35 protein-coding genes (1 of these 35 running past the window's edge) are annotated in these 40,622 nt (G+C 65.0%); 8 read left to right on the forward strand and 27 right to left on the reverse strand.

Annotated features, from left to right (window positions below):
• The 8 genes from J4D52_RS08720 to J4D52_RS08755 all read right to left on the reverse strand — a co-directional run.
• Positions 1–32, reverse strand: partial view of an O-antigen ligase gene (locus J4D52_RS08720; protein WP_102677583.1) — the start only. It extends 1,345 nt beyond the left edge of the window; 32 of the gene's 1,377 nt are visible here — the first part of the coding sequence; the start codon lies at positions 30–32; the stop codon falls past the left edge of the window.
• Positions 29–1,093, reverse strand: coding sequence for a glycosyltransferase family 4 protein (locus J4D52_RS08725; protein WP_164486591.1), 1,065 nt, complete (start codon positions 1,091–1,093; stop codon positions 29–31). Before J4D52_RS08725 ends, J4D52_RS08720 begins: the two co-directional genes overlap by 4 nt.
• Before the next feature lie 23 nt (positions 1,094–1,116).
• Positions 1,117–2,685 (reverse strand): lipopolysaccharide biosynthesis protein, encoded by a 1,569-nt coding sequence (locus tag J4D52_RS08730; RefSeq protein WP_063430630.1) that lies wholly within the window; start codon positions 2,683–2,685, stop codon positions 1,117–1,119.
• Between the two features lie 11 nt (positions 2,686–2,696).
• The gene (locus J4D52_RS08735; protein WP_063430632.1) at positions 2,697–3,710 is read right to left on the reverse strand and encodes a polysaccharide biosynthesis/export family protein; all 1,014 of its coding nucleotides are present in this window, start codon (positions 3,708–3,710) and stop codon (positions 2,697–2,699) included.
• A gap of 22 nt (positions 3,711–3,732) precedes the next feature.
• Positions 3,733–4,377 (reverse strand): CpsD/CapB family tyrosine-protein kinase, encoded by a 645-nt coding sequence (locus J4D52_RS08740; protein WP_063430634.1) that lies wholly within the window; start codon positions 4,375–4,377, stop codon positions 3,733–3,735.
• 1 nt (position 4,378) lies between these two features.
• The gene (locus tag J4D52_RS08745; RefSeq protein WP_081251643.1) at positions 4,379–5,152 is read right to left on the reverse strand and encodes a sugar transferase; all 774 of its coding nucleotides are present in this window, start codon (positions 5,150–5,152) and stop codon (positions 4,379–4,381) included.
• Positions 5,153–5,226: 74 nt separating this feature from the next.
• The gene (locus tag J4D52_RS08750; RefSeq protein WP_025808992.1) at positions 5,227–6,255 is read right to left on the reverse strand and encodes an NAD-dependent epimerase; all 1,029 of its coding nucleotides are present in this window, start codon (positions 6,253–6,255) and stop codon (positions 5,227–5,229) included.
• Positions 6,252–7,604 (reverse strand): UDP-glucose/GDP-mannose dehydrogenase family protein, encoded by a 1,353-nt coding sequence (locus J4D52_RS08755; protein WP_025808991.1) that lies wholly within the window; start codon positions 7,602–7,604, stop codon positions 6,252–6,254. The genes J4D52_RS08750 and J4D52_RS08755 overlap by 4 nt, the downstream gene beginning before the upstream one ends.
• A 642-nt stretch (positions 7,605–8,246) precedes the next feature.
• On the opposite strand from J4D52_RS08755, the gene J4D52_RS08760 reads away from it, so the two are divergent.
• Positions 8,247–9,557: an OprD family porin gene (locus J4D52_RS08760; protein WP_063430933.1), complete on the forward strand. Its 1,311-nt coding sequence runs from the start codon at positions 8,247–8,249 to the stop codon at positions 9,555–9,557.
• Positions 9,558–9,706: 149 nt separating this feature from the next.
• Here J4D52_RS08760 and J4D52_RS08765 read toward each other — a convergent pair whose 3' ends face one another.
• The 9 genes from J4D52_RS08765 to J4D52_RS08805 form a co-directional block, all read right to left on the reverse strand.
• The gene (locus J4D52_RS08765) at positions 9,707–10,324 is read right to left on the reverse strand and encodes a hypothetical protein (protein ID WP_063430636.1); all 618 of its coding nucleotides are present in this window, start codon (positions 10,322–10,324) and stop codon (positions 9,707–9,709) included.
• 50 nt (positions 10,325–10,374) lie between these two features.
• Positions 10,375–11,313, reverse strand: a complete 939-nt coding sequence (locus J4D52_RS08770) for a carbohydrate kinase (protein WP_063430638.1) — start codon at positions 11,311–11,313, stop codon at positions 10,375–10,377.
• Positions 11,314–11,315: 2 nt separating this feature from the next.
• Entirely contained in the window at positions 11,316–12,824 is a 1,509-nt protein-coding gene (gene xylB / locus J4D52_RS08775) for a xylulokinase (RefSeq protein ID WP_063430640.1), read from the reverse strand.
• Between the two features lie 136 nt (positions 12,825–12,960).
• On the reverse strand, positions 12,961–14,442 hold the full coding sequence (locus J4D52_RS08780) for a mannitol dehydrogenase family protein (protein WP_063430642.1): 1,482 nt from the start codon (positions 14,440–14,442) through the stop codon (positions 12,961–12,963).
• Between the two features lie 14 nt (positions 14,443–14,456).
• Complete coding sequence (locus J4D52_RS08785) at positions 14,457–15,560, reverse strand: ABC transporter ATP-binding protein (RefSeq protein WP_063430644.1); 1,104 nt, start codon at positions 15,558–15,560, stop codon at positions 14,457–14,459.
• Between the two features lie 141 nt (positions 15,561–15,701).
• Positions 15,702–16,532: a carbohydrate ABC transporter permease gene (locus tag J4D52_RS08790; RefSeq protein WP_063430646.1), complete on the reverse strand. Its 831-nt coding sequence runs from the start codon at positions 16,530–16,532 to the stop codon at positions 15,702–15,704.
• Between the two features lie 10 nt (positions 16,533–16,542).
• Positions 16,543–17,469 (reverse strand): carbohydrate ABC transporter permease, encoded by a 927-nt coding sequence (locus J4D52_RS08795; RefSeq protein WP_102677584.1) that lies wholly within the window; start codon positions 17,467–17,469, stop codon positions 16,543–16,545.
• Between the two features lie 129 nt (positions 17,470–17,598).
• The gene (locus J4D52_RS08800; protein ID WP_371860311.1) at positions 17,599–18,870 is read right to left on the reverse strand and encodes a sugar ABC transporter substrate-binding protein; all 1,272 of its coding nucleotides are present in this window, start codon (positions 18,868–18,870) and stop codon (positions 17,599–17,601) included.
• Positions 18,871–19,250: 380 nt separating this feature from the next.
• A complete protein-coding gene (locus tag J4D52_RS08805; RefSeq protein ID WP_102677585.1) occupies positions 19,251–21,467 on the reverse strand; it encodes a TonB-dependent siderophore receptor in 2,217 nt (738 codons plus the stop codon).
• 357 nt (positions 21,468–21,824) lie between these two features.
• On the opposite strand from J4D52_RS08805, the gene J4D52_RS08810 reads away from it, so the two are divergent.
• The 6 genes from J4D52_RS08810 to J4D52_RS08835 all read left to right on the forward strand — a co-directional run bounded on the left by J4D52_RS08810 (position 21,825) and on the right by J4D52_RS08835 (position 28,693).
• Positions 21,825–22,841, forward strand: a complete 1,017-nt coding sequence (locus J4D52_RS08810) for an AraC family transcriptional regulator (RefSeq protein WP_102677586.1) — start codon at positions 21,825–21,827, stop codon at positions 22,839–22,841.
• 272 nt (positions 22,842–23,113) lie between these two features.
• On the forward strand, positions 23,114–24,778 hold the full coding sequence (locus tag J4D52_RS08815) for an AMP-binding protein (RefSeq protein ID WP_102677587.1): 1,665 nt from the start codon (positions 23,114–23,116) through the stop codon (positions 24,776–24,778).
• Between the two features lie 18 nt (positions 24,779–24,796).
• Entirely contained in the window at positions 24,797–25,558 is a 762-nt protein-coding gene (locus J4D52_RS08820) for a 3-hydroxyacyl-CoA dehydrogenase (protein WP_025808978.1), read from the forward strand.
• 16 nt (positions 25,559–25,574) lie between these two features.
• Positions 25,575–26,762, forward strand: a complete 1,188-nt coding sequence (locus J4D52_RS08825) for an acetyl-CoA C-acyltransferase (protein WP_102677588.1) — start codon at positions 25,575–25,577, stop codon at positions 26,760–26,762.
• Positions 26,763–26,771: 9 nt separating this feature from the next.
• Positions 26,772–27,899, forward strand: coding sequence for an acyl-CoA dehydrogenase (locus J4D52_RS08830; RefSeq protein ID WP_097303434.1), 1,128 nt, complete (start codon positions 26,772–26,774; stop codon positions 27,897–27,899).
• Positions 27,900–27,919: 20 nt separating this feature from the next.
• A complete protein-coding gene (locus J4D52_RS08835; RefSeq protein ID WP_097303435.1) occupies positions 27,920–28,693 on the forward strand; it encodes an enoyl-CoA hydratase in 774 nt (257 codons plus the stop codon).
• 138 nt (positions 28,694–28,831) lie between these two features.
• On the opposite strand, the gene J4D52_RS08840 is transcribed toward J4D52_RS08835, so the two are convergent.
• From J4D52_RS08840 to J4D52_RS08860, 5 genes are all read right to left on the reverse strand, one after another.
• On the reverse strand, positions 28,832–29,983 hold the full coding sequence (locus J4D52_RS08840; protein WP_102677589.1) for an acyl-CoA dehydrogenase family protein: 1,152 nt from the start codon (positions 29,981–29,983) through the stop codon (positions 28,832–28,834).
• A 3-nt stretch (positions 29,984–29,986) separates the two neighbouring features.
• Entirely contained in the window at positions 29,987–31,108 is a 1,122-nt protein-coding gene (locus J4D52_RS08845) for an enoyl-CoA hydratase/isomerase family protein (protein WP_102677590.1), read from the reverse strand.
• Between the two features lie 164 nt (positions 31,109–31,272).
• The gene (locus J4D52_RS08850; protein ID WP_102677591.1) at positions 31,273–32,670 is read right to left on the reverse strand and encodes a glycosyltransferase family 39 protein; all 1,398 of its coding nucleotides are present in this window, start codon (positions 32,668–32,670) and stop codon (positions 31,273–31,275) included.
• On the reverse strand, positions 32,667–33,620 hold the full coding sequence (locus tag J4D52_RS08855; protein ID WP_241190624.1) for a glycosyltransferase family 2 protein: 954 nt from the start codon (positions 33,618–33,620) through the stop codon (positions 32,667–32,669). The genes J4D52_RS08850 and J4D52_RS08855 overlap by 4 nt, the downstream gene beginning before the upstream one ends.
• A gap of 25 nt (positions 33,621–33,645) precedes the next feature.
• Positions 33,646–34,059: a GtrA family protein gene (locus tag J4D52_RS08860; RefSeq protein WP_102677593.1), complete on the reverse strand. Its 414-nt coding sequence runs from the start codon at positions 34,057–34,059 to the stop codon at positions 33,646–33,648.
• A 318-nt stretch (positions 34,060–34,377) separates the two neighbouring features.
• Between J4D52_RS08860 and J4D52_RS08865 the strand changes: the two genes are divergently transcribed.
• Positions 34,378–35,241, forward strand: a complete 864-nt coding sequence (locus J4D52_RS08865; RefSeq protein ID WP_025808969.1) for a LysR family transcriptional regulator — start codon at positions 34,378–34,380, stop codon at positions 35,239–35,241.
• Between the two features lie 180 nt (positions 35,242–35,421).
• Here the strand turns inward: J4D52_RS08865 and J4D52_RS08870 are convergent, their stop codons facing one another.
• The 5 genes from J4D52_RS08870 to J4D52_RS08890 form a co-directional block, all read right to left on the reverse strand.
• Positions 35,422–36,129, reverse strand: a complete 708-nt coding sequence (locus J4D52_RS08870; RefSeq protein ID WP_102677594.1) for an HPP family protein — start codon at positions 36,127–36,129, stop codon at positions 35,422–35,424.
• A 157-nt stretch (positions 36,130–36,286) separates the two neighbouring features.
• Positions 36,287–37,471, reverse strand: coding sequence for an MFS transporter (locus J4D52_RS08875; protein WP_102677595.1), 1,185 nt, complete (start codon positions 37,469–37,471; stop codon positions 36,287–36,289).
• 43 nt (positions 37,472–37,514) lie between these two features.
• Positions 37,515–38,867, reverse strand: a complete 1,353-nt coding sequence (locus J4D52_RS08880; RefSeq protein ID WP_102677596.1) for an MmgE/PrpD family protein — start codon at positions 38,865–38,867, stop codon at positions 37,515–37,517.
• Positions 38,864–39,751: a polysaccharide deacetylase gene (locus tag J4D52_RS08885; RefSeq protein WP_102677597.1), complete on the reverse strand. Its 888-nt coding sequence runs from the start codon at positions 39,749–39,751 to the stop codon at positions 38,864–38,866. Before J4D52_RS08885 ends, J4D52_RS08880 begins: the two co-directional genes overlap by 4 nt.
• Positions 39,744–40,592 (reverse strand): polysaccharide deacetylase, encoded by an 849-nt coding sequence (locus tag J4D52_RS08890; RefSeq protein ID WP_102677598.1) that lies wholly within the window; start codon positions 40,590–40,592, stop codon positions 39,744–39,746. The genes J4D52_RS08885 and J4D52_RS08890 overlap by 8 nt, the downstream gene beginning before the upstream one ends.
• Positions 40,593–40,622: the final 30 nt, after the last annotated feature.

Genomic DNA, 40,622 nt, shown 5'->3' on the forward strand with positions numbered 1-40,622 from the left:
AGCAGGACGCCCAGGGAAAGGGAGGCGATCATCGGTTCCAGGCCTCGTGGGCCGCGCGATACAGGGCCTGCCAGCGCAGGGCCAGGCGCGGCAGGTGATAGTCGCGGCGTTGCCGCTGGCGCGCCGCCAGGCTCAGGCGTTCGCCCAGGTCGGGGTCGTCCAGCAGCTCGGCGATATGCCCGGCCAGTTCGGCGCTGTCCAGCGGCTGGGCGAGCAGGCCGTTGACGCTGTGTTCGATCACATCGGGAATGCCGCCGACGGCGAAGGCGGCGATCGGCGTGCCGGCCTGCATGGCTTCGAGCAGGATCATCGGTGTGCCTTCGGTGCGCGAACTGAGCACCAGCACGCTGAGGCGATGCATCCATTTGCTCATGTTGTTCTGGTAGCCCGGCATCAGGATCTGCAACTCCAGGCCGGCTTCCTGGATGCGCTGGCGCAGCATCTCGCTCAGGGGCCCGTCGCCGAGCAGCACTACCTTAAGCGCCGGGCGTTGCTGGCACAGCGGGATCAGCGCGTCGAGAAACAGGTCCGGGCCTTTTTCCTGGCTCAGGCGGCCGACGAAGCCCACTAGCGGCGCATTGGGGTCGCGCAGGTTCTGGTCGGGGATGCACTGCTCGGGCAAACCATTGGGGATCACCTGCAGTTTCTCCGCCTCGACCCCGGCCTGGCGATGCAAGCGGGCGATGCTCTGCGCCACGCAGGCCACCCGCCGCACCGTGCGACGGCGGCACAGGCGCAGGCTGAGCCAGGTGTAGAACTTCTGCTTGGCGCTGCGCGGGGTGAACCCGTGCTGGGTCCATACCAGCGGCAGGCCCAGGCGCCAGGCGCAGAGCAGGGCAAACAGCTGGGCCTTGAAATTGTGCGCATTGAGCAGCACCGGTTGCGGGCTCAGATGCCTGAGCATGGCCCGCAGCCCGCTGCAACTGTGGCACTCGACGCCGCCCGCGCGAAAACGTTCGAGCAGGGCCGGCGGCGCGTCGATAAACAGCACCCGATGCTGCCCGGGCATGCCCCGGCAGTGATCGAGCAGCATGCGTTCGGCGCCATAGAAACCGCCGCTGTGGATCACATGGACAATCGGCAGGTCGGCCATGAGCATCTCGCTTTCCGTGCGGTTCACTGCTTGGCCCAGTGCCAGAGCCACTGCCAGGTCCAGCGCGGGTAGGGATTGACCACAGGCACTTGCACCGCGTCGAGCACCATCAGCACCGGCAGGTTCAGGTGGTCGCCGACCTGGGCCGGATGCTTGAAGCGGTGATCGAAGAACTCGTAGACATAACCCAGGGCAATCGCCAGCAGCAGGCCGGTGAGCAGGCCCAGGGGAATGATCAGCATGGGTTTGGGGAAGGCCGCCTCGCTGGGTTCATAAGGCTGGCTGAGCACCCGGGCGTTGGACAGCTCGCCATTGATCAGGCGTTCGCCGCGGCTTTCTTCGTAGCGCTGGGTGTAGGTGAAGAAGGCCTTGTGCAGGGCGTCGATCTCGGTGTCGAGCTGGCGCAGCTTGCTCAGCACTTCCTGCAGGTCGCGCACGCGGGTCTTGTATTCGTTGATCCGCGCGGTCTTCTGGGCGATCACCGAATTGGTGATCTGCAGGTCGCTGGTGCGCTCGCGGACGCGGTTTTCCACGACCTTGAGGAACTGCGCGCGGGCGCGGACGATCTGCTCGCGCTGCTGCTGCATCGGCACGCTGTCGGCCCGGTAGGTGTCGGAGGTGGTGCCGTATTGGCTCACCAGGTTGGTCAGCTGTTCGCCCAGCTGTTTGATCTCGCGGTCCTCGTAGGCCACGTTGTCCACTGTGTTGGCGAAGGCGAAGGGAAAGGTGTAGTCGGTCAGGCTGCCCTTGCGCGCGGCCTTCAAGTTGTTTTGCAGGTAGTCCAGGCGACGCTGGTTCTCCAGGGCCTGGTCGCGGTAGCCGTTGAGCGACTGCTCCTCGGTGTTGATCGCGTTCAGGCGGAAGGTGATCTCTTCCTTGGGATCGGAGGCATGGGCCGCTTCCAGCAGGGCCTGGCGCAAGCCTTCGAGGTCGTCCAGGCGTTCCTGGTACTGGACTTTCTTCTGCTCGAAGAAGGCCTGCGGCAGCTCGTTGGATTGCAGGTCCTGGCGGTTCTTCAGGTAGTTGGCCAGCAGGCGCTCGACGAAACGCGTGCCCTGGGTCGGGTCGGCGCTGGCGTAGACCACCGAGATCACGTTGGAGCCGGGCAGGGTGGCGATCTTCAGGTCCTTGACCGCCTGGTTGGTCATGGCGTCCAGGGCGGTGTCGCGCACCGGTTCGATCTTCAGGCCCAGGGCTGCGCGCAACGGGGTGGTCACATGATCGCGCAGCGGATTGAAGAGCAGCCGGGCGAGCAGGCCCTCGCCGTCGCCGAACTCGCCGGCGTCGCGCAACTGGCCGATGGTTTCGCGGATCAGCGTCGGCGAGCGCAGGATATTGCTCTCGGTTTCCATGTCCGCCAGGGACGGCGGGATGAACTTGTCGCTGTCCGGGGTGAGCACGGTGTTGGCGTCGCTCTGCGACAGCTTCTTCGACTGCACTATGACTTCGGCGGTGATCTCGTAGCTCTGCCGCAGCACCAGCGGCAACAGCAGGGCGATCACGGCGAAGCCGAGGAACACACGTTTGATCAGCCGGCGATTGACGAAGAACACGAGGAGGAACTCGTGCAGGTAGTTTTCGATTCTGTTCATCGCGGGAAGGCTCAATTGTTGTCCGATTCTTTGTTGTCGACGCGGTAGCCGAAGCTGAAGCCGACACCCTGGAACATGATGATGTCCGCCAGTTGCTTGCTGAACGCGCCGGCCTTGGCCAGGCGGGTCTTGGGCACATAGAGCAGGTCGTCCGGCTGCAGGTAGGCGAACTGCGCGGCGTTGCGGTCCAGCGCGGCGGCGACGTCGTAGGTGCGGGCCTGCACCTGGTTGCCGGTGCGGCGCATGATCACCACCGAGTCCAGGCGCGCGGTGGGGCCGGCGCCCTTGGCCAGGGTCAGGGCCTCGAGCACCGACACCGGGCGGCGGATCGGGTAGGCGCCGGGCTGGCCGACTTCACCGAGCACGAACACCTCGTTGGCGGCCGTCGACTTGAGCAGCACATCGGCGCTGACCTGGCCGACTTCCTTGGCGTAGCGCTGGTTGATGGTCTTCTGCAGCTGGCTGAGGGTCATGCCCTGCAAGGACATGGCGCCGAGCAATGGGAAGCTGGCGCGCCCGTCCGAGCCGACGGTGATCTCGCGGCTCAGGCCCGTGGCCGGGTTGGTCAGGCTGGTGCGCAGGTTGTCCAGCTGGGCCATGGCGTGGGAAATCGAAAAGGTCACCTGGGGTTTTTTCAGCACCCGCGAATAGGCGCTTTCCAGGGTTCGGCGCGCCTCTTCGGCGGTCAGCCCGGCAACCTGCACATTGCCCACGTAAGGCATCTCGATGCTGCCGTCGGGCAGCACCAGCTTGTTGCCGCCCAGCTCGGCGGCGCTGAGGAACGAGACGTCGACCTGGTCGCCCGGTTGCACCCGATAGCGGGTCTGGCTGGTGCTGCCGATGTGGAAGATCACGTCCAGCACGTCCTGGGGACGCAGGACCTGCTCCACCGGCAGCACTTCGGTCATCTGGCCCTGGCCGGCCTCGGCGCTGAGGACATGCACCGGCATTTCCTCGACATCGGGGCTGGTGCAGCCGGCGAGGGCGGCCAGCAACAGGCAAAGGGGGAGCGCTTGAGGTTTCATGTGCAGACTTTCCTTGTGCCGGTCAGAGACGGTCGTAGACCCATTTGGGCATGTAGTACTTGCGCGCGTTGAACACGCTGCCGATCAGCTTCGCCTCGGCCTGGACCAGCCGTTGCGCGGCGGCCTGGGCCACTTCCCAGCGGGTTTCCTCGCTGCGCACCACCAGCACCACGCCATCGACCTGGGTACTCAGGGTGAGGAGGTCGCCGTTGCTGTACACCGGGTCGCCGTCGACGATCACGAAGCGGTACACCTCGTTCAGCGCAGCGAAGAGTTCCTGCAGCGGCTGGCTGGTCAGGCGTTCGCTGTACTGCTGGCGACGCCCCAGGGGCAGGAAGTCGAAGCTCGGGGCACCGGGGTGCTCGATGCAGGACGCCAGGCTCGGTGGCTGCTCGGCCAGCACCAGGTCGAGGAAGCCCGGGTTCTGTTCCAGGCCCAGGCGCCGGGTCAGGCTGTTGTCGGCGAGGCTGGTGTCCAGCAGCAGCACCCGCCCGCGGCTGGTGCGCGCCAGCTCGTTGGCCAGGGCCAGGCTGCTGGTGGTCACGCCACTGTTGCCGTTCGGCGCGGTGAGCAGGATCACCCGCAGCTGCTGGTCGAGTACGGTCACGGCCAGGTTGCTTTCGGTGGGGGTCTGGATTTCCAGACTGGCAAAGGTTGCAGCCGCCATTTCAACTTGCTCCGTGGCCGTTGAGGACTTTGAGAGGGGTTTTGAGGAGGATCTTCAGGTCCAGCCAGGGGCTCTGCTGAAAGATGTAGGTCATGTCCAGGGTCACCCGGCCGTCGAAATCCACATCGCTGCGCCCGGACACCTGCCACAGGCCGGTGATGCCGGGGTAGATGCTCAGGCGGCCGAGGTGGTGTTCCTTGTAGGTCTGGGCGTGGAACGAGGTCGGCCGCGGGCCGACGATGCGCATCTGGCCGAGCAGCACATTGATCAGGTTCGGCAACTCGTCGAGGCTGGTGCGCCGCAGGAAACCGCCGATCCCGGTGATCCGCGGGTCGCGGTCGATCTTGAAGTCCACCGAGTCCGGGCCGTGCTTGTTCAGGTGGCGCACCGAGTCCTTCAGGGATTCGGCGTTGACCACCATGGTGCGGAACTTGTACATGCCGAAACGCCGGCCACGAAAGCCGGTACGCAGCTGCACGAAAAACACCGGGCCGGGGCTGGTCAACTTGATCAGCAGAGCGATCGCCAGCAGCAGCGGCGCGATCAGCAGCAGGATCAGCGCGGCCAGCAGGGTCGAAGTCAGGCGCTTGCTCAGGGACAGGGTCCAGGGGCAGCCGCCGCGGCGACCGGTCAGCCAGCCACGGCGTTGCAGCTCGACGGCGGCCTCGACCTTGCGCCGGAACGGGTCGTTGCGCCGGTCGATATGGACGGGGCCGGCAGCCGGTGTCGGCTCCTCGGGAACAGAAGGCACAGGCGATGAGAATGGTCTCTCCATGTCCATCGGGGTATTTCCATAGGCAGTGGGTAGAAGCGGCGAGCGGGTTCGCCGGTGCAGCTCGGTGCGGTTCGTCAGGCCCGTGGCGGCGAAGGCGGCCGGTAGTAGCTCTGGAACCAGTCGACGAAGCGCCCCAGGCCTTCGGCCAGGGGCACCTGCGGGCCGAAGCCGGTGACGTTCTCCAGGGCGCTGGCATCGGCGCAGGTGTTCAGCACATCGCCGGGCTGCAGCGGCAGGTACTCGACCAGCGCCTTGCGCCCGAGCAGTTGCTCCAGGGTGGCGACGTAGTCCTTGAGTTCCACCGGGCGCTGCCCGCCGATGTTGAACAGGCGCCAGGGCGCCATGCTGGTGGCCGGGTCGGGCTGTTCGCGGTCCCACAGCGGGTCGCGCACTGGTGGTTTACCCAGCAGACGCACCAGGGACTCGACTATGTCGTCGATGTAGGTGAAGTCGCGCTGGTGCATGCCGTAGTTGAACAGCTTCAGCGGCCGGCCTTCGCTGATGGCCTGGGCGAACAGGATCGGCGACATGTCCGGACGGCCCCAGGGGCCGTACACGGTAAAGAAGCGCAGGCCGGTTGCCGGCACGTCGAACAGGTGGCTGTAGCTGTGGGCCATCAGCTCGTTGGCCTTTTTGCTCGCGGCGTACAGCGACAGCGGGTGGTCGACGTTGTCGCTGACCTTGTACGGCGTGTGATGGTTGGCGCCGTACACCGAGCTGGACGAGGCGTAGATCAGGTGCTCGACCGGGTAGCGCCGGCACATCTCCAGCAGGTTGAGAAAGCCGCCGAGGTTGCTGTCCAGGTAGGCCTTGGGGTTTTCCAGGGAATAACGCACCCCGGCCTGGGCCGCCAGGTTGATCACCACCTGCGGGCGGACCTGGGCGAACAGCCGGTCGAGGGCGTCGGCATCGCTCAAGTCCAGGCGGTACAGCGGGAAGGCTCCCACCTGTTGCTCCACCCAACGCACCCGGTCGCGCTTGAGCTGCGGGTCGTAGTAGTCGTTGAAATTATCCAGCCCGGTGACCTGATGCCCATCCTTGAGCAAACGCAGTGCGGTATGGGCGCCGATGAAACCGGCGGCCCCGGTGATCAGGATATTCATGCGTAGAGCGCCCCCGGTAGGCGATAGGGTAAGCCGATGCTCAGGTAATGCAGGCCGGCATCCGCCGCCTGTTGCGGGTTGTAGAGGTTGCGCCCGTCGACGATCAGCCGCGCCTTGAGGCGCTCGCGCAGCTGGTTGAAATCGACCACGCGAAAGGCCTTCCACTCGGTGCAGATCACCAGCGCATCGGCGCATTGCAGGGTGTCGTCGCGGGTCGCGCACAGCTGCAGGTCGGGGCGGTAGCCGTACAGGCGCCGGCATTCGGTCATGGCTTCCGGGTCGTAGGCATGCACCGTGGCGCCGGCGTCCCACAGCGCTTCCATCAGGTAGCGGCTGGTGGCTTCGCGCATATCGTCGGTGTTGGGCTTGAAGGCCAGCCCCCAGATGGCGATGACCTTGCCCCGCAGGTCGTCGCCAAAATGCGCCTTGAGCTTGCGGAACAGCACATGCCGCTGCTGCTCGTTGACGTCGCGCACGGTCTTGAGCATGTGCGGCTCCAGGCCATGGCTCTCGGCGGTGTGGATCAGTGCCTTGAGATCCTTGGGGAAACACGAGCCGCCAAAACCGGCGCCCGGGTAGATGAAGTGGTAGCCGATCCGCGGGTCGGCGCCGATGCCCTTGCGCACGGCGCTGATGTCGACGTCCAGGCGCTCGGCCAGGTTGGCCATTTCGTTCATGAAGCTGATGCGCGTGGCGAGCATCGCGTTGGCGGCGTACTTCACCAGCTCGGCGCTGCGGTTATCCATGAACATCAGGCGGTCGCGGTTGTGGTTGAACGGCGCGTACAGCTCGCTCAACTGCTGGCGCGGCTTGTCATGGGCGCAACCGACGATGATCCGGTCCGGGCGCATGCAGTCAGCCACCGCGCTGCCTTCCTTGAGGAACTCGGGGTTGGACACCACATGCACCTTGAGCTCGGACTTGCCCAGGTCGGTGAGCTGCTCGATGACGGTTTCCAGCACCAGGTCGGCGGTGCCCACCGGCACCGTGGACTTGATCACCAGGGTCTTGTCGCTGTGCATCAGGCGGGCGATGTCGCGGGCCACGGCGATCACGTGATCGAGATCGGCGGAGCCGTCTTCGTTGGACGGGGTGCCCACCGCGATAAACATCAGCTCGCCATGGTTCACCGCGTCCTGGGCCTGGGTGGTGAAGGACAGGCGACCGGCTTTCAGATTGTCCTCGATCAGCGTCGTCAGCCCCGGCTCGTGAATGGGCGCGATGGCGCGCTGCAATTGGGCGACTTTCTGGCCGTCGATGTCGACACAGACCACGTTGTGGCCGACGTCGGCCAGGGCGACTGCTTGTACCAGGCCGACGTAGCCGGTACCAAAAACGCTGACATCCAAGGGAGGAACCTCATCCGTGATGGGTAATGAGTGAGTTTTTTTCTGCCCACTTCTTAAAGAACTGAATAGGTGCAAGCCCTTTTTGCGTTCTTTTTTTGACACTACCACAGCATGGAGACGGTTAATTGGCGGTTTGCCGTGTTATATAAATGACGATGGCATTTTGGATCCCTATTTGAATTGATTAATTATGTTTAAAATTAAATAGATAGAGATACTGAAAGGGTGGGGATAGCATTGTGTCAATTCCTTGTTACAAAACCCCATAAGGCAAATTTAGCCGACGAACGGTATTTTTTTGAGCAAGAAAAACAGCGTTTTTATCCTCGGTAGACACTTTCTTGGATCCAAAACCTCTGGAATCGCCCAATGAATGGCGCCTCGGCCAAGGGCCTCCACGAAGGGAAAAAGTGTTGGAAATGATCGCTTTATTGCGGGCAGGGCAGAGCGCTGGAGGCGCTCGGGAAGCGCCAAAGGCTGTAGCAGCTTCAGACTAAAGTCGGGTGTAGCCCGTCAAAGCCATCTGCCATCATTGCGGGTCAACATTGATTTGATCAATTCACCTGGCCAGAAATGATTCGCCAGATGGATTGCTATTGCCTTTCTTTCATCCGCGTTACCGATGCACTGCTGGAGCTTTTCATGCGTCCCCCTTTCCCTTTGCTGCACTCATCCCGATCGCTGCGTTATCAAACAGTGGGCCTCGGCGCCCTTTGCCTGTGCGCGGGTTTTACCGCCCAGGCCGCGGGTTTCTTCGAAGACAGCAGCGCCAAGCTCGAGTCGCGCACCCTCTACTTCAACCGTGACTTCCGCGACGGCCATACCAGCAACGATCAGGGTGCCTCCAAGCGCGAAGAGGCGGCCCAGGGCTTCATTCTCAACCTGCAATCGGGCTACACCGAAGGCACCGTCGGCTTTGGCATCGACGCGCTGGGCATGCTCGGCTTCAAGCTCGATTCCAGCCCCGACCGCAGCAACAGCGGCCTGCTGCCGTCCAGCGGCCAGGACCCGCGGGGTTCCAAGGATCAGTACGCCAAGCTCGGCCTGACGGCCAAGGTGCGCCTGTCCCAGAGCGTGCTCAAGTACGGCGCGCTGCTGCCGGACCTGCCGCTGCTCAAGTACAACGACGGGCGCCTGCTGCCGACCCTGTTCAACGGCGCCATGCTCACGTCCAAGGAGGTCAAGGACCTGACGTTCATGGCCGCGCGCCTGGACCGGTACACCGCCCGGGACTCCACGGACGCCCAGGACATCCGCGTGCACTGCAAGAACAAACGCTATGCCTGCAACGTCACCGCCGACCATTTCGACATGTACGGCATCGACTACAAGTTCAACGATCGCCTGACCGGCCAGTACCACTACGCCGAGCTGGAAGACATCTACCGCCAGCACTTCATCGGCCTGCTGGCCAACCAGCCGCTGGGCCCGGGTGTATTGAAGGCAGACCTGCGCCTGCTCAAGAGTGCCGACAGCGGCGCCGAGCGCGCCGGCTCCATCGATAACCGCGCCCTGAGCGGCATGCTCGGTTACGCCATCGACGGCCACACCTTCAGCGCCGGCTGGCAGCGCATGAACGGCGACAACTCGATGCCCTACCTCGATGGCAGCAACCCGTACCTGGTCAACTATGTGCAGGTCAACGACTTCGCCGCCGCCCAGGAGCGTTCCTGGCAGCTGCGCTACGACTACGACTTCAAGGCCATCGGCATCAACGGCCTGAGTTTCCTGACCCGCTATGTCAGCGGCGACCATATCAAGGTCCCGGGCAGCGACCAGGAAGGCCGTGAGTGGGAACGCGACAGCGAACTCAAGTACGTGGTGCAGAGTGGCACCTTCAAGGACGTCAGCCTGCGCCTGCGTAACGCCACCTACCGCAGCAACTACGAGAAGTTCGCCCGGGACGTGGACGAGACGCGGCTGATTGTCAGCTACAACTTCTCGATTCTCTGACGGCGCTGCCGGAAGCTGAGTCCGCGATATGCCTGGATAAACGCATTGGCTGGTTTTACGACTGCTTCGTCGGAATGCCGCCCAACCCGATCGCAGGCTGCGCCAGCGGCTACAGAGAACGAGGAGGCGGGGAGAGCGGCGTCAGGCGCTTACAGCCAATTCCAGAAGCGGCTCCAGAAGCCGCGGTTCAGCTCTTCCCGGCAACCGGCGTATTGCTGGCCGTAGAGGTTGGAGCGGCTTTGCACTTTCCCCGCCACGGTCTGCAGCCAGGGCTTGGCCGTATAGGTCTGGCGGCGGTAGCCGCCCCAGCCTTCGTGGTAGTTGAGGTACTGGCGGTAAGCGTCCTGCTTGGTCACGCCATTGACCCGCGTGGTCTGGTCCATGTACCAGCCGATAAAGTCGGTGGCGTCGGCGAAGTTGGTGCGGCTGGCCCAGTAGTTGTCGCCCTTGCGCTGGTAGTCGCCCCAGACTTCGTCCTTGGCCTGCGGGTAGCCGGCCGCGGTGCTGACCCGACCCCAGGGAATCACCCACAACAGGTATTTGCGGGGCGGCAAGGCGTCCTGCTTGAAGCTCGATTCCTGGTAGATGATCGACAGCGGCACCTGGATCGGCACCCCCCATTTCTCTTCGGTGGCCTTGGCCGCCTTGTACCAGTCGCTTTTCTCGCGAAAGATTTCGCAGATGTCGTTGGGGTTGGCCGGCGGCGAGGTCGCACAGCCGGTCAGGACGAGGGGGAGTACTACGGCGGCATAGGCAAAGCGGGTCAAAGGCAAGGCTCTATTCGGGTCTATGGGAGCGCCGCGTGGCGCTCCTTCGATCAGTTCAGTTGGTGGCGATAGGGCAGGTCCGGCCCGGTTTTGCCACAGGTCAGCGCCGCGGCGCGGATGGCGAACCTGAGCATCTGGTCGATCTGGTCCCGGCTCAAGCCCGCCACAGCTTCCAACGAGTCCAGCTGCCTTTCGGTCAGCCAGGCAATCAAGGCGGCCTGGAAGGTGTCGCCGGCGCCCACGGTGTCGGCCATCTTAATCGGCATGGCCGGCGCCGACCAGCGGCCATGTGCCTGACTGAACACCGTCGCGCCCTCTGCGCCGCGGGTCAGGAACACCAGCTGGCAGTGATGCTGCAGCCAGCCTTCGATCACTTGCTGCGGGTCCTGGTCGGGGTAGAGCAGGTGCAAATCCTCGTCGCTGACCTTGATCAGGTCGGCCAGCCGGACCAGGGTGTCGATGCGCTGGCGCCACAACTGGATGTCCGGGGCCGGGTTGAGGCGCACATTGGGGTCGAGGCTGATCAGGCGCTGGCCGCGCTCGCAGCGCACCAGCGCCAGCAGGGTGTCGGCGATCGGTTGCACCACCAGGGAATACGAGCCGATGTGCAGGCCGCGCACCCGGCTGTCGAGTTGCGGCAGGTCGGCCAGCTGCAACTGGCGGTCGGCGCAGCCTTCGCCACGGAAGCTGTATTGCGGCGAGCCGTCGGCGCCCACCGCGACCATCGCCAGGGTGGTCGGGGCCTGGACGTGCAGCAGGTAGTCTTCGCCCACGCCTTCGTCGCGCAGTACCTGCAACAGGCGCCGGCCGAGGTAGTCGGTGGACAGCCCGGCGAACAGTGCTGCGTCCACGCCCAGGCGGCGCAAACCCACCGCGACATTGAAGGGCGAACCGCCGGCGATTGCCTGGAAGTTGACCCGCGATGCCCGACCGCCGGCATCGTCTTCGCTGAAAAAATCGAACAGTGCTTCACCACAGACCAGGTACATAGTCATTCGCTCTTCAAAAGGGTTGCCACATGCTGTTGGTAGCGTTCATAGGCCTGCTGGTAGGCCGCGACATTGGCCGCTGTTGGTAAGGTTTCGCTGCTTGCATCGAGCCTCACGCAGCGCTGGCACAACTGCGCCAGGCTCTGCGCCTGGCCGCTGTCGTGCGACTCGCACCAGGCCGCCTGGATCGCCGCGCCCAGGGCCGCCGCTTCGCTCTGCTCGGTGCAGACCACCGGGGTGTGCATGATATCGGCGACCATCTGCCGCCACAGCGGGCTTTTCGAACCGCCGCCTATCAGGCGGATGCTCTGGCTCTGCAGGCCGTTCTGGCGCAGCAGGTCCAGGCCGTAGCGCAGGCCGAAGGTGGTGCCTTCCACCACCGCGCGGCACAGGTTGGCCCGGGTCAGGTTGTTGGCGGTCAACCCTAGCAGGCTGCCGCTGGCGTGGGGCAGGGCGGGGACCCGCTCGCCGTTGAGGAACGGCAGCATGCACACGCCCTCGGTGCCGATCGGCGCCTGCGCCACCAGCTGGTTGAAGGCGTCGATATCCAGCTCGAACAGCTCGCGCACCGCGCCTGTGGCGTTGGTCAGGTTCATGGTGCAGATCAGCGGCAGCCAGCCGCCGCTGGAAGAACAGAAGGTCGCCACCGCGGCGTCCGCGCTGACCCGGGGTTGCTCGGCATAGGCATACAGGGTGCCCGAGGAACCCAGGCTCATGGTGATCGCCCCGGGCTGGATATTGCCGGTGCCGATGGCCCCCAGCATGTTGTCGCCGCCACCGCTGGACACCAGCGCCCGGGGGTTGAGGCCCAGCTGCCGGGCGATCTCCGGCAGCAGGGTGCCCACTGGCTGGTGGGCTTCGAGCAGTTCCGGCAAGGCGGCTTCCAGGCGGCCGTCGGGGTCAATGTGCCTGAGCAGCGCCAGGTCCCATTGCCGGGTGCGCACATTGAAATAGCCGGTGCCCGAGGCATCGCCGTATTCGCTGCAGCAGCGGCCGGTCAACCAGTAGTTCAGGTAATCGTGGGGCAGCAGGACATGGGCGATGCGCTGGAAGATCTGTGGATGCTGCTCCCGGGTCCACAGCAGTTTCGACACCGTGTAGCCGGGGGCAATCGCCACGCCGAGGCGCTCCAGGGAGCCCTGTTCGCCGCCCAGGTAATCCAGCAGGCGCTGGTTCTGCGGGGTGGATTCGGTGTCGCACCAGAGCTTGGCCGGGCGCAGCACCTGGCCCTGCGGGTCGAGCAGGACCAGGCCGTGCTGCTGGCCGGACACGCCGATGCCGAGGATATCCAGGCCGCTGACCCCGGCCGCCAATAAGGCCCGGCGGGTGGCCAGGGCGAACGCCTCGCGCCATTGCCCGACGTCCTGTTCACGGCGGCCGTTGGCGCCGCTGATCAGGCTGTGGGGCGCCGCGCCCAGCCCCAGTACTTCACCGCTGGCGGCGTCGAGGACGATGGCCTTGGTGCCCTGGGTGCCGCAGTCGATGCCGAGGAAAAGCTGTTGCGTCGTCATGGATGAACCTGCACAAAATTCGAATCAAACCCACTGTAGCCGCTGCCGAGCTCGCGAGGCTGCGACCGGTTGCAGCGCAACCGCAAAACCTGAGTCCGCGATCGGCCTGGAGAAACGCGACAGCGACAGGCAAGCATCAGCGGTCCCGGGCCAATATCCGCTCCAGGGTGCGGGTCACGCCGTCGTCGCGCAGGCTGCTGTAGCAGCGCTCGAAGGCGGCGGTGAATTCGGCGCTGGCGGGGATCGCCGTGCCGAAGATCTCCTCGACCGCCAACAACCGCTGGCTGATCAGCGCGTCATCCGCCACCAGCGCCTGACAGAACGCTGCGCGCGGGTCGGGGATGCTGTAGGTGGCGCCGTTTTCGTCCACGCCCTTGAGGTACAGGGCCCAGGCGGCGACCACCAGGGCGGCGCGCTCGGTGTCGCGGCCATCGGCGATCAGGCGGTTGAGGGTCGGCACGCTGAACTTGGGCAGCTTCGACGAGCCGTCGGAGCAGACCCGCTCCAGCTGGTCGGCAATCGCCCGGTTGGAGAAGCGCGCCACCAGGGTGTTTTTGTAGTCGCCGAGGTCGATGCCCGGCACCGGCGCCAGTTGCGGGGTCACGTCCTGGTCCATGTAGGCGCGCATGTACGCCACGAACAGCGGGTCGGCCATCGTCTCGTGGACAAAGCGATAGCCCTTGAGGAAGCCCAGGTAGGTCAGGGCCAGGTGGCTGCCGTTGAGCAGCTTGATCTTCATCTCCTCGTAGGGCGTGACGTCGTCGGTGAATTGCACGCCGACCTTTTCCCAGGCCGGCCGGCCGCTGACGAACTGGTCTTCCAGCACCCATTGCGCAAAGGGTTCGCAGACCACCGGCCAGGCGTCGTCGATGCCGTGCTGGTCGTGCAGTTGCAGGCGGTGGGCGGTGCTGGTCATGGGCGTGATGCGGTCGACCATGGCGTTGGGGAAGCTGACGTTGGCGGCGATCCAGTCGTGCAGGTCGGCGTCGCGCTGGCGGGCGAAGGCCAGCAGCGCCTTGCGGGTCACGGCGCCGTTGTGCGGCAGGTTATCGCAGGACATCAGGGTAAAGGCCGGGACCCCGGCCGCCCGGCGCAGGGCCAGGGCCGCGCAGAGAAAGCCGAACAGGGTCTTCGGCTGCTGCGGGTGGGCCAGGTCGTGCTGGATCTGCGGCAGGTGGGCCATGAACTCGCCGCTGCTGTCGTCGATGCAGTAGCCGCCCTCGGTGATGGTCAGCGAGACGATGCGGATCTGCGGGTCGGCCAGTTTGTCGATCAGCGCCTGGGCGCCGTCCTCGGCCAGCAGCATGTCGCGGATCGCGCCGATCACCCGCACTTCGGCGGCGGCGCTGTCGCCCAGCTCGAACAGGGTGAAGAGGCAGTCCTGGCCGGCCAGGTCGTCGCGGGCACGGCGGTCCTCGGCGCGCAGGCCGACCCCGCAGATGCCCCAGTCCAGGCCTTCGCCGGTGTTCATCAGGGCATCGGTGTAGTAGGCCTGGTGCGCCCGGTGGAAGCCGCCCACGCCGATATGCACCATGCCTTGCCGGATCTCGGCCAGGTCGTAGGCGGGCAGCCGCACTTCGGGGGCCAGGTGGTGGAGGTTGTGTCTGTTCAGTTTCATCGTTCGGTTCTCGTTCAGGCGGCGGCGCGCAGCGGCCTGGCCACGGCCACGCCGTCGGCATCGAAGAGGTGGCAGTGTTCGGCGTCCAGGTGCAGGTTCAGCTGCTGGCCGTAGGCGCTGGCCAGGTCGCCGCGGATACGCAGGGTCAAGGCTTCGCCGGAAGCGGTGACGACGTGGCAGAAGGTGTCGCTGCCCAGGCGTTCGCTGACGTCGGCGGTGACTTGCAGGGTGCAGTCGCCGGGGCGGGCCAGTTCCAGGTGCTCGGGACGAATGCCCAGGGTCACCGGGCTGCCGACGCTCAGCCTGGCGCTGCTTTGCGGCAGTTGGATGCGGGTTCCGGCATCCAGCTGCACCTCGCAGCCCTGGCCATCGACCCGGCTGATCCGGCCCTTGAGGAAGCCCATCTTCGGCGTACCGAGGAAACCGGCGACAAACAGGTTGGCCGGGCTGTGGTACAGCTCCAGCGGCGAACCTACCTGTTCCACGCGGCCGCCGTTGAGCACCACCACCTTGTCGGCCAGGGTCATGGCTTCGACCTGGTCGTGGGTCACATAGATCATGGTCGCCTGCAGCTCTTTATGCAGGCGCGCCAGCTCCAGGCGCATCTGCACCCGCAGCGCGGCATCGAGGTTGGACAGCGGCTCGTCGAACAGGAAGATCTTCGGGTTGCGCACGATGGCCCGGCCGATGGCCACGCGCTGGCGCTGGCCGCCGGACAGCTGCTTGGGCTTGCGCTCCAGCATCGGCCCCAGCTCGAGGATGCGCGCCGCTTCGTTGACCTTCTGTTGCACCTCGGCTTTCGGCACGCCGGCCAGGTCCAGGGCGAAGGACATGTTTTTGCGCACGCTCATGTGCGGGTACAGGGCGTAGGTCTGGAACACCATGGCCAGGTCGCGCTTGGCGGGGCTGACTTCAGTGATGTCGCGGCCATCCAGCTCGATGCTGCCGCCGCTGACTTCCTCCAGCCCGGCGATCAGCCGCAGCAGGGTGGATTTGCCGCAGCCCGAGGGGCCGACGAAGACCACGAACTCCTTGTCGTGCACCTCCAGGTCGATGCCCTTGATGATGGAAAAACCTTCGAAGCCTTTTTGCAGATTCTTGATTTTCAGGTTGGCCATGATGGGCCTCCATGTTTCTGAATGTCGGTGTGTAGCCGCTGCCGCAATAAGGCTCGAAGAACCTACGGGGTCTTCAAGAGCGCGCCCGCTACGCGGTCGATCGCAGCCTTCGGCAGCGGCTACAGGTAATGGGTTGTTTGGTTATTTCACGGCGCCGAAGGACAGGCCGCGCACCAGCTGTTTCTGGCTGATCCAGCCGAAGATCAGGATCGGCGCGCAGGCCAGGGTCGAGACCGCCGAGAGCTTGGCCCAGAACAACCCTTCGGGGCTGGAGTAGGAGGCGATCAGCGCGGTCAGCGGCGCGGCGTTGGACGAGGTCAGGTTCAGCGACCAGAACGCCTCGTTCCAGCACAGGATCAGCGACAGCAGCACAGTGGAGGCCAGCCCACCCTTGGCGATCGGCAGCAGCACCCGGAGCATTTCCTGGCCCAGGGTCGCACCGTCCAGCCGTGCGGCCTCGAGGATGTCCCGGGGGATGTCCTTGAAGTAGGTGTAAATCATCCAGACCACGATCGGCAGGTTGATCAGGGTGTAGATCAGGATCAGCGCGATGCGCGTGTCCAACAGGCCAAAGCTCTTGGCCAGCAGGTAGATCGGCATCAGCACGCCCACCGGCGGCAGCATCTTGGTCGACAGCATCCACAGCAGGGTGCGCTTGGTGTTGCGGGTCTCGTAGAAGGCCATGGAGTAGGCCGCCGGCACCGCGATCAGCAGGCACAGGGCGGTGGCGCTAAAGGAGATCACCACCGAGTTCCAGGCGAAGGCCAGGTAGTTGCTGCGCTCGTTGATGTGCAGGTAGTTCTCCAGCGTCGGCGTGAAGATGAACTGCGGCGGCGTGGCGAAGGCATCGATTTCGGTCTTGAAGCTGGTCAGCAGCATCCAGAAGATCGGGAAGAAGATCAGGATGGCGATGGTCCAGGCCAGGGTGCCGAGCAGCAGGCTGTGCAGGCGGCGGGATTGTTGCAGGGTCATGGCGCGCACCTCAGGGCTTGTCAGTCAGGTTTTTGCCGAGCATCCGCACCAGGATGATCGCGGCGATATTGGCGATGACCACGGCGATCAGGCCGCCGGCCGAGGCCATGCCCACGTCGAACTGCACCAGCGCCTGGTTGTAGATCAGGTAGGCGAGGTTGGTCGAGGCGTAGCCCGGGCCACCGTTGGTGGTGGTGAAGATTTCGGCGAACACCGAGAGCAGGAAGATGGTCTCGATCATCACCACCACCGCGATGGGACGCGCCAGGTGCGGCAGGGTCAGGTGCCAGAAGATCGCGATGGCCCCGGCGCCATCCAGGCGTGCGGCTTCCTTCTGTTCCTGGTCCAGCGACTGCATGGCGGTCATCAGGATCAGGATCGCGAACGGCAGCCACTGCCAGGACACAATGATGATGATCGACAGCAGCGGGTAGTGGGCCAGCCAGTCCACCGGCTGGGCGCCGAACAGCTTCCACACCGCGGCGAGAATCCCCGACACCGGGTGGAAGATCAGGTTCTTCCAGATCAGCGCGCCCACCGTGGGCATGATGAAGAACGGCGAGATCAGCAGCACCCGGACAATGCCGCGGCCGAGGAACTCGCTGGCTTCCAGCAGGGCGCTGATCAGCACCCCGAACACCACGCTGATCAGCAGCACGCTGCCCACCAGCAGCAGGGTGTTGCCGGCCCCGGGCAGGAAGCCCGAGTCGGTGAGGAAGTAGCTGAAATTCTCCAGCCCGACGAACTGGTTTTCCCCGGGGTACAGCAGGTTGTAGCGGATCAGCGAGAAGTACAGGGTCATGCCCAGCGGCACGATCATCCACAGCAGCAACAACGCTACCGAGGGGCTGACCAGGAACCAGCCGGAGTTGAGCAGGCGGCGCTTGCGCGCGACCTGGGGCACTTGCAAATGAGCTTTGGCAGTCGAGGTATTCATGGCAGTCACAACCGTTCAGGTGTGTTTTCTGTAGGAGCGGAGCTTGCCCGCGATAGCCGCACCGCGGTCTGTCCGATAACCGCGTCATCGTTCATCGCGGGCAAGCCTCGCTCCTACAGAAGATGGGATTTACTTGGGATAGCCGGCGCGTTTCATTTCGCGTTCGGTGGTCTGCTGCGCGGCGGCCAGGGCCTGGTCGACCGTGGTCTGGCCGATCAGCGCGGCGGAGAACAGCTTGCCGACCTGGGTGCCGATGGCCTGGAACTCGGGAATGGTCACCAGCTGGATGCCGATGTAGGGCACCGGCTTGAGGGTCGGCTGGGTCGGGTCGGCGACCTTCAGCGATTCCAGGGTCACCCTGGCGAACGGTGCGGCCTGCAGATAGGCCTCGCTGTAGGTGGAGGCGCGGGTGCCTGGCGGCACGTTGGCGATGCCGTCTTTCTCGGCGACCAGGGCCCCGTATTCCTTGGAGGTGGCCCAGGTGGCGAAGGTCTGCGCGGCATCCTTGGCCTTGGAACTGGTGGGGATCGCCAGCGCCCAGGAGTACATCCAGGCGCTGCCCTTGTCGGTCACCTGTTGCGGGGCGTAGGTAAAGCCGACGTGTTCGCTGACCTTGCTCTGGGACTTGTCGGTGACGAAGGAGCCGGCGACGCTCGCGTCGACCCAGATCGCGCACTTGCCGCTGTTGAACAGCGCCAGGTTCTCGTTGAAACCGTTGCTGGAGGCGCCGGGCGGGCCGGCCTTTTTCATGGTGTCGACGTAGAAGGTCAGGGCGTTCTTCCATTCCGTCCCGGTGAATTCCGGCTGCCACTGCTCATTGAACCAGCGCGCGCCGAAACCGTTGGCCAGGGTGGTGATCAGGGCCATGTTCTCGCCCCAGCCGGCCTTGCCGCGCAGGCAGAGGCCGTACTGTTCCTGCTCGGGCTTGTTGAGCTTGCCGGCGAATTCACCGATCTGTTCCCAGGTCGGGTGTTCGGGCATGACCAGGCCGGCGTCCTTGAACAGGTCGGTGCGGTAGTAGGTCATCGAGCTTTCGGCATAGAACGGCAGGGCGTACAGCGTGCCCTTGGCCGACAGGCCTTCGCGTACCGCGGGGAAGATGTCCTGCAGGTCATAGGCGGTAGGCAGGTCTTGCATCGGTTGCAGCCAGCCCTTGGCGCCCCACAGCGCGGCTTCGTACATGCCGATGGTCAGCACGTCGAACTGCCCGCCCTGGGTGGCGATGTCTGTGGTCAGGCGCTGGCGCAGCACGTTCTCTTCGAGCACCACCCAGTTCAGCTTGATGTCCGGGTGCTCGCTCTCGAAGGCTTTCGAGAGTTTCTGCATGCGGATCATGTCGCTGTTGTTGACGGTGGCGATGGTCAGGGTCTGGGCGCCGAGGCTGACGCCGCTCAGGGTCATGCAGGTGGTGACAAGCAGGGCGGTAATGCAGGGTTTCATCGTGCACTCCTCTTCCGGGCCCGGTGGGCGGCAGAAGGACGGTTATTGTTGTTGTGTCTTCCGGATGCCGGGAAGAATGTGGGGCTGATTACAGCCCTCAACGACCGCGCTGACAAATCATCCCTGACACTCGAATCGATACTTTTTTGCACTGCGATGAAATCCTCCACCCGGCGCAAGCCGCCATGGGCCAAGGATTCGCCGGCTCGGGCCGGGTAAAGCCGGGGAGATAACGTATTGGTTTTTTGGCCGGGGCGGCCTGTGCCGGAGAACGGCGAGACCGCGCCGATGACAGCGGCGAAGCCCAGGTCGAACAGGGCTTCGCGCTGAAGGGGAGGGGGTCAGAAGCTATAGGTGGCCGACATGATCGCCGCGCGGGCGTCGCCGTATTCGATGGCCGAGGAGCGCGCGGTCGAGCCGTTCTGCTGGCGCACCCGTTCCACGTAGTCCTTGTCGAACAGGTTGTTGACGTTCAGCTGCAGGTCGAGGTTGTGGTTGACCTTGTAGCCGAGCATGGCGTTGTGCACCCAGTAGGCGTCCAGCTTGGCGCGGGTGCTGGAGGTCACGTTGCGCTCGCTGACATAGCGAGTGCCGTAACCCAGGGTCCAGCTGGCCGGCAGTTCATAGGTGGTCCACAGGTTGAGCGAGCGCGGCGGCGTGTTGCCCAGGGCCTGGCCCTTGCGCGCGATACCCGAGGCGGTGTTCGCCGCTTTCAGGGTTTCGCTGTCGAGGAAGGTGTAGTTGGCGAACACGTCCCACTGCTCGGTGACATGCCCGGTGACGCCGATTTCCACACCCTGCACCCGCTGCTTGCCGGCCAGCTGGGTCGAGCCGTCGGCCATGGTTTCCCGGGCGTTGCTCTTCTCTACGCGAAACAGCGCCCCGTCCAGTTCCAGGCGCTTGTCCAGCAATTCCCACTTGGTGCCCAGTTCCCAGGTTTCGTTCTTCTCCGGCGCCAGGTCCTGGTTGCCCTTGCTCAAGCCACCGCCGGTCGAGGCCAGGTTTTCGGCGGACGGGTTGAAGGAGTTGCCCCAGGCGGCATAGATGCGCCCGTTTTCGGTCGGTTTGAACACCAGGCCGGTGCGGGCGCTGGCCTTGTTCGTGTCCGAGGCCAGGCTCTCGCTTTTCACATGGCTGCCCGAGTATTTGTCGACGTCGCCCTTGATCTTGTCGTAGCGCAGGCCGAGGTTGAGGTCCCAGCGCTCGCTCAGGGCGATGGTATCGAACAGGTAGTAGGCCTGGCCCTTGAGGGTGGTCTCGGTATAGCCGCTGGTGGCCTTGTTGACCGGGCCGTTCCAGCGTCCGGGCGGGTTGCCCAGGGCATAGCCGTCGCGCGGATACAGCGCGGTGCCCAGGCCATGGCTGTAGGTCTTCAGGTCGAGGGTTTCCCGGGACAGTTCCACGCCCGCCACCAGATCGTGGCGCATGCCGGCGAATTCGAAGTCGCCGATCAGGTTGCTCTGGTTGATCCACATCTCGGTGGTGGCGTCGCGCCCGTAGGCCTGGGGCCCGGCCGGGCGGTAGCGGCCTGCCGGCACGCCGCTGGTGTTGACATGGGACGCCGAGACGATGGTGTCGCGCGCGGTGCGGCTGTAGCGCGTGAGGTTCTGCAGGCGCAGGTGGTCGCTGAAGTCATGTTCGAAATCGGCGGTGAAGGCGTTCTGTTCGATCTGCTCCTTGTCCAGGTTCTTCCAGCCGAAATAGGCATCGCGCTTGACCCCGGCCAGCTTCTTGCCGTCGAGCGCCGGTACGCCGTAGTCCGGCAGGTTGTCGTCGGTCTGGTGGAAGGCGCTGAGGGTCAGCCGGGTGGCGTCGCTGAAGCCCAGGCGCAACGACGGCGCGATGCCCCAGCGCTCGCGGTCGATCTGCTCGCGGTCGGGCACATCGTTCTGATGGCCCATCAGGTTGATCCGTACCGCGCTGTCCTGGCCGACGCCTTCCAGGGGCTGGTTGCTGTCCAGCGTCAGGCGGTAGTAGTTGTCGGTGCCGAGGCTGCCGCCGAGGCGGGTGAACGCCTGGTTCTTGGGCTGCTTGCTGACCAGGTTGATGCTGCCGCCAGTGGTGCCGGCGCCGCCGAATACCGAGTTGGGGCCCTTGATAACTTCCACCTGCTCGATGTTGAAGGTGTCGGAACGGTTGGTCTGCGCGCTGTCGCGCAGGCCGTCGATCTGCATGTTGCTGTTGGCCGAGAAGCCGCGGATGTTGATGCTGTCCCCCGAGCCGCCACCGCCTTCGCCGGCGTTGAAGGTGATGCCGGACACGTTCGACAGCACCTGGCGCAGGCTCAGCGCCTGCTGTTCCTGGATCAGCTTGGGCGGCACCACGGTGATGGTTTGCGGGGTGTCCAGCAACGGCGCCACGTACTTGGCGGAAGACGAACGTTCGGTCTTGTAGCCTTTGCCTTCCTCCGCCTCCGCCTCGACCTTGATGTTGTCCAGTTGCAAGACGTTCTGCCGTTCGCCAGCTGCGGTGAGACCGGAGGCAGAGACGATGGCGAGGCCTATTGTGGGGGCCAGCAGACGGTGCTGTGGCAAGGAGGAGGGGGCTTTGCTATCCATGAGAATCACTCTTTGGGTTTGATGAGATTAAATCCTATTTGAGATTGATTATTAAAAACGGAATGTACAAGAACGCTTACAATTTTTTGGCGTTAATGAGATTTGTCTTCTGGTGGCGAAGGCAAGATCAGGACTTGTAAGGGATTTTTCTTTCGGTGTGATGAGGCTTATCTGCCTGGGGCAACGGCGAATGGGCGGCAGCCTGTCGCTGCGCAGAGCAATGGAGGCAGCGGCGCACGAAGGTCAGGAACCCGAGCGGGACGAACCGGACCGCTTAGCCAAAAGCCCACTGGTTTTTTCCTCGTCACGGCCTAAGATGGCCGACAAATCTCTTTATGCAGGAAGCAGTTACACGCGATGTCGGAAAAAGACACGATCTCCATGCAACTGGTGCGCGAAGCGCTGCTGCAAAGCTGCGCCCCGGGTGCCGCCAGCGAAGAAGTGCTGCTCAAGGTCGGCATCGACCCGGCCCTGCTGGAGGTCAGCGCCGCTCGCGTGCCCGCGCTGGCCTATGCCCGGCTGTGGCGTTTGCTGGCGCGGCGCACCGACGACGAGTTCTTCGGCATGGACCCGCGCAAGCTCAAGTCCGGCAGCCTGGCGTTTCTCTGCCGCAGCGCCATGGCCCGGCAGAACCTGGCGGCGGGCCTGGAATCCGGGCTGGCTTTTTTGTCGCTGATGCTCGAACACCTGCCAGCCCAGCTGGTGCGCCAGCAGAGCCTGGCGGAGATCGTCCTGCTGGAGGACGAGCAGGAACCGCGCCGGGCCTTCACCTATTTCACCTATTGGACGATCGTCCACGGCGTGGCCTGCTGGCTGGCCGGGCGGCGCATCCCGATCCTGGCCATCGAGCTGCGCTGTCCGGAGCCGGATTTCTGCGACGACTACCAGGTGATGTTCTCGCAGAACCTGCGGTTCGACCGGCCGCGCACGCGGATGATCGTCGCCGCCGATTGCCTGGACCTGCCGATCAAGCGCAGTGACGAGGAGCTCAAGCGTTTCCTGGCCCAGGCGCCGGCCAATATCCTGGTCAAATACCGCGACCCGGAGAGCCTGGCCAGCCACATCAAGTACGACCTGCGCCAGCTACCCGCCGCCCAGTGGCCGGAAACCGAGAGCCTGGCCCACAGCCTGTACATGTCGGCCTCGACCCTGCGCCGTCGCCTGGCGGAAGAAGGGCAGACCTACCAGGGCCTCAAGGACGGGGTGCGCAAGGAACTGGCGATCGCCTGGCTGGCCGAGCCGCAGATCAGCTTCACGGAAATCGCCAGCCGCCTGGGCTTCGCCGACGCCAGTTCGTTCTACAAGGCCTTTCGCAAATGGTCCGGTTCCAACCCTGGGCACTATCGCAGCCTGATCCTCAACGAGGCTGGTTGAGGTCGGCGGTGCTAGACACATCGTCATCGCGGGCAAGCCTCGCTCCTACAGGTTCGTGTGGCAATAGACACCTGCTTCTGTAGGAGCGAGCGGGCGGCGATCCGACTTGCCCGCGAAAGCGTCGGCCCAGACACCGCGCACCTCCCGGCCTTGGCCAAACCAGTCACGCAACTTGAAAGCTTTGACCATTGTCCCGTCCGGGCCGTGGCGCCAGTATTTGCCTGATGTTTTTGTAGTTCCCATCCTAATAAGAACAGTGAGGGATTCTGGCAATGCGCGATTACCTGTCTGCCACGGCACACTTCAATTACCAGCACACCGTCGATGCGGCCTTGCATGGCTCCTTGTCGGCACTCAATGCCTGCGTCGAATGCTGTGATCGGCACGCCTTGCCGGGACGTATCGCGCTGTTCTGGGAGGGCCGCGACGGCAGCAGTGCGACCTACACCTTCAGCGAGTTGCAGGACCAGGCCGCGCGTTTCGCCAACTTCCTCCTGGCCCAGGGCGTGCAGAAGGGCGACAAGGTCGCCGGCCTGTTGCCGCGCAACGTCGAACTGCTGATTGTGGTGTTCGCCACCTGGCGCATCGGCGCGGTCTACCAGCCGCTGTTCACCGCCTTCGGCCCCAAGGCCATCGAACACCGCCTGAGCAGTTCCGGGGCCAAGCTGGTGGTGACCGATGCGGTCAACCGGCCAAAGCTCGCTGAAGTGGCCGGCTGCCCGACCATCGTCACGGTCGCGGGCGCCAAGGGCCAGGGCATCGTCCGCGGCGACTTCAGTTTCTGGGCCGAACTGGCCAATTACCCGGCGCAGTGCGAACCCGTACTGCTCACGGGCGAAGACCCATTCCTGCTGATGTTCACCTCCGGCACCACCGGCCCGTCCAAGGCGCTCTACGTACCACTCAAGGCCATAGTCGCGTTCCAGAGCTACACCCGCGACGCCGTCGACCTACGCCCCGAGGACGCGTTCTGGAACGTCGCCGACCCGGGTTGGGCCTACGGCATCTACTTCGGCATCACCGGCCCGCTGGGCACGGGCCACCCGATCACCTTCTACGATGGGCCCTTCACCCTGGAAAGCACCTGCCGGGTGATCAACAAGTACGGGATCACCAACCTCACCGGTTCGCCGACCGCATACCGCCTGCTGATCGCCGGCGGCGACGAGTTCGCCCGGTCGATCAAGGGCAAGCTGCGCATCGTCAGCAGCGCCGGCGAGCCGCTGAACCCGGAGGTGATCCGCTGGTTCGCCGACAACCTCGATGTGGTGATCCACGACCACTACGGCCAGACCGAGATGGGCATGGTCTTGTGCAACCACCATGGCCTGGAGCATCCGGTGCATGTCGGCGCGGCTGGCTTTGCCTCGCCGGGGCACCGCATCGTGGTGCTCGACGACAACCACCAGGAACTGTCGGTCGGCCAGCCGGGCATCCTCGCCCTCGACCGCAGCCAGTCGCCGATGTTCTGGTTCAACGGCTACGACGGCGTGGTGACCAAGGCCTTCGTCGGCCACTACTACCTCAGCGGCGACACCGTGGAGCTGAACCCGGACGGCAGCATCAGCTTCGTCGGGCGCAGCGACGATGTGATCACCACTTCGGGTTACCGGGTCGGCCCGTTCGACGTGGAAAGCGCGCTGATCGAGCACCCGGCGGTGATCGAGGCGGCGGTGATCGGCAAGCCCGATCCGGAGCGCACCGAGCTGGTCAAGGCCTTCGTCGTGCTCAGTGCCCAGTACCGTGCCACGCCGGAACTGGCCGAGGAATTGCGCCAGTACGTGCGCAAGCGCCTGGCCGCGCACTCGTACCCCCGTGAAATCGAATTTGTCAGCGAATTGCCGAAAACCCCAAGCGGCAAGTTGCAGCGCTTCATCCTGCGCAACCAGGAAATCGCCAAGGCTCAAGAGGCCGCGGCGCACAAGGCTTCGGCCTGAATTACCCAGGAACTCATGATGCACATCGAAAACAAGGTTTTTCTCGTCAGCGGCGGCGCTTCCGGTCTCGGTGCGGCCACCGCGCAGATGCTGGTCAAGGCCGGCGCCCAGGTGATGCTGGTGGACCTCAACGCCGAGGCCGTGCAAGCCCAGGCGCGACAGCTCGGTTGCCAGAGCACGGTCGCCGATATCACTGACGAAGCCGCCGCCGAAGCGGCGGTGCAGGCCACGCTCAAGGCGTTCGGCAGCCTGCACGGGCTGGTCAACTGCGCCGGCATCGTGCGCGGCGAGAAGATCCTCGGCAAGAACGGTCCCCATGCCCTGGCCAGCTTCAGCCAGGTGATCAACGTCAACCTGATCGGCAGCTTCAACCTGATGCGCCTGGCCGCCGCGGCCATCGCCAACAGCGAACCGAACGCCGACGGCGAGCGCGGGGTGATCATCAACACTGCCTCGGCGGCAGCCTTCGACGGGCAGATCGGCCAGGCGGCCTATGCCGCTTCCAAGGGCGCCATCGCCAGCCTGACATTGCCGGCCGCTCGTGAGCTGGCGCGCTTCGGCATCCGGGTGATGACCATCGCCCCGGGCATTTTCGAAACCCCGATGATGGCCGGCATGAGTGACGAAGTACGTGCGTCCCTGGCCGCCGGCGTGCCGTTCCCGCCACGCCTGGGCAAGCCGGACGAGTACGCCGCGCTGGTCGGGCATATCATTAGCAACAGCATGCTCAACGGCGAGGTGATCCGTCTCGACGGTGCCCTGCGCATGGCAGCCAAGTAAGGAAGGAGGACTCCTCATGAACCAAGATCCGATCGTTATCGTCAGCGCCGTCCGCACCCCCATGGGCGGTTTCCAGGGCGAGCTGAAAAGCCTGACCGCGCCCCAACTGGGCGCCGCGGCGATCCGCGCCGCCGTCGAGCGCGCCGGGGTGGCCAGCGACAGTGTCGATGAAGTGCTGTTCGGCTGCGTGCTGCCGGCCGGTCTCGGCCAGGCGCCGGCCCGCCAGGCGGCGCTGGGTGCCGGCCTGGACAAGGCCACCCGCTGCACCACCCTGAACAAGATGTGCGGCTCCGGCATGGCCGCGACCATCGCTGCCCACGACATGCTGCTGGCCGGCAGCGCCGAGGTGGTGATCGCCGGCGGCATGGAAAGCATGTCCAACGCGCCTTACCTGCTGGACCGCGCGCGCAGCGGCTACCGCATGGGCCACGGCCGGGTGCTCGACCACATGTTCCTCGACGGTCTCGAAGACGCCTACGACAAGGGCCGGCTGATGGGCACCTTCGCCGAAGACTGTGCCGAAGCCAACGGCTTCAGCCGCGAAGCCCAGGACAACTTCGCCGTGGCCTCGCTGACCCGTGCCCAGCAGGCGATCAAGGACGGCAGCTTCAAGGAGGAAATCGTGCCGCTGCAGGTCACCGTCGGCAGGGAACAGCAGACCATCAGCGACGACGAACAGCCGCCCAAGGCCAAGCTGGACAAGATCGCCGCGCTGAAACCGGCGTTCCGCGACGGCGGCACCGTCACCGCGGCCAACTCCAGCTCGATCTCCGACGGCGCCGCGGCCCTGGTGCTGATGCGCCGTTCCGAAGCCGAGAAGCGTGGGCTCAAGCCCCTGGCGGTGATCCACGGCCACGCGGCATTTGCCGATACCCCGGGGCTGTTCCCGGTGGCGCCGGTCGGGGCGATCAAGACACTGCTGAAGAAGACCGGCTGGTCGCTGGAGCAGGTCGAGCTGTTCGAAATCAACGAAGCCTTTGCCGTGGTCAGCCTGGTCACCATGCAGAAGCTGGAAATCCCTCACGACAAGGTCAACGTCCACGGCGGTGCCTGCGCCCTGGGCCACCCGATCGGCGCGTCCGGCGCGCGGATCCTGGTGACCCTGCTCTCGGCCCTGCGCCAGAAAGGCCTGAAGCGCGGCGTCGCGGCCATCTGCATCGGCGGCGGCGAAGCCACGGCCATGGCCGTCGAATGCCTGTATTAAGGAATCACCATGCTGCCTAATGACGAACAACAGCAGATCAGCGACGCGGCCCGGCAGTTCGCCCAGGAACGCCTGAAGCCGTTCGCCGCCGAATGGGACCGCGAGCACCGCTTCCCCCGCGAGGCCATCGGCGAGATGGCCGGGCTGGGCTTCTTCGGCATGCTGGTGCCGGAGCAGTGGGGCGGTTGCGACACCGGTTACCTGGCCTATGCCATGGCCCTGGAAGAGATCGCCGCCGGCGACGGCGCCTGCTCGACCATCATGAGCGTGCACAATTCGGTGGGTTGCGTGCCGATCCTCAAGTTCGGCAACGACGAGCAGAAGGAGCGTTTCCTCAAGCCCCTGGCCAGCGGCGCCATGCTCGGCGCCTTCGCCCTGACCGAACCCCAGGCCGGCTCCGACGCCAGCAGCCTGAAAACCCGGGCGCGGCTGGAGGGCGAGCATTACGTGCTCAACGGCTGCAAGCAGTTCATTACCTCCGGGCAGAACGCCGGGGTGGTGATAGTGTTCGCGGTGACCGACCCGGCGGCCGGCAAGCGCGGCATCAGCGCCTTTATCGTGCCCACCGACTCGCCGGGCTACAGCGTCGCGCGAGTGGAAGACAAGCTCGGCCAGCACGCCTCCGACACCTGCCAGATCCTTTTCGAGGATGTGAAGGTGCCGGTGGCCAACCGCCTGGGCGAGGAGGGCGAGGGCTACAAGATCGCCCTGGCCAACCTCGAAGGCGGTCGCGTGGGCATCGCCTCGCAATCGGTGGGCATGGCCCGCGCGGCCTTCGAAGCCGCCCGGGACTACGCCCGCGAGCGGCAGAGCTTCGGCAAGCCGATCATCGAGCATCAGGCGGTGGCTTTCCGCCTGGCGGACATGGCCACCCAGATTGCCGTGGCGCGGCAGATGGTGCACTACGCCGCGGCCCTGCGCGACAGCGGCAAGCCGGCGCTGGTGGAGGCGTCGATGGCCAAGCTGTTCGCTTCGGAAATGGCCGAGAAGGTCTGTTCTGCCGCCTTGCAAACCCTGGGCGGCTATGGCTACTTGAACGACTTTCCGCTGGAGCGCATCTACCGCGACGTGCGGGTCTGCCAGATCTACGAAGGCACCAGCGACATTCAGCGCATGGTCATTTCGCGCAACCTCTGACTTTTAGCAGGAGCTGATCCATGAGTTACGAAACCATTCTGTTGGAGATCAAGGACCGCGTCGGCCTGATCACCCTCAACCGTCCGCAGGCGCTGAACGCTCTCAATGCGCAGATCGTCAGCGAAGTGAACCAGGCCCTGGACAGCCTGGAAGCCAATCCGCAAATCGGCTGCATCGTCCTCACCGGCTCGAAGAAGGCCTTCGCCGCCGGCGCCGACATCAAGGAAATGGCCGAGCTGACCTACCCGCAGATCTACATGGACGACCTGTTCAGCGACAGCGACCGGGTGGCCAACCGGCGCAAGCCGATCATCGCCGCGGTCAACGGTTTTGCCCTGGGTGGCGGTTGTGAACTGGCGTTGATGTGCGACTTCATCCTGGCCGGCGACAACGCCAAGTTCGGCCAGCCGGAAATCAACCTTGGCGTGCTGCCGGGCATGGGCGGCACCCAGCGCCTGACCCGCGCCGTGGGCAAGGCCAAGGCCATGGAAATGTGCCTGACCGGGCGTTTCATCGATGCGGTGGAAGCCGAGCGTTGCGGCATCGTCGCGCGCATCGTGCCGGCCGATGAGCTGCTGGACGAAGCGCTGAAAGTCGCGGCGCTGATCGCCGCCAAGTCGGTGCCCGTGAGCATGATGATCAAGGAAAGCGTGAACCGCGCCTTCGAAGTCAGCCTCTCGGAAGGCGTGCGTTTCGAGCGCCGGGTGTTCCACGCGGCCTTCGCCACCGAGGATCAGAAGGAAGGCATGGCGGCGTTTATCGCCAAGCGCGAGGCGCAGTTCAAGGACCGCTGAAGCGGGTCTTTGCTACAAACGAAAATCGCAGCCTTGGCTGCGATTTTTTGTGCCTGTTAGAACGCTATCGCGGGCAAGCCTCGCTCCTACAGGTTTCACTGTCCGTAGGAGCGAGGCTTGCCCGCGATGCTTTTGGGGTCACAACAGATAGTTCTTCAACTCCCGGGCAATCAGCATGCGCTGAATCTCGCTGGAGCCCTCGTAGATCTGGGTGATCCGTGCGTCCCGGTAGTAACGCTCCACCGGATAGTCCTCGAGGTAACCGTAGCCGCCGTGGATCTGGATCGCCGAGGAACAGACCTTTTCGGCGATTTCCGAGGCGAACAGCTTGGCCTGGGAGGCTTCCGACAGGCACGGCTGGCCGGCGCTGCGCAGGCGCGCGGCATGCAGGATCAGCAGGCGCGCGGCGTTGAGGCGGGTGTGCATGTCGGCCAGCAGGTTGGCGATGCTCTGGTGCTCGATGATCGGCTTGTCGAACTGCACCCGCTCACGGGCGTAGGCCAGCGCCGCCTCGAACGCCGCACGGGCGATGCCCAAGGCCTGGGCGGCGATACCGATACGCCCGCCTTCGAGGTTGGACAGGGCGATCGCCAGGCCCTTGCCGCGCTCGCCCAGCAGGTTGGCCTCGGGGATGCTGCACTGGTTGAAGGTCACCGCGCAGGTGTCCGAGGCGCGGATGCCCATCTTGTGTTCGCTGCGGTCGACGACGAATCCCGGGGTGTCGGTGGGCACCAGGAACGCCGACAGGCCTTTCTTGCCCAGCTCCGGATCGGTCACCGCGAAGACGATGGCCAGCTTGGCGCGCCGGCCGTTGCTGACGAACTGCTTGGCGCCGTTGATCACCCACTGGCCGTCCTTGAGTTCGGCGCGGGTGCGCAGGTTGTGGGCTTCGGAACCGGCCTGGGGTTCGGTCAGGCAGAAGCAGCCGATCGCCTGGCCGCTGGCCAGGTCCGCCAGCCAGGTCTGTTTCTGTTCCTCGCTGCCGTAGTTGAGGATCGGCCCGCAGCCCACGGAGTTGTGGATGCTCATCAGCGCGCCGGTGGCGCCGTCGCCGGCGGAGATTTCTTCCACCGCCAGGGCATAGGCCACGTAGTCGACATAGGTGCCGCCCCATTCCTCGGGCACCACCATGCCCAACAGGCCCAACTCGCCCATCTTCGCCACCAGGGCGTCGTCGATCCAGCCGGCCTTTTCCCAGGCCTGGGCGTGGGGGGCGATTTCACCGCGGGCGAAGTCCCGGGCCATGTCGCGGATCATCACCTGCTCTTCGCTCAATTCAATGTCGTGCATGGCTCAGCTCCGGCTCGGGTCGAAAGCGCCGAAGAAACTCGCCACGTGCGCGGCGTCCAGCGCCTGCAGGGTCGGCGGGTTCCAGCGTGGGTTCTTGTCTTTGTCAATCAGCAGGGCGCGCACGCCCTCGATCAGGTCGCCGCGCTCGAACCACTGGCGGTCCAGGTGCAGCTCCAGGGCGAAACACTGTTCCAGGCTCAGCTGGCGGCCGCGCCGGAGCATTTCCAGGGTCACGGCCATGGCCAGGGGCGAGCGGGTCGACAACAGGTCGGCAGTGCTGGTGGCCCATTCATGAGTATCGCCCAGGGTCACTTCGCGCAGCTGTTGCACGATGCTCGGTACGTCGGCCTGGGCGAAGAAATGGTCGATGGCCGGGCGCAGCGCCGCCAGTGGCGCGTCCGGCAACTGCTGCACGGCGAGTTTGGCCAGCAGGCCCTGCAGGTCCTTGAGCGGGGTGTCGCGCCATTGCAGGCTGTCGAGGCGCTGGTCCAGCAGGCTCAGCTTGTCGCTCTCCAGGTACCAGTCCGCCAGCCCGCAGTACAGGGCGTCGGCGGCGCGGATCTGCACGCCGCTGACTCCCAGGTAGATGCCCAGCTCGCCGGGGATGCGCGACAGGAAGTAGCTGCCGCCGACATCCGGGAAATAACCGATGGCCACTTCCGGCATCGCCAGGCGGCTGCGCTCGGTGACCAGCCGCAGGTCGGCGCCCTGGACCAGGCCCATGCCGCCGCCGAGGACAAAACCGTCCATCAGCGCCAGCACCGGCTTGCGGTAATGGTGGATCGCCAGGTCCAGCGCGTATTCCTCGACGAAGAACTCCTCGTGCAGGGTCTGGCCGTTCTTGTAGCTGTCGTAGAGGGTGCGGATATCGCCACCGGCGCAGAAGGCTTTTTCGCCGGCGCCGCGCAGGACCACCGCGTGCACCTGCGGGTCCTGGGCCCAGGCATCGAGCTGTAGTTGCAGGGTGCGCACCATGCCGAGGGTGATGGCATTGAGGCCGGAGGGGCGGTTGAGGGTCAGGTGACCAATGTGGTTGCGGACTTCGGCCAGCACGTCCTGTTGCGAGGTCTCGACCGACGTGGCGCCGGCGTCTCGCGTGGCCTGGGATGGAACCTGAGCAGTCATCACTAACTCCCTGCTTTTATTGTTCTTTATAGGTGTGTTCGCGCGCGAACGATGAGGGATCGTAACAGTGCAAATTTGCCATGTACAACCGGGATAACTGCAGGTTGGCTGTGCATTTTTGCATGAGGCGCAGCGCTCGTGAAGGCGCCGCCCAAGGCCTGTTTTCAACGCCCCGAGCACTTGAACAGCACGCTCTGGCTGAGCCGCAGTCGCTCCTCGCAGCCCAGGGGTTGCAACTGCGCGCGGTCCTGGTCCAGGTCTTTGGCCCGGCGCGCCAGGTAGAAGGCGCCGCTGTCGGGCAGCTCGGCGAGGCTCTTGATCCGCCGCGCCTGGCCCGCGCTGTAGAACTCCCCGGAGTAGGAGCGCCGCCCCCAGTAGTACAGCGGCGCGGCCTCTGTCGCCTGCAGGTCGCTCCAGGCCCTGGCCAGGTCTTGCTGGTTCTGTGGGCGCTGGAAGGTTCCGCCCTCGACCACCGCCACCGTCAATCCCAGGGGCAATGCCAGCGCCAGGCCGGCCACCAGCTTGCCCGGGGCGTTCAAGCGCGTGCGCAGGGCCAGCGCCAGCAGCAGGCACCAGGCGGGCAGGGCGGGCAACACATAGGTCCAGAGGATATTGCCGGAGAAGGTAAAGAACAGCGGAGTGGTGAGCGCCCACAAGCTGATAAAGCTCAGGCTGCGGTTCGTGTTCGCATGCTGCCGATAGACCCCGTAGAGCAGGGGCAGCAACAGGCTCCAGGGGAACAGCGCCAGCAGCAGGTCGAGCCAGATGCTGCCGGTCGGTCGCGCATGGGCGCTGCCATACAGATCGCCGGCCCAGTCGCTGATCACATAACGTTTCCAGTGTTCGCCCACCAGGAAGTAATCGAGAAACCCGGGGCTGCGCAGTTCGGCCCAGATATACCAGGGCAGCGCCACCAGAAGCATCAGCGACAGGCCGCTGAACCAGGGCAGGGCGCGGAGGGCACGCCATTGTTTGTTCAGCAAGGTCCAGAACCCCGCCTGGGCGCCCACCAAGACCAGCGCCAGCGGTCCCTTGGCCAGCAACCCCAGGCCCAGGCCGAAGAAGCCGGCCAGGGCCCAGGCCCGATCGCCGTGCAGGGTGCCGCGCCAGAAGCCATAACAGGCCAGCAGCACGGCGAAACCCAGGGCCGGATCGGTCAGCACCACGCCCGCCGATACCAGGCCCAGGCTGGAGCTGGAAAACAGGATGGCCGCCACCAGCCCGGTGCGTTCGTCGTATTCCTCGCGGGCAAAACGGATCAGGATCAGGCAACTGCCGACGTGCAACAGCCAGGCGGGCAGGCGCGCGGCGAACTCGTTGATGCCCAGCAGTTGCATGCTCAAGGCCTGGGTCCAGAAGGCCAGCGGCGGCTTGCCCCAGAAGGGCACGCCATAGTCGAACATCGGGGTGACCCAGTCGTCGAGTTCGAGCATCTTGCGCGCCATTTCGGCGTAGCGCGCTTCCGAGGTGTCCATCAGGGGGTAAAGGCCGAGGGTCATCAGGCGCAGGCCCAGGATGCCGAGCAGCAGCCACCACAGGTGGCGGGTTGAAAGGCTGTTCATCGGATCTCGTCTTGTTCGCTGGATGGCACGGCAGGCGGCGCTTGCAGGCGCCGGGGAAAGCCGCCGAAGGTGCTGCGCAGGAAATACAGCGGGCGGCGCTTGACCTCGACCAGCGTGGCGCCGATGTACTCGCCGACCATGGCGATGCCCACCAGGGCCAGGGCCAGTGCGCCGAGGATCAGGTGATGCACGTCGAAGGCATCGATCAACCACTGGCGCAGCAGGTAGCCGCCGGTCAGCAGCAGGATCGCCAGGCTGAGCAGGCTGAACCAGCGCAGGGGTTTGCGGGAGAAGGCCAGTACGCCCTCCATGGCCAGGTCCACCAGCGCCATGGGGCTCCACTTCGACTTGCCGGCACCCCGGCGCGCCCGCTGGTAGGGAATCTCCACGGTCTTGAAACCCAGCCAGTTGACCAGGCCTTTCATCAGGGTGGCCCGCTCGGGCATGTTGCGCAGCGCATGCAGGGGCGCGGCGCCGATCAGGCGAAAGTCGCTGACGTCCGGCGGCACCGGGTACTTGTCCACCAGCAGGTTCATCAGCTTGTAGTAGAGCTGCGCGCCCAGGCGCTTGCCCGCGGTGTCACTGCGCCGGTCGCTGCGCTGCATATTGACGATGTCGTTGCCGGCCAGCCATTGGCGGACCATCAGCGGGATAAGTTCGGGCGGGTCCTGCAAGTCGGCATCGATAAACAGCAGCGCATCGCCGGTGGCATGGTCCAGCCCGGCGGACATCGCCGATTCCTTGCCGAAGTTGCGACTCAAGTTGAGGCAGCGTACTTGGGGCGTTTGGCAGAATTCTTTCAACAACTCGGAACTGCCATCCTGGCTGCCGTCGTTCACATAGAGAACTTCGTAGACCAGTGAAAGTGTCTCCATCACCAACATCAAGCGGCGATGGAACTCGGGCAGTACATGGGCTTCGTTATAGCAGCAGATAATGACGCTGAGCATTTCGCGGGTGTCTGGTCGAGCACAACTAGGCAACTTCATTTTTAAAAGTCCAGGTTCGATTTATCCAGTAACTGACCAGGGTCAGGCAGAGGGTGCTGAGCACTTGCATCAGCAAGGGCAAGTCAGGTTCGAGGCGCAGCAGAAACAGCATCAGCAGGGCATTGCCGAGGTTGTAGCCGGCGGCCGTCAGGCAGAAGCGCAGGGCCTGATCGGCCCTGGCCTCGGGGGTCGCCCGGGAAAAAGTCCAGCGCCGGTTGCCCTGATAGCTGACCCAGGTGCCCAGGCCGGCGCCGAGCAGGCTTGCCAGCAGCGCCGGCATGCAAGCGATCAGGGCGAGGAACAGCGCGTAGTGACTCAAGGTGGCGAGAACGCCCACCAGGGCATAGCGGGAAAGTTGCTTCAGATAATGATTAACGGACGTTTTTAATGAACGCGACATCGACAATTCCCAGAGTGGCGAGCGCGTTAATTCTTGGAGGAGTTGTGTCGATGTTAAGTGGGTGTTTTGTGAAAATATTGTTTGTCCGGTCGGGGAAGATATTTCACGAAGTAACCTGACAAATAAGTCATTATTTGTTCGATGCCAGTAAAGTCGCGGTGTTGCCGGAACTGACAATAAGCAAACTTACCGGAACATATCCTGGTTGTTATTCAGCCGTCAGCTTGTAAGGCTCAGCCGCTGGGCAAGAGTTGAAAGCCTGGCCCGATGGCCGGGGGTCGTTACAATGGCGCTCGACTTTCGTGACCCAGAGGCAACATGGACATCGACCTGGCCCGCACCTTTTTGCAAATCGTCCGCAGCGGCAGCCTGATCGCCGCGGCCGAGCGCCTGCATCTGACCCAGACCGCAATCAGTGCCCGGGTGCAGAACCTCGAAGGCCAGCTCAACTGCAAGCTGTTCGTGCGCAACCGCGCCGGGGCGCGGCTGACCGCCGATGGCGAGGCGTTCATCGTCTACGCCAACCAGCTGGTGCAGACCTGGGAGGCCGCCCAGCGCGACCTGCCGCTGCTGGCCGGTTATCGCAACGTGCTGCATATCGGTGGTGAAGTCAGCCTGTGCAATCCGCTGATGCTCAACTGGGTAAGGCGCTTGCGCCAGGCGATTCCCAGCCACGCCGTGCGCAGCCAGATCGCCGAGGGCGCGAGCCTGCAACGCCAGCTGGAATTGGGTGTGCTGGACGCCGCGCTGGTGTTCCAGCCGGTGTACGGACCGGGGTTGCAGGTCGAGCAGTTGCTGGAGGAAAAGCTGATCCTGGTGCGCCTGGCCGGCCGGCCCGAGCCTTATGTGTACATCGATTGGGGCGAGGATTTCCGCCGCCAGCACGACGCGGCGCTGCCGGACCAGGCCAAGGCCGCGGTGGGTTTCAACCTCGGGCCGCTGGCCTTGCAGTTCATTCTCGAAGGCGGCGGCAGTGGCTACTTCCGCACCCGGGTGGTGCAAAGCTACCTGGACAGTGGCGTGCTGGAACGGGTGGAAAAGGCCCCGGAATTCAACTTCCCGACCTACCTGCTGTACGCCCGTGAACGGGATTCGGCGGAGTTGCAGCAAGCTTTCGAGGTGCTGCGCGAAGTCATCGCCAGCGACACCGACTGGTCCCAGCGCTGGGATCCAATGATCTGAGTGGGGCAACCTTGAAAAACGCGGCGTCTGGTTTTACGACCGCTTCGCGATCGATCGCAGCCTGCGGCAGCGGCTACAGGGATCGCGGAGTCGCCGTAGCCGCTGTCGAGCCTGCGAGGCTGCGATCGGCAACGCAGTTGCCGTGAAGCCTGAGTCCGCGATCTGTCTGGATAACCCGGATCACACTCGCGACTCCAGCACCTCACCAATGCTGCGCCGGCGCGCGTGGGCTTCGCTCGCATGGATCAGTTGCTCCAGGTCTTGCGGCGTGACGTCGAAGAACTCCTGCATTTCATCCAGTGCCAGCTTGAGGTCGGCGGCGGTGATGGCCAGGGCATCGGTGGATGGGTGATCGGCGGGCAGCTTGGTGGCGGGTTCACTCTGGCCCTTGGGGTAACGGATGCGGGTCAGGTTGTTGTAGGCCAGGGCGCTGAGTAACAGGCACAGGGCCGCCAGCATCACCGGGCCGAGGGCCAGCCAGTCGAGGGCGATGGTGGCCGGGTCGGCCAGCACCATCGTCAGGGCCACGGCGCCGGCCGGCGGATGCAGGCAGCGCAGCCAGCACATCAGTACCAGGGACATGCCGGCGGCCAGGCAGGCGCTGCCCAGGGTGCGTCCGAGCACATGGGCCACCAGCAACGCCAGGACCGCGGCGCACAGGTAACCGCCGAGGATCGACCAGGGTTGCGCCAGCGCCCCGGACGACACCGCGAACAGCAGCACCGCCGAAGCCCCCAGCGGGCCGATCAGGTGCAGCGCCACCTCCATGCCGAACACCCGGCTGCACAACCAGACACTGAACAGCGTGCCCAAGGCCATGCCGATCGCGGCGCGGCTCCATTCCGAAGGGCGGGTATTGATGGCGGCGGGTTTCCAGCGAGCAAGCATGACGAAGCGATCCAATTCCGGTTCAGCGGGCAAAAAGAAGGGCTTGTCTGGATCACCAGAAAGCCCTGAAACGTTCCAACATTTGGGGGGAGGAACCGGCACAGTGTGCCGATCAATCGAAGTGTCTACAAATTCATAATAATGCTGTTTAAGTGCACTATTTTTGCACTGTCGCGGCCTGCGCCACCCGCCGCCCGCTCATGAAACACAGCAGCCCGCCCAGGGCGGCCAAGGCGTTCAGGGCATAGAACATGGTCGGCGCCGGGGTATGCACCAGCAGGTAGCCGCAGATCACCGGGCTCAAGGCGCCACCCAGGGCCGCGAGGTTCTGCGCGCCGTAATAGCTGCCGCGCAGTGCCTCGGGGGCCAGGGTGTCGATGAACAGGAATTCTGCCGGGTAGATGATCATCTCGCCGAGGGTGAAGACGAACATCGCCAGGCACCAGCCCAGCAGGCTGTCGGCCAGACTGAAGCCGATCAGGCCGAGGATGAACAGGCTGGTGCCGACGGCGATCCAGTAACGCAGCTGTTCGCGCTTGAGGAAACGGCCGATCTGGTACTGCAGCAGAATCACGCTGATGGCGTTGCAGGCCAGCAGGGCGGCCATGGTGTCGAGGGCGCTTTGCGCGTCTTCGGTGACCAACAGGTACTGCGACAGGTACAGGGTGAAACGCCCGTGGACGATGGTGCTGAGCAGGCAGCCGCAGGTGAACATGATCAGCGTGCGGTCGTTTTTCAGGGTCACCAGGGTGTCGAGGAAACTCTGCGGCTTGCTCAGAGAAGGCAGCCCCGGGGTCGCTGGAATGCCGCGCATCAGCAGGGTGCTGAGAAGGGCGATGGCGCCGGCGATCAGGAACGGCGCCAACGGCAAGTGCCCGGCGATCACCACGCCGAGCATGGGGCCGGTGGCGTAGCCGATATTGGTCAGGGTGTAGCGCAGGGAGAACACCCTGGCGCGCTGACTCACCGGCAGGTTTTCACTGATGATCGCCTTGGAGCCGATCAGGAACAGCGCCGAGGCGGTTTCGGTGATCACCAGGATCGCGGTGGTCAGGTAGAGGTTGTGGGCGAAGGTCAGCAGCACAAAACCGATGCCGCTGGAGAGCATGGTCAGGATCAGCAGCCGGCGCTTGTCCAGGCGATCGAGAATGTAGCCGCCATACAGCGCGAGCAGGGTGGCGATGAACACCGCGATCCCCAGCAGCAGGCCGACGTCCTGCTGATCGAGGCTGAGTTTTTCGCTGAGGAACAGGGTGAGCAGGGGACTGGTGATGGCGCGACTGACGACAATGGTCAGCGAGCAGATCATCAGGCGGCGGATAACCAGCGAATAAGTGGCCACGGTGGTGCACGAGTCCTTGTTGTCTGAGTGGGCTATGGGAGGCCTATGGTTGGAGCCAGCGGTCCAGCACGGCGACGGATTCCATATCCGCCAGCCGCCACAACTGTTGCAGCAATTCGCCGGCCCGTTCGGCTGGCAGCACCCGGGTCGCCAGGCTGAGAAACTTTTCTTGCAACGCCTGATCGCCGAGCGGGTTGCCCGGCGCGCCCAACGGCACCTCGACGCACAGGCTGGCCAGGCGCCCGTCACGGGTACGCAGGGTCACCACGGGCTCACCATCCTCTGACAGTTGCGGGTCCACTTCAAGGCGGATCCGTGCCATGGCGCTGGCGATCCGCGGTGTTTCGCGGCACTGGCGATCATAGGCATCCAGCCCGGCATGGCCATGCACCAGGCGCGCCGCCAGGGCGTAGGGCAGGCTCATCTGCGCGGCGGCCAGGGAGTCGATGTCGCGACTGCCGCACATGCCGTCGAGGAAGGCGCAGAGGGACACCTGAATGTCTTCCACCTGATCCGCCGTCACCTGCAGTTGTTCGAGCAACAGGCCCAGGGCATCGATGGCCGAGTGGGTGCCCCGGCAGGAGGCATAAGGCTTGATCGAGCAGCGTGCGAGCTTCCACACCAGGCCCAGGTTTTCGTCCAGGGCCTGGGGGATCGCATCGCTGCCGGCCAGGGTCTTGAGGAAGCCGCCCCAGACCTCCTCGAACAGCTGGCCCGGCCCGGTCACGCCTTGCCGGGCAAGACGGGCGGCCAGCAGACCGCCTTCGGCCGCCCGGCCGCTGTGCAGTTTCTTGCTGTGCGAGCCGTCATGAATAAAGGCCCAGAGCCCGCCGCTGAAACTGCCGGCCAGGCCCAGGGCCGAGCGCATCTGCCGGGCATCGAGGCCGAGCACCCGGCCGCAAGCGGCGGCCGCGCCGAACACCCCGCAGGTGGCGGTGGAATGCCAGCCGGCGCCGTTGTGGGCGGAATAACCGCCACAGGCTTCCAGCACCCGGCGCCCGACTTCGTAACCCATGACCACCGCGGTGATCAGTTCGCGGCCGCTGAGTGCGGTGTCCCGCAGGCCGACGGCGGCCATCACCGCCGGCAGCACCACCGCCCCGGAATGGTCGCAGCCGCCGGTGTCGTCCAGCTCCAGGGCATGGGTGGCGATGCCGTTGAGCAAGGCCGCCTGGGTGGCGCTGGCGCTCAGGTCGGTGCCCCATACCCGGCTGTGGCCGACTTCGTCGCCGAGGGCCTGTCGCGCAGCTATGGCGACTTCGCTGTGCGCCCCGGCCAGCGCGGCGCCAAAGGTGTCGAGGATATGCCGGGTGGCCCGGGCCACGAGGGCCGGGGGCAGGTCTTCGAAACGGGTGTCGACGCAGAATTGCGCCAGGCGTTGCAAACGATCGGTCATGGCAGGTAGGCCCGATAGTGACGTTCATAAATCGCCGCGGGGTGATCCTCCGCCAGCGGTTGCGCGCGTTCCGTCCACCACTGGGCGATCTCGCCGGCGCGGGCGACCCATGCATCCTCATGCTGCTGGATGCCTTGCAACAGCTCGCGCAGCAAACCGATGCGCCCTGGGGTGGCGATGATCTCCGGGTGCAGGCGCAGCACGTAGAGCAGGCCGAAGCGGTGGAAGCCGGCGAAGTCCAGTTGCAGGTTGCCCAGGGTGTGGCTGTAGGAGGCGATCCGCGATTGCCCCGGCGGGACCGCCGGGCTGAGGTTGAAGGCGAAGTAGGGTTCGTCTTCCAGCTCGTAGTGCAGGGGCAGCTCTATCACTTGCGGCCGGGTCGGGTGGGGGAAGGGCAGGTCATCGCCGCGCCAGGACGACGACCAGCGAATGCCTTGCCCATGCAGCGCCTCGACAAACCCCGGGGCCCAGTTGCCAGCCGGAGTGCGAAAGCCCCTGGGGCGCTGCCCGGTGAGGTCGGCCAGGGCCTGGCAACCGCGTTGCAGTTCCAGCTGCTGTTCGGCCAGGCTCAAGCGGTCGTAGTTGGCGTGGCGATAACCGGCGCAGGCGATTTCATGCCCGGCGGCCTGGATCGCCCGCACATGCCCGGGGTTTTCCTCGGCCACTATCCCCGGAACGAACCAGGTGGCGGGCACCCGCAGTTCGTCGAGCAGCGCCAGCAGGCGTTCGACGCCACGCTGGCTGCCATAGCGCCAGACCGACAGGGTCTTGTCGCGCCCGGCCACTTCCGGGGCCTGGGTGAGGATGCCGTGGATGTCGTTGTAGTCGACGGTCACCGCCACGGCGCAGCGGTAGCCCTGGGGCCATACCTGGGGTTCAGCCATGGTGATGCTCCTTGAGCCACCAGCGGGCGACGTCGCGGCAGGTGGCGAACCACACGTCCTGGCGCTGGCGCATATGTTCGAACAGGCGCTCCAGCAGCAGGATGCGCCCGGGCTTGCCGGTGATCTTGGGGTGGAACAGGGTGGTCTGGCACAGGCCTTCATCCATGGCGCCGTCGTACTCGCGGCGCCAGTTGTCCAGGGTCAGCTCGTAGCTGGCGGTGCGGTCCAGGCCCGAGGGGAAATCGGGGGCGCGGGTGTAGGCGATGGAGGCGTAGTCGTCCATTTCCCAGCGTCCGGGGATCTCCACCAGCGGCGTGGCATGGCCCGGGACCCGGACCAGGTACGGGCGGTCGTCGCCGCGCATGCTGCTGGAGTAAGTGACGCCGGCTTCCACCAGCATGGCCGGGGTTTCGGCCCGCCAGTCGCCCGAGGGGGTACGGAAACCTTCGGCGCGGATATTCAGGTGCTTCCAGAACACCTCGCGGGATTTGGCCATGACCGCTTTCTGCTGCTCCAGCGGCAGGGCATAGAAGGACTCATGCTGGTAGCCGTGGTAGGCCACCTCGTGCCCGCGTTCGACGATCGCCTGGCATTGCCTGGGCCAGTTCTCCACCACCCAGGCCGGGACGAAGAAGGTGGTCGGGATCTGGAAGGCATCGAGCAGGTCGAGCAAGCGCGGCAGGGCCCGATAGGGACCGTAGCCGCCAAAGCCGAAGTATTCCGGCTTGTGCCAGATCGAGCCGTCGAGCATGGCGTCGCCGGTCGGGCCGTCGAGGTCGAAGGCCAGGGCCAGGCAGGCCTGATGCCCGTCCGGCCAGGTGGGTTGGGGTGAGGAGGACATCGATAGCGCTCCAGTCAATTGGGGCAGGCC

The organism is Pseudomonas sp. GW460-12-10-14-TSB1, from assembly GCF_017349775.1.
In the GTDB taxonomy this organism is placed as follows: domain Bacteria; phylum Pseudomonadota; class Gammaproteobacteria; order Pseudomonadales; family Pseudomonadaceae; genus Aquipseudomonas; species Aquipseudomonas piscium.

Bases quoted from the DNA above. Each gene is read 5' to 3' on its own strand.
- xylB (WP_063430640.1), bottom strand. From the start codon at position 12,824: ATGACGACGCAACAGCTTTTCCTCGGCATCGACTGCGGCACCCAGGGC.
- J4D52_RS08745 (WP_081251643.1), bottom strand. From the start codon at position 5,152: ATGGAGAGACCATTCTCATCGCCTGTGCCTTCTGTTCCCGAGGAGCCG.
- J4D52_RS08865 (WP_025808969.1), top strand. From the start codon at position 34,378: ATGGACATCGACCTGGCCCGCACCTTTTTGCAAATCGTCCGCAGCGGC.
- J4D52_RS08860 (WP_102677593.1), bottom strand. From the start codon at position 34,059: ATGTCGCGTTCATTAAAAACGTCCGTTAATCATTATCTGAAGCAACTT.
- J4D52_RS08735 (WP_063430632.1), bottom strand. From the start codon at position 3,710: ATGAAACCTCAAGCGCTCCCCCTTTGCCTGTTGCTGGCCGCCCTCGCC.
- J4D52_RS08810 (WP_102677586.1), top strand. From the start codon at position 21,825: ATGTCGGAAAAAGACACGATCTCCATGCAACTGGTGCGCGAAGCGCTG.
- J4D52_RS08770 (WP_063430638.1), bottom strand. From the start codon at position 11,313: ATGTACCTGGTCTGTGGTGAAGCACTGTTCGATTTTTTCAGCGAAGAC.
- J4D52_RS08730 (WP_063430630.1), bottom strand. From the start codon at position 2,685: ATGAACAGAATCGAAAACTACCTGCACGAGTTCCTCCTCGTGTTCTTC.
- J4D52_RS08780 (WP_063430642.1), bottom strand. From the start codon at position 14,442: ATGAAACTGAACAGACACAACCTCCACCACCTGGCCCCCGAAGTGCGG.
- J4D52_RS08880 (WP_102677596.1), bottom strand. From the start codon at position 38,867: ATGACCGATCGTTTGCAACGCCTGGCGCAATTCTGCGTCGACACCCGT.
- J4D52_RS08760 (WP_063430933.1), top strand. From the start codon at position 8,247: ATGCGTCCCCCTTTCCCTTTGCTGCACTCATCCCGATCGCTGCGTTAT.
- J4D52_RS08725 (WP_164486591.1), bottom strand. From the start codon at position 1,093: ATGGCCGACCTGCCGATTGTCCATGTGATCCACAGCGGCGGTTTCTAT.
- J4D52_RS08825 (WP_102677588.1), top strand. From the start codon at position 25,575: ATGAACCAAGATCCGATCGTTATCGTCAGCGCCGTCCGCACCCCCATG.
- J4D52_RS08815 (WP_102677587.1), top strand. From the start codon at position 23,114: ATGCGCGATTACCTGTCTGCCACGGCACACTTCAATTACCAGCACACC.
- J4D52_RS08855 (WP_241190624.1), bottom strand. From the start codon at position 33,620: ATGCTCAGCGTCATTATCTGCTGCTATAACGAAGCCCATGTACTGCCC.
- J4D52_RS08795 (WP_102677584.1), bottom strand. From the start codon at position 17,469: ATGAATACCTCGACTGCCAAAGCTCATTTGCAAGTGCCCCAGGTCGCG.
- J4D52_RS08790 (WP_063430646.1), bottom strand. From the start codon at position 16,532: ATGACCCTGCAACAATCCCGCCGCCTGCACAGCCTGCTGCTCGGCACC.
- J4D52_RS08820 (WP_025808978.1), top strand. From the start codon at position 24,797: ATGCACATCGAAAACAAGGTTTTTCTCGTCAGCGGCGGCGCTTCCGGT.
- J4D52_RS08830 (WP_097303434.1), top strand. From the start codon at position 26,772: ATGCTGCCTAATGACGAACAACAGCAGATCAGCGACGCGGCCCGGCAG.
- J4D52_RS08785 (WP_063430644.1), bottom strand. From the start codon at position 15,560: ATGGCCAACCTGAAAATCAAGAATCTGCAAAAAGGCTTCGAAGGTTTT.
- J4D52_RS08750 (WP_025808992.1), bottom strand. From the start codon at position 6,255: ATGAATATCCTGATCACCGGGGCCGCCGGTTTCATCGGCGCCCATACC.
- J4D52_RS08890 (WP_102677598.1), bottom strand. From the start codon at position 40,592: ATGTCCTCCTCACCCCAACCCACCTGGCCGGACGGGCATCAGGCCTGC.
- J4D52_RS08835 (WP_097303435.1), top strand. From the start codon at position 27,920: ATGAGTTACGAAACCATTCTGTTGGAGATCAAGGACCGCGTCGGCCTG.
- J4D52_RS08805 (WP_102677585.1), bottom strand. From the start codon at position 21,467: ATGGATAGCAAAGCCCCCTCCTCCTTGCCACAGCACCGTCTGCTGGCC.
- J4D52_RS08870 (WP_102677594.1), bottom strand. From the start codon at position 36,129: ATGCTTGCTCGCTGGAAACCCGCCGCCATCAATACCCGCCCTTCGGAA.
- J4D52_RS08845 (WP_102677590.1), bottom strand. From the start codon at position 31,108: ATGACTGCTCAGGTTCCATCCCAGGCCACGCGAGACGCCGGCGCCACG.
- J4D52_RS08885 (WP_102677597.1), bottom strand. From the start codon at position 39,751: ATGGCTGAACCCCAGGTATGGCCCCAGGGCTACCGCTGCGCCGTGGCG.
- J4D52_RS08840 (WP_102677589.1), bottom strand. From the start codon at position 29,983: ATGCACGACATTGAATTGAGCGAAGAGCAGGTGATGATCCGCGACATG.
- J4D52_RS08800 (WP_371860311.1), bottom strand. From the start codon at position 18,870: ATGACCCTGAGCGGCGTCAGCCTCGGCGCCCAGACCCTGACCATCGCC.
- J4D52_RS08850 (WP_102677591.1), bottom strand. From the start codon at position 32,670: ATGAACAGCCTTTCAACCCGCCACCTGTGGTGGCTGCTGCTCGGCATC.
- J4D52_RS08740 (WP_063430634.1), bottom strand. From the start codon at position 4,377: ATGGCGGCTGCAACCTTTGCCAGTCTGGAAATCCAGACCCCCACCGAA.